58 protein-coding genes and 1 tRNA gene (1 of these 59 cut by a window edge) are annotated in these 54880 nt (G+C 67.2%); 18 read left to right on the top strand and 41 right to left on the bottom strand.

Features of this window, described 5'->3' with window-relative positions; all coding sequences use genetic code 11:
* Positions 1–152: the 5' portion of a hypothetical protein gene (locus tag ABIC51_RS28615; RefSeq protein WP_091922310.1), read on the bottom strand. It extends 25 nt beyond the left edge of the window; the window shows 152 of its 177 coding nt (coding positions 1–152); its start codon is at positions 150–152; its stop codon lies beyond the left edge, outside the window.
* Between the two features lie 136 nt (positions 153–288).
* Between ABIC51_RS28615 and ABIC51_RS28610 the strand changes: the two genes are divergently transcribed.
* A complete protein-coding gene (locus tag ABIC51_RS28610) occupies positions 289–459 on the top strand; it encodes a hypothetical protein (protein ID WP_162922944.1) in 171 nt (56 codons plus the stop codon).
* Positions 460–668: 209 nt separating this feature from the next.
* Here the strand turns inward: ABIC51_RS28610 and ABIC51_RS28605 are convergent, their stop codons facing one another.
* Positions 669–1475, bottom strand: coding sequence for a GNAT family N-acetyltransferase (locus ABIC51_RS28605; RefSeq protein ID WP_021157266.1), 807 nt, complete (start codon positions 1473–1475; stop codon positions 669–671).
* A 170-nt stretch (positions 1476–1645) separates the two neighbouring features.
* Positions 1646–2107 (bottom strand): phosphohistidine phosphatase SixA, encoded by a 462-nt coding sequence (sixA, locus tag ABIC51_RS28600; RefSeq protein ID WP_027787862.1) that lies wholly within the window; start codon positions 2105–2107, stop codon positions 1646–1648.
* Between the two features lie 161 nt (positions 2108–2268).
* Between sixA and ABIC51_RS28595 the strand changes: the two genes are divergently transcribed.
* Positions 2269–2345 (top strand) — tRNA-Pro (locus ABIC51_RS28595).
* 97 nt (positions 2346–2442) lie between these two features.
* On the opposite strand, the gene ABIC51_RS28590 is transcribed toward ABIC51_RS28595, so the two are convergent.
* Entirely contained in the window at positions 2443–2994 is a 552-nt protein-coding gene (locus ABIC51_RS28590) for a hypothetical protein (RefSeq protein ID WP_175856033.1), read from the bottom strand.
* A gap of 187 nt (positions 2995–3181) precedes the next feature.
* Here ABIC51_RS28590 and ABIC51_RS28585 point away from each other — a divergent pair, with 187 nt between their 5' ends.
* From ABIC51_RS28585 to ABIC51_RS28575, 3 genes are all read left to right on the top strand, one after another.
* Positions 3182–3505 (top strand): hypothetical protein, encoded by a 324-nt coding sequence (locus tag ABIC51_RS28585; RefSeq protein WP_175856031.1) that lies wholly within the window; start codon positions 3182–3184, stop codon positions 3503–3505.
* A gap of 40 nt (positions 3506–3545) precedes the next feature.
* The gene (locus tag ABIC51_RS28580) at positions 3546–3983 is read left to right on the top strand and encodes a DUF3592 domain-containing protein (protein ID WP_080981930.1); all 438 of its coding nucleotides are present in this window, start codon (positions 3546–3548) and stop codon (positions 3981–3983) included.
* Between the two features lie 178 nt (positions 3984–4161).
* The gene (locus ABIC51_RS28575) at positions 4162–4596 is read left to right on the top strand and encodes a hypothetical protein (protein ID WP_027787865.1); all 435 of its coding nucleotides are present in this window, start codon (positions 4162–4164) and stop codon (positions 4594–4596) included.
* A gap of 80 nt (positions 4597–4676) precedes the next feature.
* On the opposite strand, the gene ppx is transcribed toward ABIC51_RS28575, so the two are convergent.
* Positions 4677–6191 carry an exopolyphosphatase gene (gene ppx, locus ABIC51_RS28570; protein WP_027787866.1) on the bottom strand — a complete coding sequence of 505 codons (1515 nt, stop codon included), beginning with the start codon at positions 6189–6191 and terminating at the stop codon, positions 4677–4679.
* Between the two features lie 277 nt (positions 6192–6468).
* On the opposite strand from ppx, the gene ppk1 reads away from it, so the two are divergent.
* Positions 6469–8532 carry a polyphosphate kinase 1 gene (ppk1, locus tag ABIC51_RS28565; RefSeq protein WP_027787867.1) on the top strand — a complete coding sequence of 688 codons (2064 nt, stop codon included), beginning with the start codon at positions 6469–6471 and terminating at the stop codon, positions 8530–8532.
* A gap of 135 nt (positions 8533–8667) precedes the next feature.
* Here the strand turns inward: ppk1 and phoR are convergent, their stop codons facing one another.
* The 11 genes from phoR to ABIC51_RS28510 form a co-directional block, all read right to left on the bottom strand.
* A complete protein-coding gene (phoR, locus tag ABIC51_RS28560; protein WP_027787868.1) occupies positions 8668–9987 on the bottom strand; it encodes a phosphate regulon sensor histidine kinase PhoR in 1320 nt (439 codons plus the stop codon).
* Positions 9988–10044: 57 nt separating this feature from the next.
* Positions 10045–10746, bottom strand: a complete 702-nt coding sequence (phoB, locus tag ABIC51_RS28555; protein WP_027787869.1) for a phosphate regulon transcriptional regulator PhoB — start codon at positions 10744–10746, stop codon at positions 10045–10047.
* 32 nt (positions 10747–10778) lie between these two features.
* The gene (gene phoU, locus ABIC51_RS28550; RefSeq protein ID WP_027787870.1) at positions 10779–11483 is read right to left on the bottom strand and encodes a phosphate signaling complex protein PhoU; all 705 of its coding nucleotides are present in this window, start codon (positions 11481–11483) and stop codon (positions 10779–10781) included.
* Between the two features lie 18 nt (positions 11484–11501).
* Entirely contained in the window at positions 11502–12350 is an 849-nt protein-coding gene (gene pstB, locus ABIC51_RS28545; RefSeq protein WP_027787871.1) for a phosphate ABC transporter ATP-binding protein PstB, read from the bottom strand.
* Positions 12351–12365: 15 nt separating this feature from the next.
* The gene (gene pstA, locus ABIC51_RS28540) at positions 12366–13259 is read right to left on the bottom strand and encodes a phosphate ABC transporter permease PstA (RefSeq protein WP_027787872.1); all 894 of its coding nucleotides are present in this window, start codon (positions 13257–13259) and stop codon (positions 12366–12368) included.
* Positions 13256–14242 (bottom strand): phosphate ABC transporter permease PstC, encoded by a 987-nt coding sequence (gene pstC / locus ABIC51_RS28535; protein ID WP_027787873.1) that lies wholly within the window; start codon positions 14240–14242, stop codon positions 13256–13258. Before pstC ends, pstA begins: the two co-directional genes overlap by 4 nt.
* Before the next feature lie 94 nt (positions 14243–14336).
* The gene (gene pstS, locus ABIC51_RS28530; RefSeq protein ID WP_027787874.1) at positions 14337–15371 is read right to left on the bottom strand and encodes a phosphate ABC transporter substrate-binding protein PstS; all 1035 of its coding nucleotides are present in this window, start codon (positions 15369–15371) and stop codon (positions 14337–14339) included.
* 458 nt (positions 15372–15829) lie between these two features.
* Positions 15830–17185, bottom strand: a complete 1356-nt coding sequence (gene glmM / locus ABIC51_RS28525) for a phosphoglucosamine mutase (protein WP_021163356.1) — start codon at positions 17183–17185, stop codon at positions 15830–15832.
* Between the two features lie 28 nt (positions 17186–17213).
* Positions 17214–18107 (bottom strand): dihydropteroate synthase, encoded by an 894-nt coding sequence (gene folP, locus ABIC51_RS28520; RefSeq protein WP_404841844.1) that lies wholly within the window; start codon positions 18105–18107, stop codon positions 17214–17216.
* A gap of 78 nt (positions 18108–18185) precedes the next feature.
* On the bottom strand, positions 18186–20084 hold the full coding sequence (gene ftsH / locus ABIC51_RS28515) for an ATP-dependent zinc metalloprotease FtsH (RefSeq protein ID WP_021163358.1): 1899 nt from the start codon (positions 20082–20084) through the stop codon (positions 18186–18188).
* A 166-nt stretch (positions 20085–20250) separates the two neighbouring features.
* On the bottom strand, positions 20251–20913 hold the full coding sequence (locus ABIC51_RS28510; RefSeq protein ID WP_021163359.1) for an RlmE family RNA methyltransferase: 663 nt from the start codon (positions 20911–20913) through the stop codon (positions 20251–20253).
* A 193-nt stretch (positions 20914–21106) separates the two neighbouring features.
* On the opposite strand from ABIC51_RS28510, the gene ABIC51_RS28505 reads away from it, so the two are divergent.
* Positions 21107–21634 carry a YhbY family RNA-binding protein gene (locus tag ABIC51_RS28505; RefSeq protein ID WP_027787876.1) on the top strand — a complete coding sequence of 176 codons (528 nt, stop codon included), beginning with the start codon at positions 21107–21109 and terminating at the stop codon, positions 21632–21634.
* 79 nt (positions 21635–21713) lie between these two features.
* On the opposite strand, the gene ABIC51_RS28500 is transcribed toward ABIC51_RS28505, so the two are convergent.
* The 8 genes from ABIC51_RS28500 to gloB form a co-directional block, all read right to left on the bottom strand.
* A complete protein-coding gene (locus tag ABIC51_RS28500; protein WP_021163361.1) occupies positions 21714–22172 on the bottom strand; it encodes a DUF4149 domain-containing protein in 459 nt (152 codons plus the stop codon).
* Positions 22173–22186: 14 nt separating this feature from the next.
* Entirely contained in the window at positions 22187–22663 is a 477-nt protein-coding gene (greA, locus tag ABIC51_RS28495) for a transcription elongation factor GreA (protein WP_021163362.1), read from the bottom strand.
* 118 nt (positions 22664–22781) lie between these two features.
* Complete coding sequence (gene carB / locus ABIC51_RS28490) at positions 22782–26036, bottom strand: carbamoyl-phosphate synthase large subunit (protein ID WP_027787877.1); 3255 nt, start codon at positions 26034–26036, stop codon at positions 22782–22784.
* A gap of 49 nt (positions 26037–26085) precedes the next feature.
* Positions 26086–26745, bottom strand: coding sequence for a leucine efflux protein LeuE (gene leuE, locus ABIC51_RS28485; protein ID WP_021163364.1), 660 nt, complete (start codon positions 26743–26745; stop codon positions 26086–26088).
* Between the two features lie 37 nt (positions 26746–26782).
* Entirely contained in the window at positions 26783–27928 is a 1146-nt protein-coding gene (gene carA / locus ABIC51_RS28480) for a glutamine-hydrolyzing carbamoyl-phosphate synthase small subunit (protein WP_027787879.1), read from the bottom strand.
* Positions 27929–28293: 365 nt separating this feature from the next.
* A complete protein-coding gene (locus tag ABIC51_RS28475; protein ID WP_175897782.1) occupies positions 28294–29511 on the bottom strand; it encodes an MFS transporter in 1218 nt (405 codons plus the stop codon).
* 157 nt (positions 29512–29668) lie between these two features.
* On the bottom strand, positions 29669–31237 hold the full coding sequence (locus ABIC51_RS28470; protein WP_027787880.1) for a transglycosylase SLT domain-containing protein: 1569 nt from the start codon (positions 31235–31237) through the stop codon (positions 29669–29671).
* Positions 31238–31388: 151 nt separating this feature from the next.
* Positions 31389–32195 (bottom strand): hydroxyacylglutathione hydrolase, encoded by an 807-nt coding sequence (gloB, locus tag ABIC51_RS28465; RefSeq protein ID WP_146253517.1) that lies wholly within the window; start codon positions 32193–32195, stop codon positions 31389–31391.
* An 18-nt stretch (positions 32196–32213) separates the two neighbouring features.
* On the opposite strand from gloB, the gene ABIC51_RS28460 reads away from it, so the two are divergent.
* The 3 genes from ABIC51_RS28460 to dnaQ are packed head-to-tail and all read left to right on the top strand — an operon-like array spanning position 32214 to position 34239.
* Positions 32214–33026, top strand: a complete 813-nt coding sequence (locus tag ABIC51_RS28460) for a class I SAM-dependent methyltransferase (RefSeq protein ID WP_027787882.1) — start codon at positions 32214–32216, stop codon at positions 33024–33026.
* Positions 33023–33466 (top strand): ribonuclease HI, encoded by a 444-nt coding sequence (gene rnhA, locus ABIC51_RS28455; RefSeq protein WP_021163370.1) that lies wholly within the window; start codon positions 33023–33025, stop codon positions 33464–33466. The genes ABIC51_RS28460 and rnhA overlap by 4 nt, the downstream gene beginning before the upstream one ends.
* Before the next feature lie 38 nt (positions 33467–33504).
* A complete protein-coding gene (dnaQ, locus tag ABIC51_RS28450; protein WP_146253516.1) occupies positions 33505–34239 on the top strand; it encodes a DNA polymerase III subunit epsilon in 735 nt (244 codons plus the stop codon).
* A gap of 27 nt (positions 34240–34266) precedes the next feature.
* Here the strand turns inward: dnaQ and ABIC51_RS28445 are convergent, their stop codons facing one another.
* Positions 34267–34599 carry a YnfA family protein gene (locus ABIC51_RS28445; RefSeq protein WP_059527239.1) on the bottom strand — a complete coding sequence of 111 codons (333 nt, stop codon included), beginning with the start codon at positions 34597–34599 and terminating at the stop codon, positions 34267–34269.
* A 539-nt stretch (positions 34600–35138) separates the two neighbouring features.
* Between ABIC51_RS28445 and proP the strand changes: the two genes are divergently transcribed.
* The gene (proP, locus tag ABIC51_RS28440) at positions 35139–36626 is read left to right on the top strand and encodes a glycine betaine/L-proline transporter ProP (RefSeq protein ID WP_175897784.1); all 1488 of its coding nucleotides are present in this window, start codon (positions 35139–35141) and stop codon (positions 36624–36626) included.
* A 108-nt stretch (positions 36627–36734) separates the two neighbouring features.
* Here proP and ABIC51_RS28435 read toward each other — a convergent pair whose 3' ends face one another.
* Complete coding sequence (locus ABIC51_RS28435; protein WP_080982016.1) at positions 36735–36941, bottom strand: hypothetical protein; 207 nt, start codon at positions 36939–36941, stop codon at positions 36735–36737.
* Positions 36942–37104: 163 nt separating this feature from the next.
* Positions 37105–37734 (bottom strand): glutathione S-transferase family protein, encoded by a 630-nt coding sequence (locus ABIC51_RS28430; RefSeq protein ID WP_059695575.1) that lies wholly within the window; start codon positions 37732–37734, stop codon positions 37105–37107.
* A gap of 171 nt (positions 37735–37905) precedes the next feature.
* Between ABIC51_RS28430 and ABIC51_RS28425 the strand changes: the two genes are divergently transcribed.
* Positions 37906–39123, top strand: a complete 1218-nt coding sequence (locus tag ABIC51_RS28425) for a polyhydroxyalkanoate depolymerase (RefSeq protein ID WP_175897785.1) — start codon at positions 37906–37908, stop codon at positions 39121–39123.
* 7 nt (positions 39124–39130) lie between these two features.
* Here ABIC51_RS28425 and ABIC51_RS28420 read toward each other — a convergent pair whose 3' ends face one another.
* The 11 genes from ABIC51_RS28420 to madL all read right to left on the bottom strand — a co-directional run bounded on the left by ABIC51_RS28420 (position 39131) and on the right by madL (position 47881).
* Positions 39131–39775 (bottom strand): phosphoribosyltransferase, encoded by a 645-nt coding sequence (locus ABIC51_RS28420; RefSeq protein WP_027787889.1) that lies wholly within the window; start codon positions 39773–39775, stop codon positions 39131–39133.
* A gap of 125 nt (positions 39776–39900) precedes the next feature.
* Positions 39901–40422: a phospholipase D-like domain-containing protein gene (locus ABIC51_RS28415; RefSeq protein ID WP_027787890.1), complete on the bottom strand. Its 522-nt coding sequence runs from the start codon at positions 40420–40422 to the stop codon at positions 39901–39903.
* A 105-nt stretch (positions 40423–40527) separates the two neighbouring features.
* Entirely contained in the window at positions 40528–41460 is a 933-nt protein-coding gene (locus tag ABIC51_RS28410; protein WP_175897786.1) for an acyltransferase domain-containing protein, read from the bottom strand.
* Complete coding sequence (gene mdcB / locus ABIC51_RS28405) at positions 41457–42323, bottom strand: triphosphoribosyl-dephospho-CoA synthase MdcB (protein ID WP_060173806.1); 867 nt, start codon at positions 42321–42323, stop codon at positions 41457–41459. The genes ABIC51_RS28410 and mdcB overlap by 4 nt, the downstream gene beginning before the upstream one ends.
* On the bottom strand, positions 42320–42988 hold the full coding sequence (gene mdcG / locus ABIC51_RS28400; protein ID WP_059695741.1) for a malonate decarboxylase holo-[acyl-carrier-protein] synthase: 669 nt from the start codon (positions 42986–42988) through the stop codon (positions 42320–42322). Before mdcG ends, mdcB begins: the two co-directional genes overlap by 4 nt.
* Entirely contained in the window at positions 42975–43682 is a 708-nt protein-coding gene (gene mdcE / locus ABIC51_RS28395) for a biotin-independent malonate decarboxylase subunit gamma (RefSeq protein ID WP_124535593.1), read from the bottom strand. The genes mdcG and mdcE overlap by 14 nt, the downstream gene beginning before the upstream one ends.
* Positions 43669–44604 carry a biotin-independent malonate decarboxylase subunit beta gene (locus tag ABIC51_RS28390; RefSeq protein WP_027787895.1) on the bottom strand — a complete coding sequence of 312 codons (936 nt, stop codon included), beginning with the start codon at positions 44602–44604 and terminating at the stop codon, positions 43669–43671. Before ABIC51_RS28390 ends, mdcE begins: the two co-directional genes overlap by 14 nt.
* Positions 44601–44915, bottom strand: a complete 315-nt coding sequence (gene mdcC / locus ABIC51_RS28385) for a malonate decarboxylase acyl carrier protein (RefSeq protein WP_354006726.1) — start codon at positions 44913–44915, stop codon at positions 44601–44603. The genes ABIC51_RS28390 and mdcC overlap by 4 nt, the downstream gene beginning before the upstream one ends.
* Positions 44916–44925: 10 nt before the next feature.
* Positions 44926–46572 (bottom strand): malonate decarboxylase subunit alpha, encoded by a 1647-nt coding sequence (gene mdcA / locus ABIC51_RS28380; RefSeq protein ID WP_059695565.1) that lies wholly within the window; start codon positions 46570–46572, stop codon positions 44926–44928.
* A 134-nt stretch (positions 46573–46706) separates the two neighbouring features.
* A complete protein-coding gene (gene madM, locus ABIC51_RS28375) occupies positions 46707–47474 on the bottom strand; it encodes a malonate transporter subunit MadM (RefSeq protein WP_027787898.1) in 768 nt (255 codons plus the stop codon).
* Between the two features lie 11 nt (positions 47475–47485).
* Positions 47486–47881, bottom strand: coding sequence for a malonate transporter subunit MadL (gene madL / locus ABIC51_RS28370; RefSeq protein WP_021162694.1), 396 nt, complete (start codon positions 47879–47881; stop codon positions 47486–47488).
* Positions 47882–48209: 328 nt separating this feature from the next.
* On the opposite strand from madL, the gene ABIC51_RS28365 reads away from it, so the two are divergent.
* Together ABIC51_RS28365 and ABIC51_RS28360 are read left to right on the top strand one after the other, a co-directional pair.
* Positions 48210–49058 (top strand): LysR substrate-binding domain-containing protein, encoded by an 849-nt coding sequence (locus ABIC51_RS28365; RefSeq protein WP_027787899.1) that lies wholly within the window; start codon positions 48210–48212, stop codon positions 49056–49058.
* A gap of 170 nt (positions 49059–49228) precedes the next feature.
* The gene (locus tag ABIC51_RS28360; protein ID WP_059695563.1) at positions 49229–49507 is read left to right on the top strand and encodes a DUF4148 domain-containing protein; all 279 of its coding nucleotides are present in this window, start codon (positions 49229–49231) and stop codon (positions 49505–49507) included.
* Between the two features lie 54 nt (positions 49508–49561).
* Here the strand turns inward: ABIC51_RS28360 and ABIC51_RS28355 are convergent, their stop codons facing one another.
* The gene (locus ABIC51_RS28355) at positions 49562–50479 is read right to left on the bottom strand and encodes a 3-hydroxyacyl-CoA dehydrogenase NAD-binding domain-containing protein (protein WP_060196199.1); all 918 of its coding nucleotides are present in this window, start codon (positions 50477–50479) and stop codon (positions 49562–49564) included.
* 247 nt (positions 50480–50726) lie between these two features.
* Here ABIC51_RS28355 and ABIC51_RS28350 point away from each other — a divergent pair, with 247 nt between their 5' ends.
* Both ABIC51_RS28350 and ABIC51_RS28345 read left to right on the top strand, forming a co-directional pair.
* Positions 50727–51167: an Hsp20/alpha crystallin family protein gene (locus tag ABIC51_RS28350; RefSeq protein ID WP_027787902.1), complete on the top strand. Its 441-nt coding sequence runs from the start codon at positions 50727–50729 to the stop codon at positions 51165–51167.
* A 16-nt stretch (positions 51168–51183) separates the two neighbouring features.
* Positions 51184–51594 carry an Hsp20/alpha crystallin family protein gene (locus tag ABIC51_RS28345; RefSeq protein WP_027787903.1) on the top strand — a complete coding sequence of 137 codons (411 nt, stop codon included), beginning with the start codon at positions 51184–51186 and terminating at the stop codon, positions 51592–51594.
* 94 nt (positions 51595–51688) lie between these two features.
* Here the strand turns inward: ABIC51_RS28345 and ABIC51_RS28340 are convergent, their stop codons facing one another.
* Both ABIC51_RS28340 and ABIC51_RS28335 read right to left on the bottom strand, forming a co-directional pair.
* Complete coding sequence (locus ABIC51_RS28340; RefSeq protein WP_021162688.1) at positions 51689–52024, bottom strand: TFIIB-type zinc ribbon-containing protein; 336 nt, start codon at positions 52022–52024, stop codon at positions 51689–51691.
* Positions 52025–52120: 96 nt separating this feature from the next.
* Positions 52121–52876, bottom strand: coding sequence for a TerC family protein (locus tag ABIC51_RS28335; protein ID WP_021162687.1), 756 nt, complete (start codon positions 52874–52876; stop codon positions 52121–52123).
* 108 nt (positions 52877–52984) lie between these two features.
* On the opposite strand from ABIC51_RS28335, the gene ABIC51_RS28330 reads away from it, so the two are divergent.
* Together ABIC51_RS28330 and ABIC51_RS28325 are read left to right on the top strand one after the other, a co-directional pair.
* Complete coding sequence (locus tag ABIC51_RS28330) at positions 52985–53878, top strand: LysR family transcriptional regulator (RefSeq protein ID WP_027787906.1); 894 nt, start codon at positions 52985–52987, stop codon at positions 53876–53878.
* Positions 53879–53993: 115 nt separating this feature from the next.
* Positions 53994–54880, top strand: an 887-nt coding sequence (locus ABIC51_RS28325; RefSeq protein ID WP_354006725.1) for a DUF2242 domain-containing protein, incomplete at its 3' end; no start/stop codon positions are given.

Below are 54880 nucleotides of genomic sequence, written 5' to 3'. Positions count from 1 at the left end.
GCATCGAGCATCGTCGGCGGCGTCATGTCGGTCGGCACGCCGTGATAGTCGGCCGGATCTTCCGGCGGATGGCCGCGACGGGCCTGATGAGGATCGCTGGTACAAGCAGCGAGAAAAGATGCGGCCAGCACGGCCAGCATGAAACGGGTCATCGGGTAAGGCTCCGGAAATCGGCGCGCCCATCGCACGCCGGGACCGCGCCGAGTCTAGCGGAAATCCCGCTTCGGAGTCGCGCCGCGCATGTCCTACTATGTACGCATGGCGCTGTGCCGTGGAAAGGAGGCTGCCATGTCGTCTGAGGAAATTGCCGGCCTGATCGGCCTGTTCATCGGCCTGATGGTGTTCGTCGCCCTGTCGTTCTTCGAGTCGCGCGAATACAAGCGCAGCCATGGCGGCGAAGGGATCATCCATCACTGGATGGCCGAACACCACCTGCTCGACTGGCGACGCAAGCACTAAGCGCGCCGCTGCCGTCCGGCCCTCCCCCGGGCCGTTCCCGAACGTGCCGTCTCACGGCACGCCGGTGATCGCGTATCGCCGAAATTAACGGGGCCCGATTCACACGCGTCGATCAAATGGACGAACGCCGTCGCGCGGCTCATGCCGCACGACGGCGTTCGCGTGCACGCGCCCGAACCAGCAGGCGAGCGCGACGCGGTTCAGACGGCTCAGCCCAGGAAGTGGCGGGCGTAGCGCGCGTTGATGTCGGACAGACGGAACAGCGTCAGGAAATCCGCGCAGTTGAAGTCGGGATCCCAGGCCGGCGCACCGCAGATCTTCGCGCCGAGACGCAGGTAACCCTTGATCAGCGGCGGCGGCGCCACGACGGTGCCCGTCTGCAATTCGTCGACCGGCAGGGCCGTATGCGGGAACGCACGATACTCGGGCGCCGTCAGCGAACCTGCCGACAGCGACTGGTACAGGTTCGCCGCATAGTGACCTCCGTCGGCCATCGACACGCTCGCGCAGCCGAGCATCGTCTCGTAGCCGTTCTGCATCATGTACGTGCCGAGACCGCCCCACAGCGCCATGATGACGGCGCCGCTGCGGTAGTCGCTGTGCACGCACGAGCGGCCGACCTCGACCATCTTGCCGCGCAGGTGCGTGAGGCGCGACAGGTCGAATTCGCCTTCGGCGTACAGGCGGCCGACACGCGCCGCCTGGTGCGGCGGCAGCACGCGATACGTGCCGACGACCTTCAGGGTGTCGAGATCGCGAACCAGCAGGTGGTCGCAGTACGCATCGAACGGATCGACGTCGAGACCGGAGGGGCCGCTGACCTGCGCGCCCATCTCTTCGGCGAACACGCTGTAACGCAGGCGCTGGGCTTCGCGCAATTCGTCTTCCGTACGCGCCCACGCGGCGCGCAGGCGATACTCCGATGTGACGGTTTCAGCAGCGCGCGGCAGGAGGCGCCGCGACGTGTCGAGGGGCAGCGAGGCAAAAGGGAGCGTAGGCGTCGGCAGTTCTCGCATTAGGCTTTCCTGATCGTAAGGAATAGGACGACATGCCCGCCAATGTAGTAATCGGCCGTGACCGTTATGTGGCACGACCGTGTCCTTTCAATGACGTGTCGCCGAATTGACTTTAGCAGAAAGCTTGCGAAACCGTATGACGAAACCCTTCAAAGCGCTTCAGGCGGGCCTCACACCAGGTCGGGCGTCAATACTGCCCGCAGCACGGCCTGCCGGCTGCCGTCGCGCGTGCGGCTCGCGAGCCACACGATTCCGCCCTTCTTGACGCTCCAGCTGTCGTCGCCGCCGGCGATCAGTTGCGCGGCGACGCTGCCGAGCGTCGGCTGGTGGCCGACGATCACGACCGTCGGCGCGATGCCGTCCGGCCAGCCGGCCGCCGCCAGCACGTCGTCGACGCTGCCGCCCGGCGCGAGCGCCTCGACCGTCCGGTACTGGTCGGTCAGCGCCTCGACGGTCTGTACGGTGCGGGCCGCCGGGCTCGCGAGGATCACGGTGTTCGTCTCGAGCCGGCCACGCAGCCACTTGGCCATCGCCTGCGCGTCCTTGCGGCCGCGGACGGTCAACTGCCGCGCGAGATCGCTCGTCGCGTAGTCTTCGGCTTCGGCGTGGCGCCACAGGATCAGGTTCATCATGATGTTCTCCTTGCTTCGGCGAGCGGCCCCGCGCCCATGCGTGCGGGCCGGCCGATTACCGTGCGAATTGTCGCAAATTGCGGCTCGTTCGCCGCCGCGGCATTTACCCGCATATAGGGATTGACCGGATCAGCCATTCAAAGATAGAATCTTTGGCTCGTCGGAGCGTAGCGCAGCCTGGTAGCGCATCTGATTTGGGATCAGAGGGTCGAAGGTTCGAATCCTTTCGCTCCGACCACCGGAATCAAGGGGTTACAACACGAAGTGTTGTAACCCCTTTTCCATTTCGGGCCCGTGAAAGATCCCGGGCAACCGCCGCATTTCGCGCCACGCAGTCACTCGATCCGCACGAGATCACGCGGCGCGAGCGGCAATCGATCGGCAGGCGTGCTTTCCGATGGTCGCCCTTTCGATCCGGAATATCGATAAACCAGATACTTCCCGTCCGTCTCGCCGCCTTCGTTGGGGATGATCACCCACATCTCCCGACGCCCCGAATACAGCCACCGCGGAAGCGCCTTCTCCGCGAAATAGATCCGCTCTTCGACATGCGTGACCGGATTCAGCCGGATTGCGACGCCCTTCAGGTAAGGCGATCCGTAGTCCAGTACGAAGACGAGGGTCTTGCCGACGCACCTCGACAACGCAATCCTGCCCACGAAATCGGTCTCCGGCATGTCAAGGAACGCACGCCCGGTCTTGTGCCCCCGCCGCACGAACAGCGCATCGCCGTCCAACCCATGCGAGCGGGCGTCGAGCGCAATGCGGCTCCCGTCCGCCAGCGGGCAGGAAAGCACCTGACGCAGGCCGCCGACATCATCGATTCCCGGCGTCGCGCCGAACGTCGCTGTCGCCATCGACAAAAGACCGACGGCGAGCGCTTTCATTCGACCGTTACCGGTCAGTTGCGTCGCGAATCGACTCATTGAGATGCAGCATCGCGGGTTATCCACTTCGGTACGCTCGCACGAATCACCTTTTCCCAGGGACAAACCGGCGCCTCAACGGGGCCAACTCGAACCCGTAGCGGTACCATTATCGGCGCCCCAATGCCAAACCGGAGTTTCGTCGACCATGCCGACATCCCTGTCGTCCCTGCAACTGCCCGAAGGCCTCGGCACCATCGGGAATCTGGCTGTCGAGTTCGTCGAGGATGAACGGAAAACATTCGAGATGTGGATGCTCGAAACGGATCTACCTTTCGACGAAGCCGTGTCGCGGTTGTCGGCCTTCGTCAAGCGCCATTTCGGCGGTGACGAGCAGGCTTCGTCCGCCGACCGCTTCGGCTTCCGCAGCTGGGCGGCCTCCTGGTCCCGCGAGAGACAGGAGATCTCGGCCCAGCTCACCGGCACCGACGACGGCAGCTCGGGTTACCTCCGCAATGCGTACGATGCGTGAATGAACACACTTGCCACCCCCGACACCATCCGGACCTCGCATGACAGCCTCCTCGACTGATCGCCCGGCAAAACCGGCGATGAATATCGCGACCGTCATCGCCATGATCATCGGCGCCGCCGTACTCGCTTTCTGCGTCGTGCAGGCCTACCGGACGACGGTCTTCCTTTCGCATGCCTCTCGAGCGCCCGGCGTAGTCGTCAAGTCGAGCGGACACCCGACCATACGCTTCGAAACGGCCCAGGGCCAGCGCATCGAGTTCGTGCAGAACGGCGGCATGGACGGTCCGCCCGGAACTGTCGTGCAGGTCGCGTACGACCCTGCCGCGCCCGCGGAAACGGCCCGGGCCGCCACGTTCCTCGCGATATGGGGAGCTGTGCTGTGGGGATTGCCGGCAGGCATCGGCTTTCTTGTCCTGCCGCTGTTCGGCGCCCGGTTCGTGCTCACCGGGCGGTACGGGAACGCGATAAGCCGTTGAGCGGCGACGCACGGATTCATGCGATGCCCGGGCATTCGCGGCAAGTCCGGACGCTTTCGTCGTCGGTCACGCTTGCAAAGGTCACGAATCGAACGAGGTGGCCGGCCTCGCCGCCGCAACCCGGATACGACACTTCCGGGAACACGCGATAATGCGCGTGGACAACCTGCATCCGCGCATGACAAACAATATTCTCAAGACCGCCCTGTGCGCATCGCTGCTCGCGCTTGCAACCGCCGGCACCGCATCGGCCAAGGCACTCGACGACGCACTCGACTGCCACTCGACCGGGCACAAGTTCGTCGCGCCGCTGCTCGCAGCCGGCGATATCCAGTCGGAGCCGATGCACGTCGAATCGAACTCGGTCAATGCATTCCGCACGAGCCACTCGCTGACCGCATACGGCTTCGGCGTCTACGTCGTGCTCGGCTACCAGGCGAACGACCCGATCTTCCGCACCGGCGACGGCACGCCGATCGGCGACTGGGCCTATGGCGTCGTGGTGCGCGGCACGAAAAGCGCGGTGGAGGAAGCCGTGCGCAAGGCCGGCAGCGACGCGACCGTCAGGCAGGCGTTTCCGTTCCTGACCGCGATCGTCTGCTCGTCGGACTGAGCGACCGTCAGGACGATCATGCGGCAATCCTGAGGGCGGCAAGCCAGCCTGCCGCCCGTCCCGGCCCCGCTATCGGCCTTTTACGCGCCCGTATACACCACGCGATACGGGATTCCGACCTTCTCCCATTCCGCCGCCTCCTGGCTGAGGCTGTAGTCGGTCAGCGGGTTCTGCTCGACCCACGCGCTCGGCAGGCGCACTTCATACCCGCCCTTCTTCATCTGCGAAACGGAAATGTCGGGCAGCCCCGCGTCGGTTCGGCGTCGGCACAGCAGCGCCGCGAGGCGCAGGCAGAACAGCAGCGGCCACTCGACTTCGCGGGCCTGCGACAGCTTGCCGAGCTTGCCCGCATGACCGAGCACCAGCGCGGCGAGCCGCGCCTGGTCGGTGCGCGAAAAACCCGGCATGTCCGCGTTGCTCGCGATATAGGCCGAATGCTTGTGATACGCGCTGTGCGAGATCGACAGGCCGATCTCGTGCAACGCGGCCGCCCAGCCGAGGAACATCCGCCCTTCCTCGCGCGCTTCGTCGTCGGCTTCCTCGAGTTCGTCGTAGAAACGCCCCGCCAGCGCGCCGATCCGCTCGGCCTGCGCACGATCGACACCGTAGCGGCGCGTAAAGCCCTCGACGGTCACCGCGCGCATGTCCTCGTGCTGCGTCCGGCCGAGCAGGTCGTACAGCACCCCGAGGCGCAGCGCGCCGTCGGTCGTATCGACGTAGTCGACCCCGAGTTCCTCGAACACCGCGAGCATGATCGCGAGGCCGCCCGCGAGCACCGGCACGCGGTCGGGCTTCAGCGCGATCAGCTTCAGCCGGTTGACGTTCTCCGACTTGATCAGCGCACGCTTCAGGCGCTCGAGGCCGCCGCGCGAAATGCCGTGCGTGATGCCCGGATCGTTGAAGCCGTTCGCCTCGACGAGTTCCGCGAGCGCACGCGCGGTGCCGGACGAACCGATCGCCTGGTCCCAGCCGGCCTTCTTGTACTCGCTCGAAATGATCTGGATCTCGCGCTTGGCCGCGAGTTCGGCCTGCCGCATCGTGTATTCGTCGACGTTGCCGGCGGGGAAGAAGGCGCGGCTGTGGCTCACGCAGCCGATGTAGAGGCTCTCCATCACGATCGGCGTGTAGTGCGAGCCGATGATGAATTCGGTGGAGCCGCCGCCGATGTCGACGACGAGCCGCTTGCCGGCGCTCGCCGGCACCGAGTGCGCGGCGCCCGCGTAGATCAGGCGCGCTTCTTCGCGGCCTGCAATCACTTCGATCGGAAAACCGAGCGCCGCTTCCGCCTCGCCGAGAAACTCGCCCGCGTTCTTCGCGACGCGCAGCGTGTTGGTGGCCACCGCGCGCACATGATCGGGATGGAAATCGCGCAGGCGCTCGCCGAACCGCTTGAGCGCCTCCCAGCCACGCTCCTGCGACGCGCGATCGAGCATCTTGTCGCTCGACAGGCCCGCGGCCAGCCGGACGGGCTCGCGCAGCGCATCGACGGGATAGATCTGGCTGCCCGCCGGCGTTTCCTCGACGCGTCCGACGATCAGCCGGAAGCTGTTCGAGCCGAGATCCACGGCAGCCAGCAAGTGGGGGGTTGTAACCATCAGAGGGGCTCCGTGCGCGTTCGCCCGCGGCGGCCGGTGCGACAGCCTTGGGCGATCAATCAAAGGCGACATTTTAAGCGTGGAACGCTTGCCGTTGCCACGCTTCACGGGCATGCATACTGCTCGTTTGCATATCGTCGAAACATTTATGGGACGAAACGATTACAGCGTAGAATTTCCCGATATAAATACATCATTGTCATCAGCACGTCATCGTACCGTGAGAGTTTCCGAGCGTCCTTTCGAATCATCGCCCGAATCCCCCCCTACTCTGCCGATGTCCGTCCGTTATCCGCTTCTCAATCGTGAACTCGGCATCCTCGGTTTCAACGAGCGCGTGCTGGCCCAGGCAGCCGATCCGCAAGTCCCGTTGCTCGAGCGCCTCCGCTTCATCTGCATCACCAGCAGCAACCTCGACGAATTTTTCGAAGTCCGGATGGCCGGCCTTCAGGAGCAGATCCGCGACAACCCCGGCGCCCTGACGCCCGACGGCATGTCGTTACAACATGCTTACGATCTCGTGGTCGAACGCGCGCAGCGGCTCGTTCATCGACAGTACACGATGCTGCACGAAACCGTGCTGCCCGCGCTCGAGCAGGAAGGCATCTACTTCCATGCGAGCGACACGTGGAACGACGAGCAGCTCGAATGGGCGCGGCACTACTTCCTCGACGAACTGCTGCCCGTGCTGACGCCGATCGGCCTCGATCCCGCCCACCCGTTCCCGCGCGTGCTGAACAAGAGCCTGAACTTCGTCGTCGAGCTCGAAGGCCGCGACGCATTCGGCCGTCAGGCCGTGATGGGCATCGTGCAGGCGCCGCGCGCGCTGCCGCGCGTCGTACGCATGCCGCACGCGCTGTCGGGCTTCGAGCACGGCTTCGTGCTGCTGAGCTCGTTCATGCAGCGCTTCGTCGGCGAACTCTTCCCGCAACTCGTCGTGAAGAGCTGCAACCAGTTCCGTATCACGCGCAACAGCGAACTGTTCGTCGACGAAGACGAGATCACGAACCTGCGCGTCGCGCTGCAGGGCGAACTGCCCGCGCGCCACCTCGGCAACGCGGTGCGCCTCGAGGTATCGGCCGACACGCCGCCGCACATCGTGCGACGCCTGCTCGACGAAAGCGAGCTCGGCGACAAGGACTGCTATCGCGTGGCCGGATCGGTGAACCTCGTGCGGCTGATGCAGATTCCCGATCTCGTCGACCGACCCGACCTGAAATTCACGCCGTTCACCGCATCGACGCCCGCCGCGATCACGAACGCGCCGACGATGTTCGACGCGATCGACAACGGCGACATCCTGCTGCACCACCCGTACGAGAGCTTCCAGCCGGTGCTCGAACTGCTGCAGCAGGCCGCGAAGGACCCGAGCGTCGTCGCGATCAAGCAGACGATCTACCGCACCGGCACCGATTCGCCGCTGATGGACGCGCTGATGGAAGCCGCGCGCAACGGCAAGGAAGTGACCGTCGTCGTCGAACTGCTCGCGCGCTTCGACGAGGAAACCAACATCAACTGGGCGTCGCAGCTCGAGGCCGTCGGCGCGCATGTCGTGTACGGCGTGGTCGGCCACAAGTGCCACGCGAAGATGATGCTGATCGTGCGGCGCGTCGTGCAGGGCGGCAAGGCGTCGCTGCGCCGCTACGTGCACCTCGGCACCGGCAACTACCATCCGCGCACGGCACGCCTCTACACCGACTTCGGGCTGATGACGGCCGACCAGAAGATCTGCGAGGACGTCCATCACGTGTTCCAGCAACTGACCGGCATCGGCGGCGAACTCACGCTGCACGAGCTGTGGCAGTCGCCGTTCACGCTGCATCCGCGCATCATCGACTCGATCCGCGCGGAGATCGACAATGCGCGTGCCGGCAAGCGCGCGCGCGTCGTCGCGAAGATGAACGCGTTGCTGGAACCGACAGTGATCGCCGCGCTGTACGAAGCGTCGCAGGCCGGCGTCAAGGTCGACCTGATCGTGCGCGGCGTCTGCGCGCTGAAGCCCGGCGTGCCGGGGCTGTCGGAAAACATCACCGTGCGCTCGATCGTCGGCCGCTTCCTCGAGCACCACCGGATCTACTATTTCCACGCGAACGGTGCCGAGGATGTCTATCTGTCAAGCGCCGACTGGATGGACCGCAACCTGTTCCGCCGCGTCGAAGTCGCGTTCCCGATCCGCGATCGCAAGCTCAAGCGGCGTGTGCTGGCCGAAGGGCTGTCGGTGTGCCTCGGCGACAACCAGTCGGCATGGCAGATGCACAGCGACGGCCACTACCGCCGGCGCCGCGCCGGCAAGACGATCCGCAACGCGCAACTCGGGCTGCTCGCGAAGTTCTGCTCGTGAACCGGCAACGCGGCGCGAGTTGCGCGCCGCGCACCAGCGTTGCCAACGAAAAAGCGCAGCCCGCGGGCTGCGCTTTTTCGTTGCGGATCCGGCGTGCCGCCGCTCGCAAAACGAGCGACGGACGCCGTTACGCGATCATGCCTCGTACGTGGCCGGCCGGATCGCGATGACGCGCGAACCCGGGAACCGCGCGGTGAACGTGCTGCCGCGCCCTTCCTCGCTCTGTACGTACAGGTGTGCGTCGTGCCGCTGCAGCACGTGCTTGACGATCGCGAGCCCGAGCCCCGTGCCGCCCGTGTCGCGCGAACGGCTACGGTCGACGCGATAGAAGCGCTCGGTGAGCCGCGGCAGGTCGGCGGCCGGAATCCCGAAGCCGCTGTCCGTGACGGAAAACACGCCTTGCGCGCCTTCGCGCCGCCACGTCACGACGATCTTCCCGCCGTCCGGCGTATAGCGGATCGCGTTCGTGACGAGATTCGCGAATGCGCTGAACAGTTCCGTCTGCGCGCCGGTGACGCCGAGCGTCTCGTCGATCGAGAACGCGATGTCGTGATGTCCGTTCGACAGCGTCTGCGCGTCCTCCTTCAGGTGGTCGAACACGGCGCGCATGTCGATCGCGCGATCGACCGGCGGCTTGCTTTCGCCCTCCAGCTTCGCGAGCACCAGCAGGTCGGTCACGATGTGCCGCATCCGCGACGCCTGCTGCTCCATCATCTCGAGATAACGCGCGCGGTCTTCCTCGTTCAGCGGCAGCTCGCGCATCGTCTCGAGAAAGCCCGACAGCACGGTGAGCGGCGTCTTCAGTTCGTGCGACACGTTCGCGACGAAGTCGCGCCGCATCGCGTCGGTCCGCTCGAGCTCGGTGATGTCCTGCGTGAGCAGCAGCTTGCGGTTCTCGCCGTACGGAAACACCTGCACTTCCAGCACGTTCTGCCGCGAGTCGCCCATACCGCGCATCACGAGCGTCTCGTCGTAATGCTGCGCGTTCAGGTAGCGGACGAAATCGGGATGGCGTACCAGGTTGGTGATGTGCTGGCGCAGGTCGCGCTTCGCATCCAGGCCGAAATGAACCTCGGCGATCGCGTTGCACCACTCGATCTGGTCGTGATCGTCGAGCATCGCGACGCCGTTCGGCGACGCCTGGATCGCCTGGATGAAGCGCGAATGCTGCTGCTCGACCTGCCGCACCTGCGCATGCCACTGCTTCGCGAGCTTGTGCAGACGATAGTAGATCTCGCCCCAGATGCCCGGCGCGCTCGGCACTTCACCGTAGACCGGCGCATCGAGCAGCCGCCACAGACGCTGCGTGTGAAAGGTACTGAAAAAGCCCTGCGCGACCAGCATCACGACGACGAACACGAGGCCCGCGGTCGGGCCGGCGAACACGCCGACCAATACGCCGATCAGCACGAGCAGCACGAGCGACACCAGAAAGCGCGCCCAGATGATGTTCATGATTCAGCGCCCGAAAGAATGAACGGCATGCCGTGGCACACGGCAGGCCCGAATACGTTACGCGTGCTTGGCGAGCCGGTAGCCGCTGCCGCGCACGGTCTCGATCATCGCATCGCAACCGGCCGGTTTCAAGGCCGCGCGCAATCGTTTGATGTGCACGTCGACGGTCCGCTCCTCGACGAACACGTGGTCGCCCCACACCTGGTCGAGCAGTTGCGTGCGACTGTGCACGCGCTCCGGATGCGTCATGAAGAAATGCAGCAGGCGGAACTCGGTCGGACCGAGATCGAGCTTGATCTCACTGCCTTCCGCATGCGCGGCGACCCGATGCGTGGCCGGGTCGAGGCGCAGCCCGTTGATCGACACGACGTCCTCGGTCAGCTGCGGCGCACGGCGGCGCAGCACGGCCTTGATCCGCGCCATCAGTTCCTTCGGCGAGAACGGCTTCGTCACGTAGTCGTCCGCGCCGATTTCGAGGCCGAGCACCTTGTCCTGCTCGTCGCCGCGGGCGGTGAGCATGATGATCGGGATGTGCTTGGTCCGTTCGTTGTTGCGCAGGTCGCGCGCGAACGCGATACCGGATTTGCCCGGCAGCATCCAGTCGAGCAGCACGAGATCGGGCAGCACGTCGCTGATCAGGTTCTGCGCCTGTTCGGCGTTGTACGCACGAATCGGGCAGTGACCGGCGTGCTGGAGATTCACCGAGATCAGTTCGGAAATCGCGGGCTCATCTTCAACGACGAGAATGTTGCTGGGCATCGGCACCTCTTTTTTCCCCTGTACGGAGTCGATTAACTGTTGGCTTCGCGATCGAGCGTGTCGCGCGGCTGGTGCCGCACGTCCGTGCCCTTCACGATGTAGATGATGAATTCGGCGATGTTCTTCGCGTGGTCGCCGATCCGCTCGATCGCCTTCGCGATGAACAGGTATTCGAGGCCGACCGAGATCGTGCGCGGATCTTCCTGCATGTACGACACGAGCTTGCGCACGAACGCACGGAATTCCAGGTCGATCTCCTTGTCGTCCTTGACGATCTGCGCGGCGGCCACCGTATCGAGACGCGCGAACGCGTCGAGCGCACGGCGCAGGATCGTCACGGCCATCTCGCCCGACACCTTGATCTCGGCGATGTTGACCGCACGCGCGGCCGGCTCGTCGACCAGGCGGCGCACGCGCTTCGCGATCTTCTCGGCCTCGTCGCCTGCGCGCTCGAGGTTCGTAATCGTTTTCGAAATCGACATCAAAAGACGCAGGTCACGCGCGGCAGGCTGCCTCCGCGCGATGATGTTGCCGCACTCCTGGTCGATGTCGACTTCCATCGCGTTCAGCGTTTCCTCGGCCGCGATCACCTTCTCGGCCGTATCGCGATCGAACTCGTTCAGCGCGTGCATCGCGCCGACGATCTGCGACTCGACGAGCCCGCCCATTTCCAGCACTTTCGACGACACGGCATTGAGGTCCGCGTCGAACTGGCTCGACAGATGTTTATCCGACATGGCTGTTGTTCTCCGTCATCAACCGAAACGGCCGGTGATGTAGTCTTCCGTTTCCTTGCGCACCGGCTTGATGAAGATCTTTTCGGTCTCGCCGAATTCGATCAGCTCGCCCAGGTACATGTAGGCCGTGAAATCCGAGCAGCGCGCCGCCTGCTGCATGTTGTGCGTGACGATCACGACCGTGTAGTCGCTCTTCAGCTCCGCGATCAGCTCTTCGATGCGGCCGGTCGAGATCGGGTCGAGCGCCGAGCACGGTTCGTCGAGCAGCAGCACTTCCGGACGGATCGCGATGCCGCGCGCGATGCACAGACGCTGCTGCTGGCCGCCCGAGAGGCCGTAGCCGCTCTGGCTCAGCTTGTCCTTCACTTCGTTCCACAGCGCGGCCTTCGTGAGCGCCCACTCGACGCGGTCGTCCATTTCCGAGCGCGTGAGCTTTTCGAACATCTTCACGCCGAACGCGATGTTGTCGTAGATCGACATCGGGAACGGGGTCGGCTTCTGGAACACCATGCCGATACGTGCGCGCAGCAGCGAGATGTCGCGCTTCGTCGTCAGCAGGTTCTCGCCGTCCATCAGGATTTCGCCTTCGGCGCGCTGCTCCGGATAGAGCGCGAACATCTTGTTGAACGTGCGCAGCAGCGTCGACTTGCCGCAGCCCGACGGGCCGATGAACGCCGTCACCTTCCCTTCGGGAATGCTCAGGTTGATGTTCTTCAGCGCGTGAAACTTGTTGTAGAAGAAGTTGAGGTTGTTGACCTCGATCTTCGCGTTCAGCGGCTCGAGCGGACGGCCGTGCGCCGCTTCGTGCGTGCCGGCCGGCGCAGCGGTGCGCTCGACAGGATTCAGGTGGCTTTCTGCCATATTCATCGGATTGCTCCGCCGTTACTTTTTCGAGAAGATCGTGCGCGCCAGGATGTTGAGTCCGAGCACACCGAGCGTAATCAGGAACACACCCGCCCATGCGAGCGCCTGCCATTCCGCGAACGGGCTCATCGCGAACTTGTAGATCGTGACGGGCAGGTTCGCCATCGGCTGGCTCATGTCCCACGAGAAGAACTGGTTCGACAGTGCGGTGAACAGCAACGGCGCCGTTTCGCCTGCGATCCGCGCGACCGCGAGCAGCACGCCCGTCACGATCCCGCCGACCGATGCGCGCAGCGTGATCTTCAGCACCATGCGCCACTTCGGCGTGCCGAGCGCGAAGGCCGCTTCGCGCAGCGCGTTCGGCACGAGCTTCAGCATGTTCTCCGTCGTGCGGATCACGATCGGAATCTGCAGCAGGGCAAGCGCGATCACGCCGGCCCAGCCCGAGAAGCGCCCCGACTTCGCGACGACGATCGCATACACGAACAGGCCGATGACGATCGACGGCGCCGACAGCAGGATGTCGTTGATGAAGCGGATCGTGCTCGCCAGCAGGTTCTTCTGGCCGTATTCGGCGAGATAGACGCCCGCGAGGATGCCGATCGGCGTGCCGACCAGCGTGCCGAAACCGCACAGCAGCAGGCTGCCGACGATCGCGTTGGCGAGACCGCCGCCTTCCGTGTTCGGTGCCGGCGTCGATTCCGTGAACAGTTGCAGCGACAGGCCGCTGACGCCGAGATGCACCGTCGTGTAGAGAATCCACACGAGCCACAGCAGCCCGAAGGCCATCGCGCCGAGCGACGCGGCCAGCGCGATCGCGTTGACGGCCTTGCGCTTGCGCTGCAGGCGGTTGCGCATCGCGTCGAGCACGGCGCCGTCCGGCCCCGGGAAATTCATGATGGGCTCGCTCATTTCTTGCCCTCTCCCTTCTCGAGACGAAGCAGCAGCAGTTTGGAGATGGACAGCACGATGAACGTGATCAGGAACAGGATCAGGCCCAGCTCCATCAGCGCGGACGTATGCAGGCCCGGTTGCGCTTCCGCGAATTCGTTGGCCAGCGCCGACGTGATGCTGTTGCCCGGTGCGAACAGCGACACGCTGTCGAGCAGGTTCGTGTTGCCGATCACGAAGGTCACGGCCATCGTCTCGCCGAGTGCACGGCCGAGGCCGAGCATCACGCCGCCGATCACGCCGGTCTTCGTATAGGGCAGCACGACCTTCCACATCACTTCCCAGGTCGTGCAGCCGATCCCGTATGCCGACTCCTTCAGCAGCACCGGCGTGACTTCGAACACGTCACGCATCACCGATGCGATGTACGGGATAATCATGATCGCGAGGATCACGCCGGCGGCAAGGATGCCGATACCGATCGGCGGGCCGGCGGTCAGCGGGCCGATAATCCAGACGTCCTTGAACAGGCGGCCGATCGGCTTCTGGAAGTATTCCGCGAAGATCGGCGCGAACACGAGCAGGCCCCACATGCCGTACACGATCGACGGAATCGCGGCGAGCAGCTCGATGGCGATGCCGAGCGGGCGGCGCAGCCACACGGGCGACAGCTCGGTGAGGAACAGCGCGATGCCGAAGCTGACCGGCACGGCGATGACGAGCGCGATGATCGACGTCACGATCGTGCCGTAGATCGGCACGAGCGCGCCGTAGAGGTCCGAGTTGGGATCCCACTCGGATTGCCAAAGGAAGCCGAGGCCGAACTTCTGGATGGTCGGCATCGACGCGATGATCAGGGAAACGATGATCCCGCCGAGCAGCAGCAGGGTCACGATGGCGGCGAGCCGTGCAAGACCGCCGAATACGACATCCCCGAGGCGGCTCGGCGCGCGTTGCTGCGCAACGTCGGCGGACCGTGAGGACGTATAGGAAATATCAGACATGGGTGCCTGCTTTTGATTGCCGGGCGCCGTAACGCCCGGCTTTACCGCACACACTGCCCGACCTGCACGGCCGGGCAGCGAACCGCTGCAATGCTTACTCTGCGGCGACCGGCTTGCCCGACGCGTCCGTCACCTTGACCTTCCACTGCTTGCGGATTTCCGCTTCGACTGCCGGCGGCAGCGAGATGTAGTCGAGGCTGTCAGCAGCCTTCTCGCCGTTCTTGAACGCCCAGCTGAAGAACTTCAGCGTTTCCGCGCCCTGCTCCGGCTTTTCCTGCTTCGCGTGCAGCAGCACGAACGTCGCGCCGACGACCGGCCAGGCTTCCTTGCCCGGCTGGTTCGTCAGGATCTGGTAGAACGACTTCGACCAGTTCGCGCCTGCGGCAGCGGCCTTGAACGTTTCGGTCTTCGGCTCGACCACCGTGCCCGTCGAGTTCTTCAGGGCCGTGTAGATCATGTTGTTCTTCTTCGCGTACGCCCACTCGACGTAGCCGATCGCGCCCGGCAGGCGCTGCACGAAGGCCGCGACGCCGTCGTTGCCCTTGCCGCCCGTGCCCGTCGGCCAGTTGACCGTCGTGCCTTCGCCGATCTTCGACTTCCACTCGTCGTTGACCTTCGACAGGTAGTTCGTCCAGATGAAGCTCGTGCCCGAGCCGTCAGCGCGGCGGACCACGGCGATGTCCGTGTCCGGCAGCTTGACCTTCGGGTTCAGCGCGGCGATCGCCGGGTCGTTCCACTTCTTGATCTTGCCGAGGTAGATGTCGCCGAGCACCGGGCCCGACAGCGTCAGTTCGCCGGCCTTCACGCCCGGCACGTTGACGACCGGCACCACGCCGCCGACCACCGTCGGGAACTGGAACAGGCCTTCCTTCGCGAGCTCGTCATCCTTCAGCGGAGCGTCCGAGCCGGCAAAATCGACCGTCTTCGCGATAATCTGCTTCAGGCCGCCCGACGAACCGATACCTTGGTAGTTGACCTTCGCGCCGCCGGTCTGCTGGTAGTCAGCAGCCCATTTCGTATAGATCGGCATCGCGAACGTGCTGCCTGCGCCCGTGATGTCGGCAGCGTGGGCGGCGACGGCGAAAAGCGCGCCAGCCAGGCCGGCAATCGCGGTTTGCATCAATTTCATGAGACCTCCAGTGTGTGAGCGGATGACTACGGCACCGCGAAGGTTAGGGGCTCCTCATGACGGTAATGTGACAATCGATGAAACTGGCGTGACAGTAACATGACTGGTTGAAAGGGAGTAACAGGGTCGGCGCGCGTGGCGCGCAGACGGCGCCGGAGGGGCGATGGCGGCAGGAATTGCCGGCCCGGAAGGGACAGGATGACGCCCCGTTTCTCACTGTGCGGCGGGATCGCAGCGGCGCGTCGGTGGTACGAAAAGCCTCCGCCGGCGGCTGGCCCGATCTCGGGGTCGGGGTCGGACGATTTTTCGCCCGGAGAATGCGGCAGTCGATATGCGTTACTTATAGGTATCGCAAACCTTTGCGTCTGACGAAATCGCGGCGCCCGAAGGCGCCGCATGCCGGTTCATCGGAACGCCGGCGCGCGGGCGTCTGATCGCCCTCGCACCGGGCCCGCGCGTCAGGCCGTCGCCGCGCGCACCGCGTCGGCGATCGTCTCCGCATGGCGGACCGCGTCGGCCGCTTGCTGCGCTTCGACCATCACGCGCAACACGGGCTCGGTGCCCGATGCGCGGATCAGCACGCGGCCGCTGCCGGCGAGCGCGGCTTCGGCTGCGTCGATCGCTGCGCGAATCGACGTGCTGCCCTTCCAGTCGGCACCTGGCTTCATCCGCACGTTGATCAGCTTCTGCGGGAACAGCGTGACGCCGTCGAGCATCTGCGCAAGGGTCTGGCCGCTGCGCTTCAGCGCAGCCAGCACGAGCAGCGCCGACACGATGCCGTCGCCGGTCGAGTGGCGATCGAGCGACAGGATGTGGCCCGAGCCTTCCGCGCCGAGTTGCCAGCCGTGCTCGCGCAACTGCTCGAGCACGTAGCGATCCCCGACCGCCGCCCGCACGAACTTCACGCCCGCGCGCTGCAGCGCGACTTCGACGGCGAGATTCGTCATCAGCGTGCCGACCGCGCCCTCCACCTTGCCGTCGGTCGCGATCCGGTCCTTCACGAGCACGTAGAGCAGCTCGTCGCCGTTGTACAGGCGACCGGTCGCGTCGACGACCTGCAGGCGGTCCGCATCGCCGTCGAGTGCAATGCCGAGATCGGCGTGGTTCGCGCGCACCGCGCGCACCAGCGCGTCCGGCGCGGTCGCGCCGACGCCGTCGTTGATGTTGAAGCCGTTCGGCGCGACGCCGATCGGGATCACGTCCGCGCCGAGTTCGTGGAACACGTGCGGCGCGATCTGGTACGCGGCACCGTGCGCGCAGTCGATCACGAGCTTCAGCCCGCGCAGGTCGAACGCGGCCGGGAACGTGCTCTTGCAGAATTCGATGTAGCGGCCGGCCGCATCGTCGAGACGGCGCGCCTTGCCGAGACCGTCGGACGATGCGCATTCGAGCGGCTTGTCGAGCCACGCTTCGATCGCGGCTTCGGTGTCGTCCGGCAGCTTGTTGCCGTCAGCGGAGAAAAACTTGATCCCGTTGTCGCGATACGGATTGTGCGATGCGCTGATCACGACGCCCGCCGACAGGCGCAGCGCGCGCGTCAGGTAGGCGACCCCTGGCGTCGGCATCGGGCCGGCCAGCATCACGTCGACACCCGCCGCCGAGAACCCTGCCTCGAGCGCGGCTTCGAGCATGTAGCCCGACACGCGCGTGTCCTTGCCGATCAGCACGGTCGGCCGCGAGCCGGCCGCGCCATCGGCCGAGCTGGCCAGTACTTTGCCGGCCGCGTAGCCGAGACGCAACACGAAATCCGGCGTGATGGGCGCCTCGCCCACCGTGCCGCGAATGCCGTCCGTGCCGAAATATCGACGTCCCATAGCGAATCTTCCTCCTTCGTCTTCTGACTTATCGTTGCCGCGCGGCTTCGCGCACGGCATTCCAGACTTTCAACGCATCGACCGTCGCCGCGACATCGTGCACGCGCACGATCGCCGCCCCACGCTCGACCGCGCACAATGCGGCCGCCACGCTCGCCACGACGCGCTCCATCGGCGGTTTGCCGCCGATCACCGCGCCGAGCATCGACTTGCGCGACATGCCTGCGAGTATCGGATACGCGCGCCCGTCGGGCCGCGCGGGCGCCGTTTCCGGCAGTGCGGCCAGGAGTGCATAGTTGTCGTCGACGACCGCCTTGCCGAACCCGAAACCGGGATCGACGCAGATCCGCTCCGGCGCAATCCCCGCGTCGCGCAGTGCCTGCGCGCGCGCGGCGAGAAAATCGCGCACGTCGGTCACGACGTCGCCGTAATCGGGTTCGCCGACCTGCATCGTTTGCGGCTCACCGAGCATGTGCATTGCACACAGCCCGCAATTTCCCTCGCGCACCGCGTCGATCGCGCCCGGCTGGCGGAACCCCCAGATATCGTTGATCAGGTCGGCGCCTGCGGCCAGCGCCGCGCGCATCACGGCCGGCTTGTAGGTATCGATCGACAGCGGCACGTTCAATGGACGCAGCGCTTCGACGAGCGGGATCACGCGCGCGAGTTCCTCGTCGAGCGGCACCGGCGGTGCGCCGGGGCGCGTCGATTCGCCGCCGATATCGAGAAGATCGGCGCCTTCGGCAATCATCCGCTCGGCCTGGCGCAGCGCATCGTCGCGCGCGAGGAAGCGGCCGCCGTCGGAGAACGAATCGGGCGTGGCGTTGAGAATGCCCATCACGAGCGGGCGCTCGAACGTCAGTTCGAAGCGGCCGCACCGGAGTGGCGCGGGAATTTTGGGGGAAACAGCGGAATCGGACACGGGCAACTGGCGTGAATGAATGCAAAACGGGCCGGTGTGAAGACACACCAGCCCGTGAACGGTGCTAAAGAGCGGAGATTATGCCGCCGGCGAAGCAGGCGCCGGCGCGTTGCCGGCCTTCACCTCGGCGCTGCTGCCGCCACCCGACGAATCGCCGCCGACAGCCGGCGAGCTCTTCGGGGAGCGCGGCGGACGGCCTTCCATGATGTCGTTGATCTGATCGGCATCGATCGTCTCCCACTCCATCAGCGCGGCGGTCATCGCTTCGACCTTGTCGCGGTTCTCTTCGAGCAGGCGGCGCGCAAGGCCGTACTGTTCGTCGAGCACGCGGCGGATTTCCGAATCGACCTTCTGCTGCGTCGCTTCCGAGATCGTGCGCGTGAAGCCACGGCCGAACGGCGATGCATCGTTTTCGTCGTCGACGTAGACCATCGGCCCGAGCGCATCGGTCATGCCGAAACGGGCGACCATCGCGCGCGCCGTCTGGGTTGCCTTGTTGAAGTCGTCCGACGCACCGGTGCTGACGAGGTTCATGAACAACTCTTCCGCCACCCGGCCACCGAACAGGATCGCGAGGCGATCCATCAGGTAGTCCTTCGAATACGTTTCGTTGTCATGCTCCGGCAACTGCCACGTGACACCCAGCGCGCGACCGCGCGGAATGATCGTGACCTTGTGCACGGGGTCGGCCTTCGGCAGCAGCTTCGCGATCACCGCGTGGCCCGACTCGTGATACGCGGTCGCACGCTTCGCTTCCTCGCGGATCACCGCCGACTTGCGCTCCGGACCCATGAAGATCTTGTCCTTCGCGTCTTCGAAATCCTGCATCTCGACGATGCGCTTGCCGCGGCGTGCGGCGAACAGCGCAGCCTCGTTCACGAGGTTCGCGAGATCGGCGCCCGAGAAGCCCGGCGTGCCGCGCGCGATGACCGCCGCATCGACGTCGTTCGCGATCGGTACCTTGCGCAGGTGCACGCGCATGATCTGTTCGCGGCCGCGGATGTCCGGCAGACCGACGTAGACCTGGCGGTCGAAACGGCCCGGACGCAGCAGCGCCTTGTCGAGCACGTCGGAACGGTTGGTTGCGGCGATCACGATCACGCCCGAGTTCGCCTCGAAGCCGTCCATCTCGACGAGCATCTGGTTCAGCGTCTGTTCGCGCTCGTCGTTGCCGCCGCCCATGCCGGCGCCGCGATGACGGCCGACCGCGTCGATTTCGTCGATGAACACGATGCACGGTGCGTGCTTCTTCGCCTGTTCGAACATGTCGCGCACACGGGCCGCGCCGACGCCGACGAACATTTCGACGAAGTCCGAACCCGAGATGCTGAAGAACGGCACCTTCGCTTCACCCGCGATCGCGCGGGCCAGCAGCGTCTTGCCGGTACCCGGAGGGCCGACGAGCAGCACGCCGCGCGGAATGCGGCCGCCCAGCTTCTGGAATTTCTGCGGATCGCGCAGGAAGTCGACGAGCTCGGACACTTCTTCCTTCGCTTCGTCGCAACCCGCGACGTCGGAGAAGTTCACCGCGTTGTTGTTCTCGTCGATCAGCCGCGCACGGGATTTGCCGAACGAGAACGCGCCGCCTTTGCCGCCTCCCTGCATCTGCCGCATCATGTAGAACCAGAACACGATGATCAGGATCGTCGGCCCGAGGTAGTACAGCGCGGACATCAGCGCGTTCGGCTCGTCGTCGGCCTTGCCGCTGACCTGCACGCCGTACTTCATCAGATCGCCAACCATCCAGATGTCGCCGGGCGACACGATCTGGTATTTCTGGCCATCAGCCGGAGTGACGGTGAGGTTGCGCCCCTGAACGATGACGTTCTTGACCTTGCCGTTCTTGGCGTCGTCCATGAACTGCGAATAGGACACGCCTTCCTGGACGCGGGGCTTGTCGAACTGCTTGAACACCGTAAACAGCACCAGTGCGATCACCAGCCACACCGCTGCCTTCGAAAACATATTGTTGTTCAAAGCACCACTCCTTCACTCGTAGACGAGCGCCTACATTTTCCTTGCGGCGCCCCTCGGTCATTCTAATCCAGTCCGACCACCCTCGCCATAAGCATTGACAACCGCCGCGATAGCGCTTCGCTTGTCTGGCAAGGGCCGGAGCCCGTTTGCGGCACCCCGCCGCGCATCAGCGCGGACGTTTCAGATGCCGACCCAAAATGAACGTTTCGGACGATTTGTCGCGGGACGCCTTCGGCTTGCGCGGCGCGACGGTCTTAAACTGCTGTTTGAATTTCTCGACGATCTGGCTGTAGCCGCTGCCGTGAAAACATTTCACGAGCAACGCACCATCCGGCTTCAGATGGTTCTGCGCGAATTCGAGCGCCAGATCGCAGAGATGCTCGATGCGCGCCGCGTCCGCCGAGGCCACGCCGGAGAGGTTGGGGGCCATGTCGGAAATAACAAGGTCCACCGCGCGGCCTTCGAGCAATTCCTCGAGCTGGTGAAGGACGTCATCCTCGCGGAAGTCGCCCTGGAGGAAGTGGACATCGGCGATCGGCTCCATCGGCAGGATGTCGAGCGCGACGATCGTGCCGTCGATGCCGCCTTCGCGTTCCGCATCGCGCTTCTTGCCCTGCGCGAGCTTGTTGCGGGCATACTGGCTCCAGCTGCCCGGCGTCGCGCCGAGATCGACGATCACCTGGCCCGGACGGATCAGCTTGTCCTGCTCGTCGATTTCCTTCAGCTTGTACGCGGCGCGCGCGCGATAGCCCTCCCGCTGCGCCATTTTGACGTACGGGTCGTTGATGTGGTCGTGCAGCCAGTGCTGGTTGAAGCGGTTTTTTGCCATTCGAAAGAGAGATTGCTGCCAATTGCTTCGTGAAGCCGCGCTTTTAGCGGATAATACGCGTCTTCTTCGCGCGGCTGCGGCCCCTTTTCGGGCCCAAGCCGCGATTTTACGTGGTTTCGGCGCACGGCTGACGCGGTAACTACCCGCGATCGCTTTTCAGTCAGCGCGCCCTTATTTAGATTTCGACATTTCCATGCCCGCCCTTTCGCTTTCTCCCGCCGAGCGCTCCGCGCTGCGCTCCCAGGCCCATGCGCTCAAGCCCGTCGTGCTGATCGGCGCCGAAGGGCTCACCGACGCCGTGCTGAAGGAAATCAAGGTGCACCTCGACGCGCACCAACTGATCAAGATCCGCGTATTCGGCGACGAACGCGACGCGCGCATCGCGATCTACGACGAGATCTGCGATCGCCTGAGCGCGGCGCCGATCCAGCACATCGGCAAGCTGCTGGTGATCTGGAAGCCCGAAGCCGCCGTTGCGGCCCCGGCCCGCGGCCGTCGTGCCGGCACGCTGCCGAGCGCGGCCGAAGCCGTGGACGACAAGAAAGGCCGTGCACCGCGCACCGTCAAGGTCGTCAAGGTGTCGCCGAACGCGAGCCCCGTGCGCCGTCCGCGGCCGGTCAAGGTCACGGTGCGCGGCAACGAACGCGTGACGGCGGGCGGTACCGTGAAGCGTGCGAAAAAGCGCCAGGCCAGCACGAAGCGTCCGTTCCAGGACAAGTAAGCATCGGGGCGGCACGGCTGCGCCGTCCCGCCACCCTGCCCGCGGGCCCGGCATCGACCGGGCCTGCGCGGCACACGCGTCAGGCGTCGCGCGCCGGCAGACGCCAGATCAGCATCAGCCCCAGTACGCTCTCGACGAGGTAGAACACGCTCGAGACGCCGTGCAGCATCCCGAAGCGGCTCGCATACGGCGAATTCGCGATATCGGTGCCCGCGTCCATCGCGGCGACCCGCAGCGCGTTCATGAACGGCTGCAGCGCAAAATACCCGACCAGCACACATACGACCATCGCGGCGACGACCCAGCGCACGCGGCGATATTCGCTGCTGCCGCGTCGAACCTGCTGGTTCGACAGCGCGAGCAGCAGCACGCCGCATACGACACCGAGGATCGCCTCGATACGGAACAGCTGGGCGGCGACCGAACCGGCCGTCATCCGCTCCAGCGTCTTGAACAGCACGGGCGCGACCGCATACCCGATCGTCAGCAGGCTGCCGACCCACACGGCCGACAGCAGACGGAACACGCGATGCGGCATCGTGTCGCCCCGCTTCAGATGTAGCTGACCGAGATGATTTCGTATTCGCGCACGCCGCTCGGCGCCTGCACGGCCGCGACGTCGCCTTCGGACTTGCCGATCAGTGCACGCGCGATCGGCGAGCTGACCGAGATCAGGCCGTGGTCGATATCGGCTTCGTCGTCACCGACGATCTGGTACTTGACGGTGTCGCCCGACTCGAGATCCTCGAGTTCGACGGTCGAGGCGAAAACCACGCGGCCTTCGGCGTCGAGCACGGTCGGATCGATGACCTGCGCGGCCGACAGCTTCGATTCGATTTCCGCGATACGACCCTCGATGAAGCCCTGCTTTTCCTTCGCGGCATCGTATTCGGCGTTTTCGGACAGGTCGCCCTGTGCGCGGGCCTCCGCGATCGCGTTGATCACGGCCGGCCGCTCGACGGACTTGAGGCGCTGCAATTCATCGCGCAGTTGTTCTGCGCCACGCTTTGTCAACGGAATGGTGCTCATAAACGGCTCAATCGCTAAAAACGGCTATAAAAAAAATCACCGCGATTAAGCGCGTTTCCGATGCACTGGAAACACCGCCTAATCGCGGCACGTGTTGCTTCTACAGGTAACTGACTGCTTAGTTTAGGCGAGCGTGAAGACCTTGTAAATCATAGACTTCCAGATCCTTCAGGTAGCGCAAGCCTTCGACTGCCGCGCGCGCGCCCGACATCGTCGTGTAGTACGTGACCTTGTGCGCCTGCGCGCTCATGCGGATCGAACGCGAATCGGCGATCGCCTGGCGCGTTTCGTCGACCGTCGTGAACACAAGTGCGATCTCGCCGTTCTTGATCATGTCGACGATGTGCGGACGGCCGTCCTTCACCTTGTTCACGACCTTCACCGGCACGCCGGCCGCCTCGATCGCGGCAGCCGTGCCCTTCGTCGCGACGATCGGGTAGCCGAGGTCGTGCAGCATGCGCGCGACTTCGACCGCCTTCGGTTTGTCCGCATCCATCACGGTCAGCAGCACCGTGCCCGACTCCGGCAGGCGCGAACCGGCCGCGAGCTGCGACTTGAACAGCGCTTCGCCGAACGTCTGGCCGACGCCCATCACTTCGCCGGTCGAACGCATTTCAGGCCCGAGGACCGGATCGACGGTCGGGAACTTGACGAACGGGAACACCGCTTCCTTCACGCTGAAGTACGGCGGCTCGACTTCCTTCGTCACGCCCTGCTGCGCGAGCTTCTGGCCGACCATCGCGCGCGCCGCGATCTTCGCGAGCGGCAGGCTGGTCGCCTTCGACACGTACGGCACCGTGCGCGATGCGCGCGGGTTCACTTCGAGCACGTAGATGATGTCCTGCTTCGAACCGTCAGCCTGCGGCACCTGCTGGATCGCGAACTGAACGTTCATCAGACCGACCACGTTCAGCGCCTTCGCCATCGCGCCCGTCTGGCGCTTCAGCTCGGCCACGGTCTCCTTCGACAGCGAGTACGGCGGCAGCGAGCATGCCGAGTCGCCCGAGTGGACGCCCGCCTGCTCGATGTGCTCCATCACGCCGCCGATGAACACGGCTTCGCCGTCGCAGATGCAGTCGACGTCGCACTCGATCGCGTCGTTCAGGAAGCGGTCGAGCAGCACCGGCGAATCGTTCGACACCTTCACGGCCTCGCGCATGTAGCGCTCGAGGTCGCGCGGCTCGTGGACGATTTCCATCGCGCGGCCGCCCAGCACGTACGACGGGCGCACGACCAGCGGATAGCCAATTTCGGCCGCCAGTGCGAGCGCTTCGTCTTCGGCGCGTGCGGTGCGGTTCGGCGGCTGGCGCAGGCCGAGGTCCTGCAGCAGCTTCTGGAAGCGTTCGCGGTCTTCGGCCGCGTCGATCATGTCCGGCGACGTGCCGACGATCGGCACGCCGTGCGCCTCGAGGTCGAGCGCGAGCTTCAGCGGCGTCTGGCCGCCGTACTGGACGATCACGCCGACCGGCTTTTCCTTGTCGACGATCTCGAGCACGTCTTCGAGCGTCAGCGGCTCGAAGTACAGGCGGTCGGACGTGTCGTAGTCGGTCGACACCGTTTCCGGGTTGCAGTTGACCATGATCGTTTCGTAGCCGTCCTCGCGCATCGCGAGCGCCGCGTGCACGCAGCAGTAGTCGAACTCGATGCCCTGGCCGATCCGGTTCGGGCCGCCGCCCAGCACCATGATCTTCTTGTTGGTGGTCGGCTGCGCCTCGCACTCTTCCTCATAGGTCGAGTACATGTACGCGGTTTTCGTCGCGAACTCGGCCGCGCACGTGTCGACGCGCTTGTAGACCGGACGCACGTTGAGTTCGATGCGGCGCTTGCGGACGTCTTCCGGCGTCGCGCCGAGCAGCTTCGCGAGGCGGCGGTCGGAGAAGCCGCTCTGCTTCAGGTAGCGCAGCTCGTCGAACGTCAGCGATGCGAGCGTGCGGCCCGCGAGCGCCTTTTCCTTCAGGATGATCTGCTCGATCTGCTCGAGGAACCACGGGTCGATCGCGGTTTCCGCGAAGATTTCCTCGGCCGTCATGCCGATGCGGAACGCATCGCCGACGTACCAGATGCGATCCGGGCCCGGCTCGTGGATCTCGATCGCGATCTCATCGCGGTCGGTCGACTTCTCGTCGAGACCGTCGACACCGACTTCGAGGCCGCGCAGCGCCTTCTGGAACGACTCCTGGAACGTACGGCCGATCGCCATCACCTCGCCGACCGACTTCATCTGCGTGGTCAGGCGCGAATCGGCTTCACGGAACTTCTCGAACGCGAAACGCGGGATCTTCGTGACGACGTAGTCGATGGTCGGCTCGAACGACGCCGGCGTCTGGCCGCCGGTGATTTCGTTCTTCAGCTCGTCGAGCGTGTAGCCGACGGCCAGCTTCGCCGCGACCTTCGCGATCGGGAAGCCCGTTGCCTTCGATGCGAGCGCCGACGAACGCGACACGCGCGGGTTCATTTCGATGACGACCATGCGGCCGTCCTTCGGGTTGATCGAGAACTGCACGTTCGAGCCGCCCGTGTCGACGCCGATCTCGCGCAGCACCGCGAGCGATGCGTTACGCAGGATCTGGTATTCCTTGTCGGTGAGCGTCTGCGCCGGCGCGACCGTGATCGAGTCGCCGGTGTGCACGCCCATCGGGTCGAGGTTCTCGATCGAGCAGACGATGATGCAGTTGTCGGCGCGGTCGCGCACGACTTCCATCTCGTATTCCTTCCAGCCGAGCAGCGACTCTTCGATCAGCAGCTCGCGCGTGGGCGACAGGTCGAGACCGCGCTTGCAGATCTCCTCGAACTCTTCGCGGTTGTACGCGATACCGCCGCCCGAGCCGCCGAGCGTGAACGACGGACGGATCACGACCGGGTAGCCGCTGCCGCCGGTGCCGGCCATGATCTCGGCGTGCACCTGGGTCGCTTCTTCCATCGAGTGCGCGATGCCCGACTTCGCGGAACCGAGACCGATCTTGGTCATCGCTTCCTTGAACTTCTGGCGGTCTTCCGCCTTGTCGATCGCTTCCGGCGACGCGCCGATCAGCTCGACGCCGAACTTCTCGAGCACGCCGTGGTGGTGCAGGTCGAGCGCGCAGTTCAGCGCGGTCTGGCCGCCCATCGTCGGCAGGATCGCGTCCGGGCGCTCCTTCTCGATGATGCGTGCGACGACTTCCCACGTGATCGGCTCGATGTAGGTCACGTCGGCCGTGTTCGGATCGGTCATGATCGTCGCCGGGTTGCTGTTGACGAGAACGACCTTGTAGCCCTCCTCACGCAACGCCTTGCAAGCCTGCGCGCCCGAATAGTCGAACTCGCACGCCTGGCCGATGATGATCGGGCCGGCGCCGATGATGAGGATGCTCTTGATGTCTGTGCGTTTTGGCATGGCTTGTGAATTCAATAAGTAATCGTTGTCGTGGGTCGGCCGGCTGCGCTCAGCTCATCGTGGCGAGCGCGAGCTTCACCGAGAAACCGATGAACAGGCCGCCCACGCTGCTCGCCGCGCCTGCTGCAAGCTTGCGGCGGCGGCGGAAGTGCTCGGCGAGCCGCGCACCCGCGAAGATCAGCGTGCTCAGGTACAGGAAGCTCGCGCATTGCGCGATCGCCCCGAGCACGACGAACGACAGCGCGGGATGCGGGAATGCCGGGTCGACGAACTGGATGAAGAACGAGATGAAGAACAGGATCGCCTTCGGATTCAGCAGGCTCACGATCAGCGCCTTGCGGAACGGACGCTCGCCGTCGACCGCGGGCGGTGCATCGGCCGGCGCATCGGCGCGCGCGCGCAGCTTCTGCCACGCGCTGCGCAGCATGCCGGTGCCGATGTAGAGCAGATACGCGGCGCCGCCGTACTTGACGACGGAGAACAGCAGCGGGTTCGCCTTCAGTAGCGACGCGACGCCGGCGGCGGACAGCACCATCAGCACCGTGTCGCCGACGAACACGCCGCACGCCGCGCGATAGCCGGCCTTCACGCCGCGCTGCGCCGCGAGCGACAGCACGTACATCGAGTTCGGCCCCGGCAGCAGGATGATGAAGATCACGCCGAACACGTAGGTCCAGATATCCGTGATGCCGAGTGCGTGGCCGAACATGATGCGAATCTCCCGTCCTTCGGTTGCGTCGGTTGCGTTAAGCGTTGCGCTGCTTCGCCGCGTCCATCAGCGCGGTGAAGCGGTCGAACAGATAGCCGATGTCGTGCGGGCCGGGCGATGCTTCCGGGTGGCCCTGGAAGCAGAATGCCGGCTTGTCGGTCAGCTCGAAGCCCTGCAGCGTGCCGTCGAACAGCGACACGTGCGTCACGCGCGCGTTGGCCGGCAGCGAATCCGCATCGACCGCGAAGCCGTGGTTCTGCGACGTGATCACCACGCGGCCGTCGCCGAGATCCTTCACCGGGTGGTTCGCGCCGTGGTGGCCCGTCTTCATCTTCAGCGTCTTCGCGCCGACCGCGAGGCCCATGATCTGGTGACCCAGGCAGATGCCGAAGGTCGGCACGCCGCGCTCGATGAATTGCTTCGTGGCCGCGATCGCGTAGTCGCACGGTTCCGGATCGCCGGGGCCGTTCGACAGGAAGATGCCGTCCGGATTCAGCGCGAGCGCATCTTCCGCGCTCGCCTCGGCCGGCAGCACCGTCACGTGGCAGCCGCGTTCCGCGAGCATGCGCAGGATGTTGTACTTGACGCCGAAATCGTAGGCGACGACACGGTACTTCGGCGCTTCCTGCATGCCGTAGCCGCCTTCGAGGCGCCATTCGGTCTGCTTCCACTCGAACGGCTTCGTGGTCGACACGACCTTCGCGAGATCCATGCCCGCGAGACCCGGGAACGAGCGCGCGAGCTCGATCGCTTTCGCTTCGTCGTCCGAACCCGTCAGGATGCAGCCGTTCTGCGCGCCCTTGTCGCGCAGGATGCGGGTCAGCTTGCGGGTGTCGATGCCGGCGATCGCGACGACGCCTTCGTCGCGCAGGTAGTCGCCGAGCGTGCGGTCCATGCGGAAGTTCGATGCGAGCGTGGGCAGATCACGGATGATCAGGCCGGCGGCATGGACTTTCGTGGCTTCGACGTCTTCGGCGTTCACGCCGACGTTGCCGATATGCGGATAGGTGAGCGTGACGATCTGGCGCGAGTAGCTCGGATCGGTCAGGATTTCCTGATAGCCGGTGATCGCGGTATTGAACACGACTTCGCCGATCGTATGGCCTTCGGCCCCGATCGAATAACCACGAAAGACCGTGCCGTCGGCGAGTGCAAGCAAGGCGGGAGTAAAAGACGGCAACACGGGAGGCTCCTTGGGGAACACCCTGCTGCCGACCTGTTTACCCTGCCGCGCGAGCGCCGCGCTGCGTGGGCGCGCGTGGTCGCTAGCTGAACGCGGCCTGCGTTGTCGAGACGCGAACCCGGCGCGTGGCGCACGAGGCTTCGCGGCATCGCCCGGCAGGCGGCGTGCGGCGGATGAACGGGATGTATGAGGTAGGCGCTAGGGTGCGAGGTTGATCAGCACAAACTTTCAAATTATAGCCTGAAAATGGCCTTATCTTCAATCGATACGGCCGTCCGATCGTGCGTGCGCGACGCGCGGCGGCGCGAAGCAGCGCGCTGCGGCCCCGTTTTACGCGGCCGCCCTGCCCCGAGCGTACCGCCGGATCAGTGCACTTGGCCAGCGCCGCGCGCGGGCCATACGTACCAGACCGCGCTCGCGAGCTGCAGTGCGAGCAACACGCCCCATGCCGTGAAGTGCGCGGCGGCCGGATAACGGCCATCGACCGCGGGCCAGTGCGACAGCACCGCGCCGACACCGATCTGGAACGCAAAGATCAGCAGGAAGATCACGAGCGTGAGCGTCGTGTTCGCGCGGCCGATCAGATGCGCGGGAAAATGTCCGGCCATCACCGCGTAGGTCAGGATGCCGACGCCGCCAAACATCCCGTATGCGGCCCACAGAACGGCCGGCGGCAACGGCACGCGCGCCACGATCGCAACCTGCGTCGCGACGAACAACGCCATGCCGATGCCGCAGAACGCGTACACGGACACGCCGCGCCGCTCGAGCACGCGCGCCGCGGCGCCGAAGCCGACGCAGCCGGCCATCATCGCGAAGCCGAGCACCGACACGAGGCGCGCCGCATGCGGCGCATCGAACCCCGCGACGTCGCGCAGGTACGGCCCGACCCACAGCGACTGCATCGCGTAGAACACCCCCTGCGTGACAACGGAGAACGACGAGATCTTCCAGAACGCACGGCTGCTCAGGATATGCCACGTGCCCTTGAACTGGCTGACGAGCCCGCCCTGGTGACGCACCTGCTTCGCCTCCGGCGCGCCCAGGCCGATCGACGCCGCGACGGCCACCGTCAGCACCGCGAGGCCGAAACAGATCGCGCGCCAGCTCGTCCAGCCGAGCAGCCAGGTCAGCGGCGAGCCGACCATCACGCCGCCGAGGCCGCCCACGGCCATCACGAGACCGTTCACGAGCGGCAGCCGGCCGACCGGGAAATGCTGCGCGAGCGCCTTGAACGCCGCGCCGAGACACACCGATACGCCGACGCCGATCAGCAGCCGGCCGACCATCATCGTGCCGAGGCTGTGCGCGACGCCGAACACGGCCGCACCGGCAGCCGCGAACAGCAGCATGCCGGCCGTCACGCGGCGCGGGCCGAAGTGATCGAGCATCACGCCGGCCGGGATCTGCGCGCCCGCGAAGCCGAGGAAATAGAGACTGGTGAGCAGGCCGAGATCGGCGGCCGACAACCCGAGCTCGTGCGTGACGAACGGCGCGAAGCCCAGATTGACGCCGCGAAACACATACGACACGAAATACCCGACCGAAAACAGCGCGAGCACCCTCACCTGCACCGACGACATCGCTTCCCCTTGTTATAAGAAGGCATTCAAGGCGGCACCCCCGCGCCGCGCACAAACAAAAACGCCGTCACCTCGGTGACGGCGTTTCGTCGCATTTCGTCGGATGATAACGCAATCGCACGAACCGGGCCGGCCGCGCGATGCGCTCGCGACTGCGTTATTTCTTCTTGCCCTTGTGCGTTGTGGCCTTGGCCGGCGCCGCTTTCGTCGCTTTCGTCGATTTGGCCGCCGGCTTCGCCGCGCCGCGCTTCGCGCCGTGCGACTTGCCGCCCACCGCCAGGCTCGCGCGCTCGATGTGCGCACCGGCGGCCGACGTCGCGATCCGTTCCGGACCGGGCTCCGCCGGCACCGAACGGCCGACCGGCACGTGCAGCACGAGCGCCTGGCCCGGCATCACGAGATCGCGGTGCGTGCGGTTCCACGCCTTGAGCTGGCCGACCGACACACCATAGCGGCCGGCGATCGCCGCCATCGACTGCTTGCGGCGCACGCGGATCAGCATCTTGCGCGTGTCAGGCACATCGGGTTCCATCGCGAGCGCGCCGTTTTCGGCGACGTCGGCGCTGATGTCCTCGTCGTCGTCATCGCCGCGCGGCACGACGATCGTCGAGCCCGGCTTCAGGCGCATGCCGGCCGGAATCTTGTTGATCGACATCAGCGTATCGGCGTCCACGCCGATCTTCTCGGCGATCGCGGCCGGTCGCGCACGTTCGCTGACCGTATAGGTGGTCCACGACGAAAGCTGGCCGTTGTAGGCTTTCAGGTTCTTCTCGAACGCCGACGCGTTGTCGAACGGCAGCAGGATCTGCGGCTCGGTCGCGCCGAGGATCACCGGCTTCGAGAACGACGGGTTCAGCGAGCGGAATTCGTCGAGCGACAGGTTCGCGAGCTTCGCGGCGACCGCCACGTCGATGTCGCGCGACGTCGTGACCGTCACGAAATACGGGTGGTTCGGGATGTCCGGCAGCGTCAGCCCGTACTGCTGCGGGCTCGCGATGATGTTCTTCACCGCCTGCAGCTTCGGCACGTAGTTGCGCGTCTCGTTCGGCATCCGCAGGTTCTGGTAGTCGGTCGGCAGGCCGGCCGCCTGGTTGCGCGCGATCGCACGCTGCACGTTGCCCTCGCCCCAGTTGTACGCGGCCAGCGCGAGATACCAGTCACCGAACATGTCATGCAGGCGCGACAGGTAGTCGAGCGCGGCGCTCGTCGACGCGAGCACGTCGCGGCGCTCGTCCTGCCACATGTTGCGCTTCAGGTTGTAGGTACGGCCCGTGCCGGGCATGAACTGCCACATGCCGGCCGCCTTCGCGACCGACAGCGCCTGCGGGTTGTACGCGGACTCGATGAACGGCAACAGCGCGAGCTCGGTCGGCATGTGACGCGCCTCGAGCTCCTCGACGATGTGATACAGGTACTTCTGCGAGCGCTCGGTCATGCGCTGCACGTAGTCGGGCCGCTGCGTGTACCAGGTCGTCTGCATGTCGACGAGGTCGCTCTGCAGGTCGGGCATCTGGAAACCGCGGCGGATGCGCCCCCAGAGATCGGAGTCTGCACTGGTCAGGTCGCCGACGGATTGCTTGTCGACGTCGACAGTTTCTTTGGCGGTGGCTGATTTACGGAGGTAGTTGGACGTCGCCTGCGAATCGGCGGCGTTGTTGGCGACAGGGGCCTGGCTCGCACAAGCGGCGAGCAGCAGAACCACCATCGCACTCAATATAAGTCGCATGAAAATCTCGGCTTCCGACGGCTGGAAATTGCAGGCGATACTACGGAAGTGCGTGCTTCACGTCAATAAAAACACCGAAAACTCAGCGAAATCCTACATTTGGAGCAATTTTTACAGACACCGCTTGAGCTTTGGAGTCCTCCGGAAATCGTCATCGGAACCGGTTTTTCCATTCGCGCATCAGCGTGAACGCCGTCAAACGATCCGGCACCGTTTCATGCAACTCGGCCTCGAGCGTGGCATGAATCGCCGCGCTGTCCGCCCGCATGAACGGGTTAACGGCACGCTCGTGAGCAATCGTAGTGGGCAGCGTCGGCACACCCCGCGCGCGCAGCGCCTGCGCTTCGTCGCGCCACACAGCGAGCGCCGCATTGCCGGGCTCGCATGCGAGCGCGAAGCGAATATTGGACAGCGTGTATTCGTGGGCACAATGCACGCGCGTGTCGCCCGGCAGCGCGGCGAGCGCGTCGAGCGACGCGAGCATCTGCGCGGGCGTGCCCTCGAACAGGCGGCCGCAGCCGCACGAGAACAGCGTGTCGCCACAGAACACGTGCGGCGCCGCGTTGCGCGGCCCGGCCGCCTGGAAATAGGCGATGTGGCCGCGCGTGTGACCGGGCACGTCGAGCACGTCGAATGCGACGGACGGTGCGTCGAGCGTCACGCGATCGCCGCCTGCCAGCGGCCGCGTGACCACGCCGATCGCCTCGGCCGCAGGGCCGTAAACCGCGAGCGGAGCATCGTCCGGTTGGCTATCGCGCAGTGCCGCGACACCGCCGACGTGGTCGGCATGATGGTGCGTGAGTAAAATAGCGGTCAACCGCCAGCCTCGTTCGGCAAGAACCCGGCGCACCGGCGCGGCTTCACCCGGATCGACGGCGATCGCATCGCGGCCGTCCGAGACGAGCCAGATATAGTTGTCATCGAATGCCGGAACCGGCACGTATTCCAGCTCGTTCATGGGCGCGCAATCATCGTTATGTCTGACCGTCAAATTATAGACTGGCCCGCCTGGACCGACTCGCCTCCCGGCCGCTACGTGCTGGGCTGGGAGCAGGCGCAGCTCGACCGGATCGTGTCCGACGTCTTCGGGTTCCACGCGCTGCAGCTCGGCCTGCCGCAGCTCGACGCGCTGCGCGAGAACCGCATGCCGTATCGCGGCCTCGTGCTCGATCCGGCGAGCGGCGCGAGCGCGCCCTATCAGTATCCGTGGGCCCGCGAAGCCCATTCGCCCGAGCATGCACCCGCCGATCGCAGCACGACCTGGTGCGACCTGCTCGACCTGCCGTTCGAGTCGCAGAGCGTCGACCTGATCGTGATGCCGCACACGCTCGAATTCACGTCCGATCCGCACCGCCTGCTGCGCGAGGCCGAGCGCGTGCTGATGCCGGAAGGCCAGCTCGTGATCACCGGCTTCAATTCGCTCAGCCTGTGGGGCATGCGGCAATCGTTCGGACGCATGGCGAACCGTCCGTTCGTGCCGGCCACGCGCGACCAGATCGCGTTCATCCGGCTCAAGGACTGGATCAAGCTGCTCGGCTTCGACCTCGAACGCGGCCGCTTCGGCTGCTACCGGCCGCCGCTCGTCACCGACAAGTGGCTGGCCCGCTACGGCTTCATGGAAGCCGCCGGCGACCGCTGGTGGCCGATCTTCGGCGCCGTCTACATGGTGACGGCCGTCAAGCGCGTGCGCGGCATGCGCCTCGTCGGCCAGATCCGGATGAAGAAACCCGTGCTCGCACCGGGTCTGACGCCGGCGGCCTCCCCGACCACCCATCAAGAACATTCATGACAATCGATACGATCGACATCTATACCGACGGCGCCTGCAAGGGCAACCCCGGCCCCGGCGGCTGGGGCGCATTGATGCGCTACGGCGACAAGGAAAAGGAGCTGTTCGGCGGCGAGCCGAACACGACCAACAACCGCATGGAGCTGATGGGCGTGATCGCCGCGCTCGAAGCGCTGAAGCGGCCGTGCCAGGTGATCGTGCACACCGACTCGCAATACGTGCAGAAAGGCATCAGCGAGTGGATCCACGGCTGGAAGAAAAAAGGCTGGGTCACCGCGGCGAAGACGCCCGTGAAGAACGCCGACCTGTGGAAGCGGCTCGACGCGCTCGTCGCGCAGCACGAGGTCGAGTGGCGCTGGGTCAAGGGCCACGCGGGCCATCCCGAAAACGAGCGCGCGGATGCGCTCGCGAATCGCGGCGTCGAATCGCTCACGGCCTGAACGCGGGCCGCCCCCCTGTTTCCTACGTTTTCCCCGACATGCGCCAGATCATTCTCGATACCGAAACCACCGGCCTGAACGCCCGCACGGGCGACCGCCTCATCGAAATCGGCTGCGTCGAGCTGCTGAACCGGCGGCTCACCGGCAACAACCTGCACTTCTACGTGAACCCCGAGCGCGACAGCGATCCGGGCGCGCTGGCGGTGCACGGCCTCACGACCGAATTCCTCAGCGACAAGCCGAAATTCGCGGAAGTCGCCGACCAGATCCGCGACTTCGTGAAGGACGCCGAGCTGATCATCCACAATGCGCCGTTCGACCTTGGCTTTCTCGACGCGGAATTCGCGCGGCTCGGCCTGCCGCCGTTCACCGAACATTGCGGCGGCGTGATCGACACGCTCGTGCAGGCCAAGCAGATGTTCCCCGGCAAGCGCAACTCGCTCGACGCGCTGTGCGACCGCTTCGGCATCAGCAACGCGCACCGTACGCTGCACGGCGCACTGCTCGACTCGGAACTGCTCGCCGAGGTCTATCTCGCGATGACGCGCGGCCAGGACAGCCTCGTGATCGACATGCTCGACGACGCGGGTGCCGACGGCGGCGCGGCAAACGGCCAGCGCGTGTCGCTCGCCGCGCTCGACCTGACCGTGGTGGCCGCGAGCGACGACGAGCTCGCCGCGCACCAGGCGCAGCTCGACGAGCTCGACAAGTCGGTCAAGGGCACCTGTGTATGGCGCAAGTCCGCCGACGCGGGCGCCGCCGAAACGGCCTGAAACACACGGCATGCGCCGCGGCCGCGCTCACGCGCGCGGCTGCAGCGCGATGACCGCCATTCCGCCGAGCGCGAGCGCCGCGCCGGCCACGTCCCAGCGGGTCAGCGCGACGCCGTCGACCACCCGCAGCCAGACCAGCGCCACCGCGATGTACACGCCGCCGTACGCGGCATAGGTGCGCCCCGCCGCACTCGGGTGCAGCGTCAGCAGCCACGCGAACAACGCGAGCGACAGCGCGGCCGGCAGCAGCAGCCACACCGGCCGCCCCTCCTTCAGCACGAGCCACGGCAGGTAACAGCCGACGATTTCGGCCAGCGCGGTGGCGGCGAACAGCGCCGCGATCCTCATCAGTTCGGTCATCCGGTTCCTCGTGAATTCGCCCCCGTCACCGCGAGGCGGCACGGCCCCGCCGCGCGCCGCCGATCATACCCGAGCCGCCCCCGCCGAACGCCCCGCCAGACGGGCGTTTCCCGGCAATTTGCACGATCATCCGTCATCGTGCTATCATGTCGCCTGTTTCAACATTCAATCTCTGTCTATTCGATTTCGAGAGAAGTCCGTCCGCGTGTTGCGGGCCGGCCCTTCGACCGAAATTGCACCCACAGGAAAGCCCGCCCGACAGGCCCGCTTTTCTCGTTTCGTTGCCCCTCCGGGGCGCTTGCCGGAACGCCGGACATCGTCCGCACCGGCATCTGCCGCTTGCATCACGCGGCCCATTCTTCATGAGCGCACTGTCGCGACGGCCCATCGGGCCCGCGTCGAAGCAGCCCCTTACGGCCCTTTACCGCCGCTTGTGCAGTAAGTGCTTAATGGTCTGCCCCGACGCGCCGCACACGACACCGCGCTCGCCGGCAAACCGTGTCGGACGGCCCGCCCGTTCGGCGCAGTCAAAGGAGTGCATGACCTTGACCGCAACACACGTCAGCCCGACCGCTGCCTCTTCCTCCGCTTCGTCGTCCGGCGAAGCCCCGCTCGTCGCGGACGACATCACCGTCGTCGACCAGAGCCTGCTCAAGCGCGCCGTCAGCGCGATGGCCATCGGCAATGCGATGGAATGGTTCGACTTCGGCGTCTACAGCTACATCGCCGTCACGCTCGGCAAGGTGTTCTTCCCGTCCAGCAGCCCGTCCGCGCAGCTGCTCGCCACCTTCGGCACGTTCGCGGCCGCCTTCCTCGTGCGCCCGCTCGGCGGCATGGTGTTCGGCCCGCTCGGCGACCGCATCGGCCGCCAGCGCGTGCTCGCCGCCACGATGATCATGATGGCCGTCGGCACCTTCGCGATCGGCCTCATTCCCAGCTACGCGTCGATCGGCATCATGGCGCCCGTGCTGCTGCTCGTCGCCCGCCTCGTGCAGGGCTTCTCGACCGGCGGCGAATACGGCGGCGCGGCCACCTTCATCGCCGAGTTCTCGACCGACAAGCGCCGCGGCTTCATGGGCAGCTTCCTCGAATTCGGCACGCTGATCGGCTATGTGATGGGTGCCGGTGTCGTCGCGCTGCTCACCGCGTCGCTGTCGCAGGAGGCGCTGCTGTCGTGGGGCTGGCGTGTGCCGTTCCTGATCGCCGGCCCGCTCGGCCTGATCGGCCTGTACATCCGGATGAAGCTCGAGGAAACGCCGGCGTTCAAGCGCCAGGCCGAGGAGCGCGAAGCGCAGGACAAGGCCGTGCCGAAGACGCGCTTCCGCGAAACGCTGATGCGCAACTGGCGTGCGCTGCTGCTGTGCGTCGGCCTCGTGCTGATCTTCAACGTGACCGACTACATGGTGCTGTCGTACCTGCCGAGCTTCATGTCGTCGACGCTGCATTTCGACGAATCGCACAGCCTCGTGCTCGTGCTGATCGTGATGGTGCTGATGATGCCGCTGACGCTCGCCGCCGGCCGCCTGTCCGACCGGATCGGCCGCAAGCCCGTGATGCTCGCCGGCTGCGTCGGCCTGCTCGCGCTGTCGATCCCGTCGATGATGCTGATCCATGCCGGCACCACGGCATCGGTGTTCGGCGGCCTGCTGATCCTCGGCGTGCTGCTGTCGTGCTTTACCGGCGTGATGCCGTCGGCGCTGCCGGCACTGTTCCCGACCGAGATCCGCTACGGCGCGCTCGCCATCGGCTTCAACGTGTCGGTGTCGCTGTTCGGCGGCACGACGCCGCTGGTCACCGCGTGGCTCGTCGACGTCACGCACAACCTGATGATGCCCGCGTACTACATGATGGGCGCCGCCGTGATCGGCATCGTGTCGGTCGTCGCGCTCGCCGAAACCGCACGCCAGCCGCTCAAGGGCTCGCCGCCGGCCGTCGCGACGCGCCGCGAAGCCCACCAGCTCGTGCGCCAGATGCGCGAGGACGACGATTCGGGCATGTACCCTGCCGTGTCGACCGCGCGCGCCTGAGCGTCGCCCATGAAAAACCCCGGCCGAAGCCGGGGTCCGATCGAATCCGATCCGCCCGACCGGCTTGCGCCGGCCGGGCTTTTTTTCATCCCCTCGCCGCGTACGCGCTCATGCGTGCGCTTCGCAGTTGCGGCAGAACAGCAGTGCGCGCGATCGCGACACGGCCGCCTGTGCACCACGCGTCGCGACGATCAGCCCGACCTGACCGAGATTGAAATCGCGCTCGACCATCAACTGCGTCAGCGCGGCAAGCGGCAACACGACGGACGGGTGGTACAGGCTCGATTCGATCAGGGTTCGCATCATCAGCTCCATCAGGCAAGGCGTCATTCGATGGAGTGGATTCTAGGGATCGGCGCCCACCGGATAAACCGCGCGAATGCGAAGTCACTTGTCAGCCGCGGAGAACAATCCGCCGACGCTTGCCTGGCAAGGCCCGGCGGGCTGCCCGCAGCAGCCGGATGGCCCGCCGGCGGGCCTACGCAAGCGGCGTTTCGACGAAGGCCGGCAGCGCTTCCGCCCGCGCGGAATGCGCGGCGAGCGCCGGATAACGGGCCGGATCGATCCGCGCGAGTACCGGGTAGTCAGCCGCCATGAACTGCGTGAAGCGCCATGCGACCGCTACCGTCACGTCGGACTGCAGCAGGCGCGCGCCGCCGAACCAGCCGTTCGCGGCGGCGACGAGCGGCTCCAGTGCACCGTATGCGCCCTCGATCTGGCTCAGCACGCGCTCGAGCCACGGCGCGTGCTGCTTGTCGGCCGGACGCAGCGCCTGCTCGTAGACGACCTGCACGCTCTTCTCGGCAGCCGCCAGCGCGAAACCGACCGGCACGAGCGTGTTCAGGCGCGCGGCGGCATCCTCGGGCAGCAGCCGCCGCGCGGGCGCGACCCGATGATCGAGATAATCGACGATCAGCGACGAATCCATCAGCGTCGCACCGTCGTCGGTCACGAGCGTCGGTGCCTTGACGACCGGATTGATCGCCCTGAACTGCTCGACATGACGGAACACCGAGAGCGACTCGTGTTCGAACGGGAGGTCGAGCAGCTTCGCCGAAATGGCGACACGGCGCACGAACGGGGAATCCAGCATGCCGATCAGCTTCATCGCAAACGCTCCGCTTGAGGGAATGGGATCGACGACTGTAGCAGCGCCGCAGGGCTTCGCCTAGCGCGCCCGTGCGCTTGATGCGCCTCGGCCGGCCGCACGCGGGGCTCACGTTGTCCGGCCGCAGTGACCATAATGCAAGTTCACGCCCCTTCCGCCCCAAGGTTCGCCATGTGGTACGCCCTCGTCGAGCAGCAGCGGGAATGGATGCGCGCCTGGCGCGCGGCGACGCGGCATGCGTTCGACGCGTGGCCCGCGGCCACGCTGCCGCACGCCGCATCGTCGTGCTACGACGACCTGTTCGAGCCGCTGCTCGGGCCGCCGGGCGAGCCCCCGCACTTCGACATCGGGTGGCCGGCCGTCGGCGAGCGCATCGTCGCGCGCACGCCGTTCTGCGACCTGCGGCGCTTCACGCGCGTCGACGCGCGGCGCACGGTACTGCTGTGTGCGCCGCTTGCCGGGCATGCGGCCGTGATGATGCGGGAAACCGTCGAGACGCTGCTCGCGGACGGCGACGTCTGCGTGACCGACTGGCGCAATGCGCGCGACGTGCCGCTCGCGGCGGGCCGCTTCGGGCTCGACGAATATGTCGCGACGCTCGACGGCTTCGTCGACGGGCTCGCGCACGACGACCGGCCGCTGCATGTCGTCGCCGTGTGCCAGGCAACCGTGCCGGTGCTCGGCTCGCTCGCGCTGCGCGCCGCTCGCGGTCTCGCGCCGCCCGCGAGCGTCACGCTGATCGGCGGCCCGCTCGATGCGCGCCGGAATCCGAGTGCGCTCGGCACCGCCGCCGCGGCCCATTCGCTAGGCTGGTGCCGCCGCCACCTGATCGACGTCGTGCCGCCGGGTTTCGCGGGGCACGGCCGCCACGTGTTTCCCACCTATCTGCAGCAGGGCGAGATCGCACTCGTGTACCCGCAGCGCTTCCTGTCGCTGATCGAAGCGTACGCGCTGGCCGCGTCGCGCTTCGACATGACCGGGCTCGCCGGCGCACGGCGTGCGCTGCTCGAATACACGGCGCTGCTCGACATGCCCGCCGAGTATTTCCTCGACACGGTCGACATCGTGTTCCAGCGCATGAGCCTCGCGGTCGGTACCTGGGACGTGGGTGGGCGGCGCGTCGAGCCGGCCGCGCTGCGCGGCGTCGCGCTGCTGACCGTCGAAGGCGCATGCGACACGGTCACGGGCGCCGGCCAGACGCATGCGGCGCTCGACATGTGCAGCGGCCTCGCCGACGACGAGCGCTACCGCATCGACATCGGCGACTGCGATCACTACGGGTTGTTTACCGGGGTGCGCTGGCGCGGGGAGGTCCATCCGATGCTGCAGCGCCTGTTCGCCTGGGCCGAAACCCGTCGCCCCCGCCCGCGCCGCATCAGGCGCACGTGATGCCGCGTCAGGGCCGGGCCGCGTCGAGCAACGCGCGTACCTCGTCGTCGCTCGTCTGCTCGAAGCGCGCGTAGAACTGGCTGATCCCGAAGAACGGCAGCGGCTGCCACACCGTGACGAACGCATCGACCAGATCGTCGAACGCGTGCCGCGCACCCGCTGGCGCGACCGGTGCAGCCGCGACGATGCGCGCCGGGTGACGCTCGCGCAACGTCTGCAGCGCGACGCGCATCGACGCGCCGGTCGCGACGCCGTCGTCGACGACGATCGCAATGCGGCCCTCGACCGGCAGCGGCGGCGCGGCACCGCGATACAGCGCCTCGCGGCGATACAGTTCGACCGTCTCGCGCGCGATCACATCGGCGAGCTGCGCGTCGGACACGCCCATCGAGCGGAGCACCGAACGCTGCAGATGAATCGCACCGCCCGTCGCGATCGCGCCCATCGCGAGCTCGGGATCGGACGGCACGCCGAGCTTGCGTACGACCAGCACGTCGAGCGGCGCGTGCAGCGCGCGGGCGACCGGATACGCGACGGGCACACCGCCGCGCGGCAAGGCGAGCACGACGACATTGCCGCGGCCCGCATAATCGCGCAACGCGCCGGCCAGCTGGCAGCCGGCATCGGTACGATCGGCAAAACACTCGAACACGTTCGGCTCCCTGCCGTTGCGCCGGATGCGCGAAACCCGCGTCGGCGCCTGTCAACGAGCATGGTTCATCGGCAGCGCCGATGCAAGCAGGGTCACACCGGCGCGCGGGGCACCGAAGGAAAGGGTCAGAGGCCGCCGGCCTGCCGGTACAGCCGCCAGAACGACTGCGCATAGGATTGCGCGAGCTCGGGCGCGCGCTGGAACACGTTCACCGTTTCCGCATGCGCAGCCGCCCCTTCGGAGAGCGTCGTCAGCGCGACGCTGTCGTCCACGATCACGAAGCGCGGCGCGGGATCGCCGTGCCGCGACTCGATCGCCACGTCGATACCCGACGCTTTCAGATAGCCCGCGCCGCTGTACCGGCCCGCGTGCGGCGAACGCACGAGCACGACACGCACCTCGATCCCGCGCGAGCGGGCCGCGCGCAGCGCGCTCGCGACCGCCGGCGGCACGTGCGTATAGCCGGCCAGCAAGACGCGACGCTGCGCCTGCTCGATCAGGTCGACGGTCGCGTCGGCCGCCGCATTGTCATACGAAAAGTATGTGCCGACCGATGCGGCGTCGGACGGAATCTGGCTGGCGTGGGCGCTCGCCGCGCAGCAGAGCGCGGCGAGAAGGAAGGCGGCTGGTCTCATGGCGGGCGCCATTTTAGCGACGCCAATTCGTGTGGCAAGCGCCGGCTGCAAGGCTGCTGCGCCGGCGCAACACACAGTGCGAAAGGCGACTCCGGCGAGGGTCTTCCGGGCCGTCGATCAGCCCGCCGCGACGCGCGCGAGCCAGCTCGCGACGCCGTCGACGGAACGGAAATCCGCGAGGCTGCGCGCCGGCAGCGCAGGATATGCGCTACCGGCCATCTCGGCCAGCGCGCGGCCGGGGCCGAGCTCGAGGAACGCGGTCGCACCGGCCTCCACGCACGCGGCAAGACAGGCCGCCCACTCGACCGGCTCCGCGATCTGCCGGGCCAGCTTGTCGAGTCCCGCGTCGACGTCGAGCACCGACGCGCCGTCGATACCCGAAAAGAGCCGCGTGCCGGGCAGCGGCCGCCGCACGTGAGCGGCGGCGAGCGACGCGCGAAACACCGGCACGGCCGCGGCGAGCCGGCGCGTGTGCGACGCGATCCGCACGCAGACGGGCGCGACGCGCAGCGCACCGTCGCGCGACGCGTCGTCGGCCACCGCATCGACATCGGGCTGGCGCCCCGCGACCACGAACGCGTCGCCCGGGTTCGCGATCGCGATCGCCGCGTCGCGGCCGTCGCACAATCGCGCAAGCCGAGCGCGCGTCAGGCCGCGCACGAACACCATCCGCTCGTCGCCGCCGCTCGCGGCATCCATGGCACGCGCACGCGCGTCGGCCAGGTCGAGCGCGGCGTCCGGCTCGATCATCCCCGCGACGCTCCACGACGCGACTTCGCCGACGCTGTAGCCGGCGACGCAGCGCCGGCGCGGCCACACCGCGTCGAGCAGCGCGGCCGCCGCGAGCGCCTGGAGCGAGCAGAGGATCTGCGCGGCACGGTTTTCACGCAGCGCGTCCGGCCCGGCGTGCCGCACCCACGCGCGCGGATCGTCGCCGAGCAGCCGGCCGGCGTGGGCGAACAGCGCGTCGGCCTGCGGCGCGGTGCCGGTCAGGTCGAACATGTCGGCGCGCTGCGCGCCCTGTCCCGAACAGAGGATGGCCAGCGTCATCGCGCGCCTCCGTCGGCTTCGAGCGCATCGACGAAGACGCTCATCGCAAGCAGGTCAGCCGCGCCGCCCGGGCTCAGCCGGCGCGCGACGAACGCACGATGCACGGCGGCCGCGCGTAGCCGCCAGTCGCGCGCCCGCACGCCGCCGCGTGCGACGAACGCGCGTGCGGCCGCTTGCGCGAATTCGAGGCCGTCCTGCCCGCCCCGGTGCAGCAGGTTCGTATCGTCGAGCGCGGCGATCAGCGCAAAGCACGCGTCGACGCGCGCCGCTTCCGGGTCGCCGGGCAGGTCACGCCGCGCGCGACGCAGCGCGGGCAGCCCGACCGCATAGACGGTCGTGAAACCGTCGGCCGCCTCGCGGCGCGCGCCGCCGACGCCGTAGCGGCGGCTCGCGCGTTCGCCGTGGCTGTCGGGCAGGCGCGGGCCGCCGAGGATATCGGCGCCCCAGCGGCGGGAGACGAACGCGCCGAGCGTCGTCCCGCCCGGCACGGCGCCCGGCGTCGCACGCCGGCCCGCCGCCGCGCACAGCAGCCCGAGCCCGAAGATCGCGCCGCGATGCGTGTTGACGCCGCCCGTCGCGGCGAGCATCGCGTGCTCGGCACGCAGGCCGATCTTGCGCAGCACGGCCATGTCCGCATCGCGCGCGCCTGCGTCGGCCAGTTCCGCGAAGTAAGGCCGCAGCACGGCGGCGCTGCGTGCGAACGTCGCGGCATCCATGTCGGTGTGACTGCCGGTGTCGACGTGACTGACGAGCCCCGGCTTCGGATAGGTCTCGATCTCGAGCACGAGGCTGCGCTCGGCCAGTTCGGCGATGCGTCCGGCTTCGGACGGCGCCGGTATGCGGCAGGCGGCCCATGCACTCATCGCGCGCCCCCGGTGAAGGCGTCGACCGGCATCAGTTCGACGGCGATCGCCGTCTTGACCGCGACTTCAGGCTGCCGCGCATGCAGTTCGCGCCAGTTGACGCCCGCGCCGTCGTTGCGCAGCAGTTCGCCGTCGATGCGCATGGGCGCGCGCCCGTCGATCGACGCGAGGCCGTCGAGCAGCGTCGCGACCGATGCAGCTTCCGGTAGCGGGAACACGATGTCGAGGTCGGACGACTCGCCCAGGTACGGCTCGCCCGTCAGCGCCTGCCATGCGAGGCTGCCGAACACGCGGCCCTGCACGCCGCACCGCGCGCCGAGCGCATCGAGCTCGCGCAACGGCGTGCGCCATGCGTCGGGCGCGGCCGCGAGCACGTCGGACAACGTGGGCAGCGGGCCGACCGTCGCGAGCGCATCGGCCGCTGCGTTCAGCGCGATGCGCCGCTTGCCCGCGGACGGCGGCAGCGGCAGGCCGAGCGGCACGCGGCCGGCATCGGCCTCGTCGGGCGACGCGCGGCGCACGATCAGCGGCCGGCCGCGCGCGGCCCACGCCTGCACGAGCGGATCGGCGGCGAGCGCAGGATCGCGCGCGAATGCCGCGCCCCACCCCGCCGCCGTCAACGTGACGAGCGTGTGGCGGCGCAGCGGCATCTCAGCGCGCGGCACGCGCGAGCGCCTCGACGCGACGCGCGACATCGGCAGCCACCGGCCGGCCGCGCGCAGCGCGCCGGTCGACGCGCTCGGCCGGCTTGCCGAGCCATTCACCAACCTGCGCGTCGAGCGCGCGGGCCGGATCGAGCACGGCGTCAACGGCGCCCATCTTCACGAGATTGTCGAGCCCCGGCGCGAACACCGGCGTCGAGCGCGCCATCTCCTTCAGCACGTCGATCGGCAGCTTGGTCACGCGCGACATCGACGGCAGATCCATCACTTCCGGTTCCGCGCCCGGCACCGCAAGCAGCGTGCGCGTCGCGAGCGCGGTCGCGATGAACGCGCCGGCGGCCGTGTGGCCGTACAGCACGCCGATCGTCCGGTGCCCGGCGAGATCCGCGTGCATCAGGCACTTCGCGAGATGCGACAGCCCCTCGTTCAGGCCGAGCAGTTCGTCGCGCTTGCTCATCCGCTGGCTGTCGCTGTCGACGAGCACGAGGATCGGCGTGTCGCCGCCGCGCGCGATCGTGTCGAGCACGCGCGCCGCGAGCGTCAGCGCCTCGTCGATGCCGAACGGCGAACGGTCGGCGACGCCGATCACGTCGACGCGTGTACCGGCCAGTTCCGCATGCCCCGTCAGCAGGCCGCCGGTGCGGGCGATCGAATGGCCCTGGGGAAACAAGGCGTTCAGCACTTCATCGAGCGTCATGCGTGCTCTCCTGCAATTGATCCGCGAGCGACGCGAACGTGTCGTCCGGCATGCCCGGAATCGCTTCCGGCTTGTCGGCCCCGAGCGTGCGCCAGACGTCGAGCGCATCGTGGCATGCGCCGAACCGTTCGACACGCGCCTCGAGACGCGCCTGCTCGGCACGCAGCATCGCCGCATCGAATGTCGGCGCCCGCCCGATCAGCTCGAGCGCCGCCGCGCGGAATGCGTCCGGCGTGTCGGCCACGTAGCGATCCGCGCCGCCGATCAGCCGCCGGTGCTTGCCGCCCATCGTGCGCCAGATCAGCGCGCGGTCCTTCGAATCGAACTCCTCGACGCCGCGATTGGTTTCGATCACCTCGGGGCCCGACACGCTGATTCGGCCCTGCTCCGACACCGCGAGCGCCGAGCAGCACGCGGCGAGCAATCCGCCGCCGCCGTAGCAGCCCGCGCGCCCGCCGATCAGCCCGATCACCGGCACGCCGGCCGCACGCGCTTCGACGAGCGCGCGCATGATCTCGGCAATCGCGAGTTCGCCCGCATTCGCCTCCTGCAGCCGCACGCCCCCGGTATCGAACAGGATCAGCACCGGCTTGCCGACTTCGCGCGCGGCACGCAGCAGCCCGGTGAGCTTCGCGCCGTGCACTTCGCCGAACGCCCCGCCCATGAAGCGGCCTTCCTGCGCGGCGACGAACACCGGCTGCCCGTCGAGCCGGCCGTGGCCGACCACCATCCCGTCGTCGAACTGCTGCGGCAGGTCGAACAGCGGCAAGTGCGGGCTCGTCACGCGTTCGGCCGGCCCGAGGAATTCGTCGAAGCTGCCCGCGTCGAGCAGCCCGTCGACGCGCTGCCGCGCCGACGCTTCGTACCAGCTCGCCCCATTCGCGACGAACGCGGGCGTGTCGTGGATCGCGTCGTTCATCATGCGTCCCCCTCGATCGATCGCACGGCCTGCGCGAGCCGCAGCGACACCATGTCGGGCCGCGCGCCGCCGTCGTTGATCGACAGCTTCAGGCCGCCCGGCGTGCGCCGCTCGACGAAATCCGTGACGACGGCCTGCCACACCGCACCGAAACCGACCGCCGCGGTGCGGATGTCGATCTCGCATTCGTTGCCCGGCAGCACGCGCTCGACGAGCACCTCGAGATTGCCGGATGCCACCACGCCGACGAGCGCCGCGGCCTGCTCGCCCTTCGCGCGCTCGCGCGCGGTGAAGCGATAGTTCAACTGTTCCATGCCCTCTTCCTCACCAGTTGCGGAACCGGGCCGGCGGCGCATAGAGCCCGCCCGACCAGTGCACGAGATCCTTGATCGAGCGCGCGGCGAGCCAGCGGCGATCGGCGTCGAGCGGATCGATGCCGAGATCCTCCGGACGGCGGATCACGCCGCGCTCGCGCAGCCGCTCGACCATCTTCCGGTCGCGGCCGCGGCCGATCTCCGTATAACCGGCGACGCCGCGGATCGCGTGCTCGCGTTCGTCCTTGTCGCGGCACATCAGCAGGTTCGCGATCCCCTCCTCGGTGACGATGTGCGTGACGTCGTCGCCGTAGACCATGATCGGCGCGAGGTCGAGCTGCAGCTTGTCGGCGAGCTTCAGCGCGTCGAGTTTCTCGACGAACATCGGCACGTTCTTGTCGCCGAACGTCTCGCCGATCTGCACGACGAGCTTGCGGCCGCGCCTGAGTGCCGCCGGCGTATCGGGGTCGGCTTCCGCGCCGGCCTTCAGCCACGGCTCGCTCGGGTGACGCCGGCCGCGCGCGTCGCTGCCCATGTTCGGCGCGCCGCCGAAACCGGCGATGCGCTCGGCGGTGACCGTCGACGAATGGCCGGACAGGTCGATCTGCAGCGTCGAGCCGATGAACATGTCGCACGCGTAGAGGCCGGCCGTCTGGCAGAACGCGCGGTTCGAGCGCAGCGACCCGTCGGAGCCCGTGAACCATACGTCGGAACGCGCGCGGATGTAGTCGTCCATGCCGACTTCCGAGCCGAAGCAGTGGATCTGCTCGACCCAGCCCGATTCGATCGCGGGAATCAGCGTCGGGTGCGGATTGAGCGCCCAGTGCGAGCAGACCTTGCCCTTCAGCCCGAGCTTCTCGCCGTAGGTCGGCAGCAGCAGCTCGATCGCGGCCGTGTTGAAGCCGATCCCGTGGTTCAGGCGCTTGATGCCGTAAGGTTCGTAGATGCCCTTGATCGCGAGCATCGCGGTGAGGATCTGCGTTTCGGTGATCGCGGCCGGGTCGCGCGTGAACAGCGGCTCGACGTAGAACGGCCGGCCCGCCTCGACGACGAAGTGCACGCGGTCGCCGGGAATGTCGACGCGCGGCACCTTGTCGACGATGCGGTCGACCTGCGCGATCACGATGCCGTCCTTGAACGCGGTGGCCTCGACGACGGTCGGCGTGTCTTCGGTGTTCGGGCCGGTGTACAGGTTGCCGTCGGCGTCGGCGCTGACCGCGGCGATCAGCGCGACCTGCGGCGTGAGGTCGATGAAGTAGCGCGCGAACAGCTCGAGATAGGTGTGCACCGCGCCGAGCGCGATCTTGCCGCCGAACAGCAGCTTCGCGATGCGCTGCGACTGCGGGCCCGAATACGCGAAGTCGAGGCGCTTCGCGATGCCGCGCTCGAACACGTCGAGATGCTCGGGCAGCACGACGCCCGACTGCACCATGTGCAGGTCGTGAATCTTCGCGCTGTCGACGTCGGCGAGCGCCGTCGCGAGCAGGTCGGCCTGCTTCTGGTTGTCGCCTTCGAGGCACACGCGGTCGCCGGGCCGCAGCACCGCTTCGAGCAACGCGACGGCGTCGCGCGCATCGACCCGCTTGCCTTGCGCGAAACGCGCACCGGCCGCGAGGCGTGCATCGCGCGCCTGCCGCGCGTGATTCCATCCCGTCATGAACAGTTCTCCCGCTTCGATGGTTCAGCGGCATTCTAAGCCTGGCGCCGCCGCCGATTGATGATGTTGACGAATGCGACTCAGAGGACGCCGCGATGGATGCGGCCCGCACGCTTGGGCCGCATCGCAGCGCGCTACGCGCCGACCAGCGCGCGCGTCGTGAAGAACAGCACCGACGGCCCGAGCAGGCAGCCGACGCCCGTATGGAACGTCGCGACCAATGCGCCGTACGGGACGAGCCGGCGGTCGGTCGCGGCGAGCCCCGCGCTCACGCCGCTGACGGTGCCGGCCAGGCCACCGAAGATCATCGCGGAACGCGGCGTCTTCAGGCCCATGAAGTTGGCCGCGACCGGCGTGCCGACCATCACGATGATCGCCTTCACGAGCCCCGTCGCGATGCTGAGCGCGATCACGTCGGAGCTCGCGCCGATCGCCGCGCCCGTCACGGGGCCGACGATGTAGGTGACGGCGCCCGCGCCGATGGTCGTCATGCTGACCGCGTCGGTGTAGCCGAACGCGCGCGCGATGCACGCGCCGACGATGAACGGCAGCACGGTGCCGAGCAGCAGCGACACGACGCCGACGAGCCCGGCCTTGCGTGCCTCGGTCGGCTGCACTTCGAACGCGGTCGCGACGATCGCGAAATCGCGCAGCATCGCGCCGCCCATCAGGCCGACGCCGGCGAACAGCTTGACGTCGGCCAGCCCTTTCTCGCCGCCGGTGAATGCGCCGCCGACGTAGGCGAGCACGAGGCCGATCACGATCGCGATCGCCGAGCCGTGCACGCGGCCGAACGTGAGCTTGCGCGACGCGATCGACGACAGCCACATGATCAGGCCGACCAGCGCGAACGACGCGACGAGCCCGTTGTGGGCGACGACTTTTTCGAGCATCTGCAGCATGGCGGCCTCCTTCACTGTTCTTCGAATTGCGGCACGGCCGCGAAGGCCGTGTCGTCGCGCCCGGTGCGCACGAGTACCGCGATGCAGCATGCGCAGATCGCGACCGCGCCGACGGCGGCCAGCAACGCGACGGGGCCGCCCTTGAGCGCGGCGACGACGTTCTGGTTCGCGGCCATCGCGACGACGACGGGGATGTACATCGCGCCCCAGAACCCGACGCCGGCCTCGGTTTCCTTCGGCAGCCAGCCGCGCCGGTGCAGCCACAGGCGCAGGCAGATCAGCAGCAGCATCGCGATGCCGACGCCGCCGACGTTGGTCTTCACGCCGATCGCGCTGCCGAGCAGGTCGCCGAGGAACAGGCCGGCCAGGTGGCAGAACGCCAGCAGCGCGGTTCCGTAGATGATCATGAGTCGTCTCCAGTCTCTTCGTGACGGGCGCCGGACGCATGCAGGAACCGGCCCCGCACGCCGATCCCGTGCGCGGACTCGTCTCCTGCGGCGGTGCGCCGCGGCCCGGCGGCCCGTCATGCGGGCGCGTTCTCGGGCGGTCGATGGGATGATGCGGTTTCGGGCCGGATGCCGGATGCCGTAGACTGACCGATGCAGCCGCCGGCACGACGCGGGCTACGCATCCGGTGTGCGCCGTGACGGGCACGCACCGAGGCGTGATCCGATACTAGCGCCGCAATATCCGGCCATTTATGAAGTTGTCGAAACCGATTCAGTGGATTTAGCAATGCGCCCGTTACCGCCCGAGCTGCTGCGCAGCTTCGTCGCCGTCGCCCAGTCCGGCAGCTTCACCGCCGCGTCCGAGCGCGTGAGCCTGTCGCAGTCGACCGTCAGCCAGCATATCCGCCGCCTCGAGGAGCTGCTCGACCGGCCGCTGTTCGAACGCGACACGCGCAACGTGCACCTGTCGCAGCACGGCGACGCGCTGTTCCGCTACGCGGTGCGCATCCTCGAACTGATGGACGAAGCCGTCACGTCGGTGTGCGGGCCGCCGCTGTCGGGCAAGGTGCGGCTCGCGATGTCGGAAGATTTCGCGTCGGCGCACCTGACGGCCGCGCTCGCGAGCTTCGTGCAGCGCAATCCGGAAGTCGAGCTCGCGATCTCGACCGGGCTGTCGGGCGACCTGTTCGACGCGCTCGACGAAGGGCGGCACGATCTCGTGTTCGCGAAGCGCATCGCGGGCAGCCGGCGCGGCCGCGTGATCCGCAGCGAGCCGCTGTACTGGTGCACGGGCCCCGATTCGCGGATCACCGGCCACGAGGCCGTGCTGCCGCTCGCGATGCATCCGGAGCCGAGCGTGTCGCGCCGCCGCGTGCTCGAATCGCTCGAAGCCGTCGGGCGGCCGTACCGGATCGCGGTAGTCAGCAGCAGCGTCGCGGTGTTGCGCGCCGCCGCGAGCGCGGGGCTCGGCGTCAGCGCGTTCGCGGGCTACGTGATCCCGGCCGGGCTCGCGCGGCTCGACGCGGGGCTGCCCGAACTCGGCGAACTCGAGTACGTGATCGACCGGCCGGCGGCCGCGTCGCGATCGACGCTCGCGCTCGAAGCCACACTGATCACGGCCGCGTCGGAGTTGTAACCGCACCGGGTGCAACACACGCCTGCGCGGCCGGCCGCGCCCGCAACTGACAGTTCTGCCCGGAACGCGTCATCGTCCGCGCAGCACCCGCTCACGACAATGGGCCCCATCGGAACGCACGGCAGCCGCCGCGCGCATCCGGTGTCCCGTCCCCTTGATCGGAGCACGCCATGAATGTCTTGCGATTCGCCGTCGCGACCGCCGCCGCCGCCCTGCTGTCCCCCGCCTTTGCCCAGACCGATGCCGCCGCGCCCGAACAGGGCCTGACACGCGCGGAAGTCATCGCCCAGCTCAAGCAGGCCTATCTCGACGGTGAACTGCCGACGAACGACGGCAACTACCCGCCGAGCGCCGCGACGCGCGCGCGCAACCGCGAACTCGTGCAGGCCGCGAGCCCGTCGTGGCTTGCCCAGACGCCGCGGGCACCGCAAACCGCCGCGCAGCAGTAGCGGAGTGCGGCCCGACCGATCGCGGCCCGACCGAAACGCTCCGCCCAGGCGCGATCACGGCAGGAAGCTGCGGCGCCGCGCGTCGATCAGCTCGACGAGCAGGCGGTCGCGTTCGGCCGCCAGTTCCTGCATCGAGCGCTCGCCCTGGATCGCGCGCAATTCGTCGTTCAGCTTGCGATCGACGTCCGGGTTGAACGACGGTGTGCCGAGGTCGTCCCACCAGCTCGTGATCGGCCCCGACAGGTGTTCGAGGAAGTGCGCGATTCCGCCCGCGCCGCCACCGAGGTGATAGGTCAGGCACTGCCCCATCAGCCCCCAGCGCAGGCCGGGCCCCCATGCGACGGCCTTGTCCGCATCGGCAACGCTCACGACGCCTTCGCCGACGAGGTGATACACCTCGCGGAACAGCGCCGCCGCGAGCCGGTTCGCGACGTGGCCGGTCATCTCCTTGTTGAGGACGATCGTCTGCTTGCCGAGCGCATCGTAGAACGCCTTCACGCGCGCGATCACGTCCTGGCCGGTGGCCTCGCCGCCGACCAGCTCGACGAGCGGAATCAGGTGCGGCGGATTGAACGGATGCGCAATCAGGCAACGTTCCGGATGCTTTTCGCACGCTGTCTGGATGTCCGACATTTTCAGGCCCGACGAACTCGACGCGATCGGCACGTGCGCGGGCAGCACGTCGTCCATCTGCCGGTACAGCGCACGCTTCAGGTCGAGCCGCTCCGGGCCGTTCTCCTGCACGAAGTCGACGCCGTCGAGCGCACGCACGAGATCGGCATCGAACGACAGCCGCGCGGAAAGCTCGGCGGCCCGCTCGCCGAGAAACGCGGCCAGTGCGTCGCGCAGCCGCGCGTCGGCTTGCGGCGCCGGATCGGTCGCGACGACGTCGAAGCCCTGCGTCAGATAGAAAGCGGCCCAGCTGGCGCCGATCACGCCGGCGCCGACGATCGCGATGCGTCGAATGTCCATGGTTGTCCCGTGTCGTTGGTCTGCAGATAGATCGCGGCGATTGTCGCATCGAACCGCACGGGCCTGCATTGATGCAGATTGTGGATCCCCTCTTGAAATGCGCTGCGGCGGCCACTAATTACGCGTCGTCGGGCAGCGCACCACACCACGCACTGCCCCCGTTTCGACCCAGTGGAGCCCCCGCGTCGCGCCCGCCGCAGGCGTCGCGCCGTCGCGTCTCCCGTGTTCCCTGTTCAGGAGGACTCACATGAGCGGTATCCATTTCGGCAGCGACCTGTTCGACGAATTCGCCCGCGTGCAGCGGCAGGTGGCGAGCCTGCTCGGCGATCGTCCGTCCGGCATTCGCGCGGTGCGGCCCGGCGCCTTTCCCGCACTCAACGTCGGCGCCACCGACGGCGCGATCGAGATCGTCGCGTTCGCGCCCGGCATGGCCGCGGCCGACTTCGACGTGTCGATCGACAAGGACCTGCTGACGATCAGCGGCGAGCGCAAGCCGGCGCCAGGCGGTGAAGGCGACGACCTGCGCACCTATGCGCAGGAGCGCTTTCACGGTGCGTTCCGCCGCGTCGTCGAGCTGCCGCGTGACGCGGATCCCGACCAGGTCAGCGCCCGCTATGAAAACGGCTGCCTGCTGATTCGCGTCGGCCGGCGCGAGGCATCGAAGCCGCGCGCGATCACCGTTCAATAATTCTCAGGATACCGACATGACTGCGAACCCGACCCTGGCCGAACGCCAAACGAGCACCGTCCACCCCGCTGCCGCCGAAGCGGCGCGCCGGCCCGCGATCACGCCGGCCGTCGACATCGTCGAGAATCACCTCGGCGTCACGCTGCGGGCCGACCTGCCTGGCGTGCCGCGCGAGAACCTCGACGTGAAGGTGCACGACAACACGCTGACGATCGAGGCCGACACGCACCTCGATACGCCGGCCGACCTCCGCGTGCGGCATGCCGAAATCCGCGCGACGCGCTATGCGCGCAGCTTCGTGCTGAGCCCCGACCTCGACACGTCGAGGATCGACGCGAACCTGCGCGACGGCGTGCTGACGCTGACGATTCCGCGCCGCGAGGAAACGCGTCCGCGCCGCATCGACGTGACGGCCGGCAACGCGTAAGCATCGGTGCGTGCCGTCGTCCCGCACGCGTGAAAAAGCCCCGCCGGGTACGCGCCCGGCGGGGCTTTTCAATGGCATGGCGACATCGGCGGAGTCAGTCGAAGTCGAACAGGTCGAACACCGATTTCCGGCGACGCTGGCCGTCATGCTTGTAACGATCTCCGTGCGAGCGGCCATCGTGCCTGTCCCGGTCGTCGTGCGCGCGGCCGTCGCGCCCCCACCCGCCGTCATGGCCGCGCGGCGCTTGCGCATCGTGCCGCACGGGCGTCTCGTCGCGACGCACCGGCGCGTCGCCGGTCTCGCGCGCGATCAGCTTGTCGAGTTCGCCGCGATCGAGCCATACGCCGCGGCAGGTCGGACAGTAGTCGATTTCGATCGACTGGCGCTCGGCCATCAGCAGGTCGGGCGTCTTGCAGACAGGGCATTTCATCGCGCTTCTCCTTTCCGTGCGAATTTCGTCTGGATGCCGTATGAGACGCGCGAGCCGGTTGCCGCCTGAGCGGCAGCCGGCGTCGCGCGCGGCCGCTCAGCGGCCTTCCGTCCGTGCCGCGCGCTTCGCCTTCGCGCGCCGCGCCAGCATGTTCATGCCCTCGACGAACGCCGAGAACGCCATCGCCGCGTAGATGTAACCCTTCGGCACATGCGAGCCGAAACCTTCGGCGATCAGCGTCATGCCGATCACCACCAGGAACGACAGCGCGAGCATCACGATGGTCGGGTTGCGGTCGATGAAGCGTGCGAGCGGCTGCGCGGCGAACAGCATCACGGAGACGGCGACGATCACCGCGACGAACATGATCGGCACGTGTTCGGTCATGCCGATCGCGGTCACGATGCTGTCGATCGAGAACACGATGTCGAGCATCACGATCTGGCCAATCGCGGCCCACATCGTCAGGCCTGCCGCGCCGCCGGCACCGCCCGCGCCGTCACCGTCGTGCGACACGTGGTGATGGATCTCGGTGGTCGCCTTCCACACGAGGAACAGGCCGCCCGACAGCAGGATCATGTCGCGCCACGAGAACGCGTGGTCGAACAGCGTGAACACCGGTTCGGTGAGGCTTGCGATCCACGCGACGCTGCCGAGCAGCGCGAGGCGCATCACCAGCGCGAGCGCGATGCCGAGGCGCTGCGTGCGGGCGCGTTGCGCTTCGGGCAGCTTGTTGCTGAGGATCGAGATGAAGATCAGGTTGTCGATGCCGAGCACGACTTCCATCACGACGAGCGTCAGAAGCGCCGCCCAGACGGCAGGGTCGGCGGCAAGCGTCAGCAGGTAGTCCATGAAATGGGCCGATTCGAAAGTGGAAAGCCCGATGATATGCCGCCCAGAACTTCGTAAAAATCAGAGAGAATCTGATTTTTGGTTCGGCTTTTACGAAATTACGATCCGATGCTCAATTTCCGACATCTGTACTACTTCTGGGTCGTCGTGAAGGAAGGCGGCTTTGCGCGCGCGGCCGGGCGGCTCGACATGGCCGTGCAGACCATCAGCGCGCAGGTGCGCGAGCTCGAGAAAGCGCTCGGGCACCAGTTGCTGCGCCCGGCCGGGCGCAGCGTCGCGATGACCGACGCCGGCCAGGCCGCGTTTGCGCGGGCAGAGGCGATCTTCGAGATGGGACGGCTGATCCCCGACGAAGTGCGCGCGGCGGCCAGCCAGCCGACCGTGCGGCTCGCGGTCGGCCTCGCGGACGGCATCTCCAAGCTCGCCGCGCACGCGATCCTGGCACCCGTGCTGGATACCCCCACGCTGCGGCTGCTGTGCCACGAGGGCGAGCACGACGCGCTGCTCGCGGAGCTCGCGCTGCATCATCTCGATCTCGTGCTGGCCGGCCAGGGCGCGCCGTCCGGTTCGAACCTGCGCGTGACGAGCGAGCGGCTCGTCGCGTCGCCGGTCGACTGGTACGGCCCCGCGGCACTCGTCACGCCGGCCGCACGGGAGCACTTTCCGCAGTGCCTCGCCGAGCTGCCCGTGCTGCTGCCGACCGCGCACTCGGCGCTGCGCGCGCGCCTCGACCTGTGGCTGGAAGGTGAGCGGATCGTGCCCCGCGTGGCCGGGGAATTCGAGGACAGCGCGCTGATGGCCGTGTTCGCGGCGCGCGGCCTCGGCGTGTTTCCGCTGAGCGAACTCGGCGCGAACGATGCGTCGCTGCTGCGCGGGTTGCGGCGGCTCGGGCGCGCGGGCGACGTGACCGAGGAGATCCACGCGATCCGCTCGCGGCGCGGCGAACACCATCCGCTGACGTCGCAATTGCTGGACGCGGCGCGCGGCGCACCGGCCGACTGAAGCGAGTGCGACATCAAACGAAACTATAATGGCGCCCCGGCCTTACGAGATTGCCGCGCGCTTCATCCAGGCACCGCCGTTGCGCGGCCTCTCGCCAAGCCTTCTGAAAGACGCCATGCACAACCGATTTCGCCTGTTTTCCGTTTCGTGCGCGCTCGCGGCCGCGACCGTGCTGGCGGCGTGCTCGTCGCCGCCCAAGCCGATCTACCAGCAGGAACAGTTCGACGCGACGAGCAGCCCGTATGCGCATACGTTCCATTCGAAATCCGACGCGGCCTGCGAGGCCGCGCGGCGCGCGCTGCTGAGCCAGGGTTATGTGGTGTCGTCGTCGCGCAACGATGCGGTCGACGGCAGCAAGAATTTCCAGCCGAACAACGACATGCACGTCGTGATCGAGTTTCACGTCGTGTGCGCGGACGCGAACGCGGACGGCTCGTCGAGCATCGCGTACGTCAACGCGGTGCAGGATCGTTACACGCTGAAGAAGTCGAATACGTCGGCCAGCGTCGGGCTCAGCGTGTTCGGCTCGCTGTCGCTGCCGATCGGGTCGAGCGACGACGCGCTCGTCAAGACCGCCAGCGAGACGATTCCCGCCGGCGTGTTCTATGAACGCTTCTTCAATCTCGTCGAGCATTTCCTGAAGATCGACCCGGCCCGCCGCGACCGCGCGACCGTCAAGGCCGCCGAGAAGGAACCCGTCACGCCGCTGCCCGAACCCGCGCCGACGCCGCAGGGCGAGCCGATGAAGATGACGACCCCGGCCGTGCCGACGCCGCCTGCGGCGCCGGTGCCGCTTTCGCTGCCGGCCGTCGCGCCCGAATCGGGCGCGCACGCGGTGCCGGCCGCGGCGTCGGCCGTGGTCGCGCCGGCGGCAATGCGTGCTGCCGCGCCGGTGGCCGCGTCGGGTTCGGGTTCGGGTTCGGGTTCGGGTTCGGGTTCGGGTTCGGGTTCGGGTTCGGGTTCGGGTTCGGGTTCGGGTTCGGGTTCGGGTTCGGGTTCGGG

This window comes from Burkholderia sp. 572 (assembly GCF_040545135.1).
GTDB lineage: Bacteria > Pseudomonadota > Gammaproteobacteria > Burkholderiales > Burkholderiaceae > Burkholderia > Burkholderia cepacia.
The sequence above is the reverse complement of the archived record's forward strand: the minus strand, read 5'-3'. Positions and strand labels throughout refer to the sequence as shown.

Excerpts from the sequence above, each read along its gene's own strand:
- ABIC51_RS28610 (WP_162922944.1), top strand. The coding sequence starts at position 289 with ATGTCGTCTGAGGAAATTGCCGGCCTGATCGGCCTGTTCATCGGCCTG.
- ABIC51_RS28605 (WP_021157266.1), bottom strand. The coding sequence starts at position 1,475 with ATGCGAGAACTGCCGACGCCTACGCTCCCTTTTGCCTCGCTGCCCCTC.
- sixA (WP_027787862.1), bottom strand. The coding sequence starts at position 2,107 with ATGATGAACCTGATCCTGTGGCGCCACGCCGAAGCCGAAGACTACGCG.
- ABIC51_RS28590 (WP_175856033.1), bottom strand. The coding sequence starts at position 2,994 with ATGAAAGCGCTCGCCGTCGGTCTTTTGTCGATGGCGACAGCGACGTTC.
- ABIC51_RS28585 (WP_175856031.1), top strand. The coding sequence starts at position 3,182 with ATGCCGACATCCCTGTCGTCCCTGCAACTGCCCGAAGGCCTCGGCACC.
- ABIC51_RS28580 (WP_080981930.1), top strand. The coding sequence starts at position 3,546 with ATGACAGCCTCCTCGACTGATCGCCCGGCAAAACCGGCGATGAATATC.
- ABIC51_RS28575 (WP_027787865.1), top strand. The coding sequence starts at position 4,162 with ATGACAAACAATATTCTCAAGACCGCCCTGTGCGCATCGCTGCTCGCG.
- ppx (WP_027787866.1), bottom strand. The coding sequence starts at position 6,191 with ATGGTTACAACCCCCCACTTGCTGGCTGCCGTGGATCTCGGCTCGAAC.
- ppk1 (WP_027787867.1), top strand. The coding sequence starts at position 6,469 with ATGTCCGTCCGTTATCCGCTTCTCAATCGTGAACTCGGCATCCTCGGT.
- phoR (WP_027787868.1), bottom strand. The coding sequence starts at position 9,987 with ATGAACATCATCTGGGCGCGCTTTCTGGTGTCGCTCGTGCTGCTCGTG.
- phoB (WP_027787869.1), bottom strand. The coding sequence starts at position 10,746 with ATGCCCAGCAACATTCTCGTCGTTGAAGATGAGCCCGCGATTTCCGAA.
- phoU (WP_027787870.1), bottom strand. The coding sequence starts at position 11,483 with ATGTCGGATAAACATCTGTCGAGCCAGTTCGACGCGGACCTCAATGCC.
- pstB (WP_027787871.1), bottom strand. The coding sequence starts at position 12,350 with ATGAATATGGCAGAAAGCCACCTGAATCCTGTCGAGCGCACCGCTGCG.
- pstA (WP_027787872.1), bottom strand. The coding sequence starts at position 13,259 with ATGAGCGAGCCCATCATGAATTTCCCGGGGCCGGACGGCGCCGTGCTC.
- pstC (WP_027787873.1), bottom strand. The coding sequence starts at position 14,242 with ATGTCTGATATTTCCTATACGTCCTCACGGTCCGCCGACGTTGCGCAG.
- pstS (WP_027787874.1), bottom strand. The coding sequence starts at position 15,371 with ATGAAATTGATGCAAACCGCGATTGCCGGCCTGGCTGGCGCGCTTTTC.
- glmM (WP_021163356.1), bottom strand. The coding sequence starts at position 17,185 with ATGGGACGTCGATATTTCGGCACGGACGGCATTCGCGGCACGGTGGGC.
- ABIC51_RS28510 (WP_021163359.1), bottom strand. The coding sequence starts at position 20,913 with ATGGCAAAAAACCGCTTCAACCAGCACTGGCTGCACGACCACATCAAC.
- ABIC51_RS28505 (WP_027787876.1), top strand. The coding sequence starts at position 21,107 with ATGCCCGCCCTTTCGCTTTCTCCCGCCGAGCGCTCCGCGCTGCGCTCC.
- ABIC51_RS28500 (WP_021163361.1), bottom strand. The coding sequence starts at position 22,172 with ATGCCGCATCGCGTGTTCCGTCTGCTGTCGGCCGTGTGGGTCGGCAGC.
- greA (WP_021163362.1), bottom strand. The coding sequence starts at position 22,663 with ATGAGCACCATTCCGTTGACAAAGCGTGGCGCAGAACAACTGCGCGAT.
- carB (WP_027787877.1), bottom strand. The coding sequence starts at position 26,036 with ATGCCAAAACGCACAGACATCAAGAGCATCCTCATCATCGGCGCCGGC.
- leuE (WP_021163364.1), bottom strand. The coding sequence starts at position 26,745 with ATGTTCGGCCACGCACTCGGCATCACGGATATCTGGACCTACGTGTTC.
- ABIC51_RS28475 (WP_175897782.1), bottom strand. The coding sequence starts at position 29,511 with ATGTCGTCGGTGCAGGTGAGGGTGCTCGCGCTGTTTTCGGTCGGGTAT.
- ABIC51_RS28470 (WP_027787880.1), bottom strand. The coding sequence starts at position 31,237 with ATGCGACTTATATTGAGTGCGATGGTGGTTCTGCTGCTCGCCGCTTGT.
- gloB (WP_146253517.1), bottom strand. The coding sequence starts at position 32,195 with ATGAACGAGCTGGAATACGTGCCGGTTCCGGCATTCGATGACAACTAT.
- ABIC51_RS28460 (WP_027787882.1), top strand. The coding sequence starts at position 32,214 with ATGTCTGACCGTCAAATTATAGACTGGCCCGCCTGGACCGACTCGCCT.
- rnhA (WP_021163370.1), top strand. The coding sequence starts at position 33,023 with ATGACAATCGATACGATCGACATCTATACCGACGGCGCCTGCAAGGGC.
- dnaQ (WP_146253516.1), top strand. The coding sequence starts at position 33,505 with ATGCGCCAGATCATTCTCGATACCGAAACCACCGGCCTGAACGCCCGC.
- ABIC51_RS28445 (WP_059527239.1), bottom strand. The coding sequence starts at position 34,599 with ATGACCGAACTGATGAGGATCGCGGCGCTGTTCGCCGCCACCGCGCTG.
- proP (WP_175897784.1), top strand. The coding sequence starts at position 35,139 with ATGACCTTGACCGCAACACACGTCAGCCCGACCGCTGCCTCTTCCTCC.
- ABIC51_RS28435 (WP_080982016.1), bottom strand. The coding sequence starts at position 36,941 with ATGGAGCTGATGATGCGAACCCTGATCGAATCGAGCCTGTACCACCCG.
- ABIC51_RS28430 (WP_059695575.1), bottom strand. The coding sequence starts at position 37,734 with ATGAAGCTGATCGGCATGCTGGATTCCCCGTTCGTGCGCCGTGTCGCC.
- ABIC51_RS28425 (WP_175897785.1), top strand. The coding sequence starts at position 37,906 with ATGTGGTACGCCCTCGTCGAGCAGCAGCGGGAATGGATGCGCGCCTGG.
- ABIC51_RS28415 (WP_027787890.1), bottom strand. The coding sequence starts at position 40,422 with ATGGCGCCCGCCATGAGACCAGCCGCCTTCCTTCTCGCCGCGCTCTGC.
- ABIC51_RS28410 (WP_175897786.1), bottom strand. The coding sequence starts at position 41,460 with ATGACGCTGGCCATCCTCTGTTCGGGACAGGGCGCGCAGCGCGCCGAC.
- mdcB (WP_060173806.1), bottom strand. The coding sequence starts at position 42,323 with ATGAGTGCATGGGCCGCCTGCCGCATACCGGCGCCGTCCGAAGCCGGA.
- mdcE (WP_124535593.1), bottom strand. The coding sequence starts at position 43,682 with ATGACGCTCGATGAAGTGCTGAACGCCTTGTTTCCCCAGGGCCATTCG.
- ABIC51_RS28390 (WP_027787895.1), bottom strand. The coding sequence starts at position 44,604 with ATGATGAACGACGCGATCCACGACACGCCCGCGTTCGTCGCGAATGGG.
- mdcC (WP_354006726.1), bottom strand. The coding sequence starts at position 44,915 with ATGGAACAGTTGAACTATCGCTTCACCGCGCGCGAGCGCGCGAAGGGC.
- mdcA (WP_059695565.1), bottom strand. The coding sequence starts at position 46,572 with ATGACGGGATGGAATCACGCGCGGCAGGCGCGCGATGCACGCCTCGCG.
- madM (WP_027787898.1), bottom strand. The coding sequence starts at position 47,474 with ATGCTGCAGATGCTCGAAAAAGTCGTCGCCCACAACGGGCTCGTCGCG.
- madL (WP_021162694.1), bottom strand. The coding sequence starts at position 47,881 with ATGATCATCTACGGAACCGCGCTGCTGGCGTTCTGCCACCTGGCCGGC.
- ABIC51_RS28365 (WP_027787899.1), top strand. The coding sequence starts at position 48,210 with ATGCGCCCGTTACCGCCCGAGCTGCTGCGCAGCTTCGTCGCCGTCGCC.
- ABIC51_RS28360 (WP_059695563.1), top strand. The coding sequence starts at position 49,229 with ATGAATGTCTTGCGATTCGCCGTCGCGACCGCCGCCGCCGCCCTGCTG.
- ABIC51_RS28355 (WP_060196199.1), bottom strand. The coding sequence starts at position 50,479 with ATGGACATTCGACGCATCGCGATCGTCGGCGCCGGCGTGATCGGCGCC.
- ABIC51_RS28350 (WP_027787902.1), top strand. The coding sequence starts at position 50,727 with ATGAGCGGTATCCATTTCGGCAGCGACCTGTTCGACGAATTCGCCCGC.
- ABIC51_RS28345 (WP_027787903.1), top strand. The coding sequence starts at position 51,184 with ATGACTGCGAACCCGACCCTGGCCGAACGCCAAACGAGCACCGTCCAC.
- ABIC51_RS28340 (WP_021162688.1), bottom strand. The coding sequence starts at position 52,024 with ATGAAATGCCCTGTCTGCAAGACGCCCGACCTGCTGATGGCCGAGCGC.
- ABIC51_RS28335 (WP_021162687.1), bottom strand. The coding sequence starts at position 52,876 with ATGGACTACCTGCTGACGCTTGCCGCCGACCCTGCCGTCTGGGCGGCG.
- ABIC51_RS28330 (WP_027787906.1), top strand. The coding sequence starts at position 52,985 with ATGCTCAATTTCCGACATCTGTACTACTTCTGGGTCGTCGTGAAGGAA.